The sequence below is a fragment of the Polaromonas jejuensis NBRC 106434 genome, assembly GCF_001598235.1.
Lineage (GTDB): Bacteria > Pseudomonadota > Gammaproteobacteria > Burkholderiales > Burkholderiaceae_C > Polaromonas > Polaromonas jejuensis.
The window spans coordinates 165917-223587 of sequence record NZ_BCYO01000005.1 but is presented as its reverse complement, the minus strand read 5'-3'; the positions used below and the strand labels follow the sequence as shown (position 1 = coordinate 223587).

50 protein-coding genes, 1 tRNA gene and 1 pseudogene (2 of these 52 running past the window's edge) are annotated in these 57671 nt (G+C 61.6%); 21 read left to right on the top strand and 31 right to left on the bottom strand.

All coding sequences use genetic code 11. The features are described from left to right. Positions 1-67, top strand: the end of a protein-coding gene (locus PJE01S_RS08660) for a 5-formyltetrahydrofolate cyclo-ligase family protein (protein WP_157090268.1). The gene continues 326 nt to the left of window position 1, outside the view; only the last 67 of its 393 coding nucleotides appear in the window; its start codon lies off the left edge, out of view; the stop codon is at positions 65-67. Positions 68-170: 103 nt separating this feature from the next. Here the strand turns inward: PJE01S_RS08660 and purL are convergent, their stop codons facing one another. Next, positions 171-4196, bottom strand: a complete 4026-nt coding sequence (gene purL, locus PJE01S_RS08655; RefSeq protein ID WP_068832958.1) for a phosphoribosylformylglycinamidine synthase — start codon at positions 4194-4196, stop codon at positions 171-173. A gap of 243 nt (positions 4197-4439) precedes the next feature. Between purL and map the strand changes: the two genes are divergently transcribed. Beyond that, entirely contained in the window at positions 4440-5276 is an 837-nt protein-coding gene (map, locus tag PJE01S_RS08650) for a type I methionyl aminopeptidase (RefSeq protein ID WP_068832797.1), read from the top strand. 61 nt (positions 5277-5337) lie between these two features. Continuing rightward, entirely contained in the window at positions 5338-7929 is a 2592-nt protein-coding gene (locus tag PJE01S_RS08645) for a [protein-PII] uridylyltransferase (RefSeq protein WP_068832795.1), read from the top strand. 32 nt (positions 7930-7961) lie between these two features. Here PJE01S_RS08645 and PJE01S_RS08640 read toward each other — a convergent pair whose 3' ends face one another. From PJE01S_RS08640 to smc, 6 genes are all read right to left on the bottom strand, one after another. After that, positions 7962-8672 carry a class I SAM-dependent methyltransferase gene (locus tag PJE01S_RS08640; protein WP_068832793.1) on the bottom strand — a complete coding sequence of 237 codons (711 nt, stop codon included), beginning with the start codon at positions 8670-8672 and terminating at the stop codon, positions 7962-7964. A 109-nt stretch (positions 8673-8781) separates the two neighbouring features. After that, complete coding sequence (gene def / locus PJE01S_RS08635) at positions 8782-9321, bottom strand: peptide deformylase (protein ID WP_068832791.1); 540 nt, start codon at positions 9319-9321, stop codon at positions 8782-8784. Positions 9322-9377: 56 nt separating this feature from the next. Further along, entirely contained in the window at positions 9378-9575 is a 198-nt protein-coding gene (locus tag PJE01S_RS08630; RefSeq protein WP_157090267.1) for a hypothetical protein, read from the bottom strand. 109 nt (positions 9576-9684) lie between these two features. Then, positions 9685-11856 carry an NAD-dependent DNA ligase LigA gene (gene ligA, locus PJE01S_RS08625; protein ID WP_068832789.1) on the bottom strand — a complete coding sequence of 724 codons (2172 nt, stop codon included), beginning with the start codon at positions 11854-11856 and terminating at the stop codon, positions 9685-9687. 26 nt (positions 11857-11882) lie between these two features. Beyond that, positions 11883-12959, bottom strand: coding sequence for a cell division protein ZipA C-terminal FtsZ-binding domain-containing protein (locus PJE01S_RS08620; RefSeq protein ID WP_068832788.1), 1077 nt, complete (start codon positions 12957-12959; stop codon positions 11883-11885). 7 nt (positions 12960-12966) lie between these two features. Continuing rightward, positions 12967-16503 (bottom strand): chromosome segregation protein SMC, encoded by a 3537-nt coding sequence (smc, locus tag PJE01S_RS08615; protein WP_068832786.1) that lies wholly within the window; start codon positions 16501-16503, stop codon positions 12967-12969. Positions 16504-16904: 401 nt separating this feature from the next. On the opposite strand from smc, the gene dapC reads away from it, so the two are divergent. The 8 genes from dapC (at position 16905) to PJE01S_RS08570 (ending at position 25532) form a co-directional block, all read left to right on the top strand. After that, the gene (gene dapC, locus PJE01S_RS08610; protein WP_068832784.1) at positions 16905-18110 is read left to right on the top strand and encodes a succinyldiaminopimelate transaminase; all 1206 of its coding nucleotides are present in this window, start codon (positions 16905-16907) and stop codon (positions 18108-18110) included. A gap of 11 nt (positions 18111-18121) precedes the next feature. Continuing rightward, a complete protein-coding gene (dapD, locus tag PJE01S_RS08605) occupies positions 18122-18961 on the top strand; it encodes a 2,3,4,5-tetrahydropyridine-2,6-dicarboxylate N-succinyltransferase (RefSeq protein WP_068832782.1) in 840 nt (279 codons plus the stop codon). Positions 18962-19227: 266 nt separating this feature from the next. Beyond that, positions 19228-20376, top strand: a complete 1149-nt coding sequence (locus tag PJE01S_RS08595; RefSeq protein ID WP_068832777.1) for a PilT/PilU family type 4a pilus ATPase — start codon at positions 19228-19230, stop codon at positions 20374-20376. A gap of 85 nt (positions 20377-20461) precedes the next feature. Further along, complete coding sequence (gene dapE / locus PJE01S_RS08590) at positions 20462-21697, top strand: succinyl-diaminopimelate desuccinylase (RefSeq protein ID WP_068832775.1); 1236 nt, start codon at positions 20462-20464, stop codon at positions 21695-21697. After that, on the top strand, positions 21694-22584 hold the full coding sequence (gene prmB, locus PJE01S_RS08585; protein ID WP_068832773.1) for a 50S ribosomal protein L3 N(5)-glutamine methyltransferase: 891 nt from the start codon (positions 21694-21696) through the stop codon (positions 22582-22584). Before dapE ends, prmB begins: the two co-directional genes overlap by 4 nt. Positions 22585-22654: 70 nt before the next feature. After that, the gene (locus PJE01S_RS08580; RefSeq protein ID WP_068832771.1) at positions 22655-24646 is read left to right on the top strand and encodes an ABC-F family ATP-binding cassette domain-containing protein; all 1992 of its coding nucleotides are present in this window, start codon (positions 22655-22657) and stop codon (positions 24644-24646) included. Positions 24647-24716: 70 nt separating this feature from the next. Next, positions 24717-24974 carry a GlsB/YeaQ/YmgE family stress response membrane protein gene (locus PJE01S_RS08575; RefSeq protein ID WP_068832770.1) on the top strand — a complete coding sequence of 86 codons (258 nt, stop codon included), beginning with the start codon at positions 24717-24719 and terminating at the stop codon, positions 24972-24974. A gap of 54 nt (positions 24975-25028) precedes the next feature. Then, a complete protein-coding gene (locus PJE01S_RS08570; RefSeq protein ID WP_068832767.1) occupies positions 25029-25532 on the top strand; it encodes a hypothetical protein in 504 nt (167 codons plus the stop codon). A gap of 108 nt (positions 25533-25640) precedes the next feature. Here PJE01S_RS08570 and PJE01S_RS08565 read toward each other — a convergent pair. The 8 genes from PJE01S_RS08565 to PJE01S_RS08530 form a co-directional block, all read right to left on the bottom strand. Beyond that, positions 25641-25716: transfer RNA gene (locus tag PJE01S_RS08565), tRNA-Lys, on the bottom strand. Positions 25717-25793: 77 nt separating this feature from the next. Then, positions 25794-26654, bottom strand: a complete 861-nt coding sequence (locus tag PJE01S_RS08560; RefSeq protein ID WP_245660684.1) for a tRNA threonylcarbamoyladenosine dehydratase — start codon at positions 26652-26654, stop codon at positions 25794-25796. 1 nt (position 26655) lies between these two features. Beyond that, positions 26656-27771 carry a YeeE/YedE family protein gene (locus PJE01S_RS08555; protein ID WP_068832765.1) on the bottom strand — a complete coding sequence of 372 codons (1116 nt, stop codon included), beginning with the start codon at positions 27769-27771 and terminating at the stop codon, positions 26656-26658. Between the two features lie 52 nt (positions 27772-27823). Next, entirely contained in the window at positions 27824-28537 is a 714-nt protein-coding gene (ybgF, locus tag PJE01S_RS08550; protein WP_068832951.1) for a tol-pal system protein YbgF, read from the bottom strand. Positions 28538-28741: 204 nt separating this feature from the next. Then, positions 28742-29503 (bottom strand): tol-pal system protein YbgF, encoded by a 762-nt coding sequence (gene ybgF / locus PJE01S_RS08545; RefSeq protein ID WP_068832763.1) that lies wholly within the window; start codon positions 29501-29503, stop codon positions 28742-28744. 15 nt (positions 29504-29518) lie between these two features. After that, a complete protein-coding gene (pal, locus tag PJE01S_RS08540) occupies positions 29519-30052 on the bottom strand; it encodes a peptidoglycan-associated lipoprotein Pal (protein ID WP_068832761.1) in 534 nt (177 codons plus the stop codon). A gap of 58 nt (positions 30053-30110) precedes the next feature. Then, positions 30111-31421: a Tol-Pal system beta propeller repeat protein TolB gene (tolB, locus tag PJE01S_RS08535; protein ID WP_084389433.1), complete on the bottom strand. Its 1311-nt coding sequence runs from the start codon at positions 31419-31421 to the stop codon at positions 30111-30113. Next, positions 31411-32187, bottom strand: a complete 777-nt coding sequence (locus tag PJE01S_RS08530) for a glycosyltransferase family 2 protein (protein WP_068832759.1) — start codon at positions 32185-32187, stop codon at positions 31411-31413. The genes tolB and PJE01S_RS08530 overlap by 11 nt, the downstream gene beginning before the upstream one ends. Positions 32188-32307: 120 nt before the next feature. Here PJE01S_RS08530 and PJE01S_RS08525 point away from each other — a divergent pair, with 120 nt between their 5' ends. The 3 genes from PJE01S_RS08525 (at position 32308) to PJE01S_RS08515 (ending at position 36312) form a co-directional block, all read left to right on the top strand. Further along, entirely contained in the window at positions 32308-33603 is a 1296-nt protein-coding gene (locus PJE01S_RS08525; protein WP_245660682.1) for an O-antigen ligase family protein, read from the top strand. Beyond that, positions 33600-35369, top strand: a complete 1770-nt coding sequence (msbA, locus tag PJE01S_RS08520) for a lipid A export permease/ATP-binding protein MsbA (RefSeq protein WP_084389432.1) — start codon at positions 33600-33602, stop codon at positions 35367-35369. The genes PJE01S_RS08525 and msbA overlap by 4 nt, the downstream gene beginning before the upstream one ends. Before the next feature lie 73 nt (positions 35370-35442). Continuing rightward, entirely contained in the window at positions 35443-36312 is an 870-nt protein-coding gene (locus PJE01S_RS08515) for a glycosyltransferase family protein (protein ID WP_068832757.1), read from the top strand. Position 36313: 1 nt separating this feature from the next. Here PJE01S_RS08515 and PJE01S_RS08510 read toward each other — a convergent pair whose 3' ends face one another. The 11 genes from PJE01S_RS08510 to PJE01S_RS08460 all read right to left on the bottom strand — a co-directional run bounded on the left by PJE01S_RS08510 (position 36314) and on the right by PJE01S_RS08460 (position 46510). Beyond that, entirely contained in the window at positions 36314-37153 is an 840-nt protein-coding gene (locus tag PJE01S_RS08510) for a glycosyltransferase family 2 protein (RefSeq protein WP_068832944.1), read from the bottom strand. Between the two features lie 50 nt (positions 37154-37203). Continuing rightward, complete coding sequence (locus tag PJE01S_RS08505; protein WP_068832755.1) at positions 37204-38412, bottom strand: glycosyltransferase family 4 protein; 1209 nt, start codon at positions 38410-38412, stop codon at positions 37204-37206. Then, entirely contained in the window at positions 38409-39182 is a 774-nt protein-coding gene (locus tag PJE01S_RS08500) for a polysaccharide deacetylase family protein (protein ID WP_068832753.1), read from the bottom strand. The genes PJE01S_RS08505 and PJE01S_RS08500 overlap by 4 nt, the downstream gene beginning before the upstream one ends. 4 nt (positions 39183-39186) lie before the next feature. Beyond that, positions 39187-40686, bottom strand: a complete 1500-nt coding sequence (rng, locus tag PJE01S_RS08495; protein ID WP_068832751.1) for a ribonuclease G — start codon at positions 40684-40686, stop codon at positions 39187-39189. A 184-nt stretch (positions 40687-40870) separates the two neighbouring features. Continuing rightward, on the bottom strand, positions 40871-41473 hold the full coding sequence (locus PJE01S_RS08490) for a Maf family protein (RefSeq protein WP_068832749.1): 603 nt from the start codon (positions 41471-41473) through the stop codon (positions 40871-40873). Positions 41474-41521: 48 nt separating this feature from the next. After that, complete coding sequence (gene rlmH / locus PJE01S_RS08485; RefSeq protein ID WP_068832747.1) at positions 41522-41989, bottom strand: 23S rRNA (pseudouridine(1915)-N(3))-methyltransferase RlmH; 468 nt, start codon at positions 41987-41989, stop codon at positions 41522-41524. Then, a complete protein-coding gene (gene rsfS, locus PJE01S_RS08480; RefSeq protein WP_068832745.1) occupies positions 41986-42804 on the bottom strand; it encodes a ribosome silencing factor in 819 nt (272 codons plus the stop codon). Before rsfS ends, rlmH begins: the two co-directional genes overlap by 4 nt. Before the next feature lie 28 nt (positions 42805-42832). Beyond that, positions 42833-43465, bottom strand: coding sequence for a nicotinate (nicotinamide) nucleotide adenylyltransferase (gene nadD, locus PJE01S_RS08475; protein WP_068832742.1), 633 nt, complete (start codon positions 43463-43465; stop codon positions 42833-42835). Next, a complete protein-coding gene (hemF, locus tag PJE01S_RS08470; protein ID WP_084389431.1) occupies positions 43462-44385 on the bottom strand; it encodes an oxygen-dependent coproporphyrinogen oxidase in 924 nt (307 codons plus the stop codon). Before hemF ends, nadD begins: the two co-directional genes overlap by 4 nt. A 70-nt stretch (positions 44386-44455) precedes the next feature. Continuing rightward, positions 44456-45748 carry a phosphoribosylamine--glycine ligase gene (purD, locus tag PJE01S_RS08465; RefSeq protein ID WP_068832738.1) on the bottom strand — a complete coding sequence of 431 codons (1293 nt, stop codon included), beginning with the start codon at positions 45746-45748 and terminating at the stop codon, positions 44456-44458. Between the two features lie 36 nt (positions 45749-45784). Beyond that, positions 45785-46510, bottom strand: coding sequence for a YebC/PmpR family DNA-binding transcriptional regulator (locus tag PJE01S_RS08460; RefSeq protein WP_068832736.1), 726 nt, complete (start codon positions 46508-46510; stop codon positions 45785-45787). A gap of 91 nt (positions 46511-46601) precedes the next feature. On the opposite strand from PJE01S_RS08460, the gene PJE01S_RS08455 reads away from it, so the two are divergent. The 6 genes from PJE01S_RS08455 to PJE01S_RS08430 all read left to right on the top strand — a co-directional run bounded on the left by PJE01S_RS08455 (position 46602) and on the right by PJE01S_RS08430 (position 53859). Further along, positions 46602-48119 carry a helicase HerA-like domain-containing protein gene (locus tag PJE01S_RS08455; protein WP_068832734.1) on the top strand — a complete coding sequence of 506 codons (1518 nt, stop codon included), beginning with the start codon at positions 46602-46604 and terminating at the stop codon, positions 48117-48119. 114 nt (positions 48120-48233) lie between these two features. Further along, positions 48234-49523, top strand: coding sequence for a GTP cyclohydrolase II (locus PJE01S_RS08450; protein ID WP_068832942.1), 1290 nt, complete (start codon positions 48234-48236; stop codon positions 49521-49523). A 12-nt stretch (positions 49524-49535) separates the two neighbouring features. Continuing rightward, positions 49536-50831 (top strand): URC4/urg3 family protein, encoded by a 1296-nt coding sequence (locus PJE01S_RS08445; RefSeq protein WP_068832732.1) that lies wholly within the window; start codon positions 49536-49538, stop codon positions 50829-50831. Positions 50832-50857: 26 nt separating this feature from the next. Then, positions 50858-51511, top strand: coding sequence for a uracil phosphoribosyltransferase (gene upp / locus PJE01S_RS08440; protein ID WP_068832730.1), 654 nt, complete (start codon positions 50858-50860; stop codon positions 51509-51511). Between the two features lie 89 nt (positions 51512-51600). Beyond that, positions 51601-52566 carry a 5'-methylthioadenosine/S-adenosylhomocysteine nucleosidase gene (locus tag PJE01S_RS08435; protein ID WP_068832728.1) on the top strand — a complete coding sequence of 322 codons (966 nt, stop codon included), beginning with the start codon at positions 51601-51603 and terminating at the stop codon, positions 52564-52566. 15 nt (positions 52567-52581) lie between these two features. Beyond that, positions 52582-53859, top strand: coding sequence for an amidohydrolase family protein (locus PJE01S_RS08430; protein ID WP_068832727.1), 1278 nt, complete (start codon positions 52582-52584; stop codon positions 53857-53859). On the opposite strand, the gene PJE01S_RS25650 is transcribed toward PJE01S_RS08430, so the two are convergent. Genes PJE01S_RS25650 through PJE01S_RS08415 form a run of 3 tightly spaced genes read right to left on the bottom strand, consistent with a single transcriptional unit; the run spans position 53846 to position 54889 of the window. Continuing rightward, complete coding sequence (locus PJE01S_RS25650; protein WP_068832725.1) at positions 53846-54025, bottom strand: response regulator; 180 nt, start codon at positions 54023-54025, stop codon at positions 53846-53848. The genes PJE01S_RS08430 and PJE01S_RS25650 overlap by 14 nt on opposite strands. 25 nt (positions 54026-54050) lie before the next feature. Continuing rightward, positions 54051-54287, bottom strand: coding sequence for a PepSY domain-containing protein (locus tag PJE01S_RS08420; protein WP_068832723.1), 237 nt, complete (start codon positions 54285-54287; stop codon positions 54051-54053). After that, positions 54284-54889: a glycine zipper 2TM domain-containing protein gene (locus PJE01S_RS08415; protein WP_068832721.1), complete on the bottom strand. Its 606-nt coding sequence runs from the start codon at positions 54887-54889 to the stop codon at positions 54284-54286. Before PJE01S_RS08415 ends, PJE01S_RS08420 begins: the two co-directional genes overlap by 4 nt. A gap of 80 nt (positions 54890-54969) precedes the next feature. Between PJE01S_RS08415 and PJE01S_RS08410 the strand changes: the two are divergent. After that, positions 54970-55400: pseudogene (locus PJE01S_RS08410) on the top strand (amidohydrolase family protein); the annotation flags it as partial. A gap of 119 nt (positions 55401-55519) precedes the next feature. Here PJE01S_RS08410 and PJE01S_RS08405 read toward each other — a convergent pair. Together PJE01S_RS08405 and PJE01S_RS08400 are read right to left on the bottom strand one after the other, a co-directional pair. After that, positions 55520-56476 (bottom strand): DUF4435 domain-containing protein, encoded by a 957-nt coding sequence (locus PJE01S_RS08405; protein WP_068832718.1) that lies wholly within the window; start codon positions 56474-56476, stop codon positions 55520-55522. Positions 56477-56493: 17 nt separating this feature from the next. Continuing rightward, a protein-coding gene (locus PJE01S_RS08400) for an AAA family ATPase (RefSeq protein WP_068832716.1) crosses the window boundary here: on the bottom strand, positions 56494-57671 show its 3' portion. Its footprint extends 352 nt past the window's final position; the window shows 1178 of its 1530 coding nt (coding positions 353-1530); its start codon lies beyond the right edge, outside the window; it ends in the stop codon at positions 56494-56496.

Below are 57671 nucleotides of genomic sequence, written 5' to 3'. Positions count from 1 at the left end.
CAGATTCACAGGAGAAATTGACCTCCAGCCCATGCATTTCGGGCGCATGATGCTATTAAATCCATAGTAACCGAAAGGCTGGATGGAAATTGCGCAAGGCTCACGACTGGCCAGGCTGGCACGCCAGCCAGCAAACCCGCGGGCTTGCTGGCCGGAAGTTCAGAGGGACATCAAGCCACCCACTGGCGTGCGTTGTGCCAGAGCTGCATCCAGGCACTGTGGGCGCTCTTGTCCTGGTCGGTCCAGCTCATCTGGATGTTGCGGAACACCCGCTCGGGGTGCGGCATCATGGCCGTGAAACGACCATCGGCCGTGGTCACCGCCGTCAAGCCGCCTGCGCTGCCATTGGGGTTGGCCGGGTAGGCCTGCGTGGGCTGGCCGTGGTTGTCGGTAAAGCGCATGGCGGCAATCGCCTTGCTGGCGTCACCACGGTAGGCGAAATTGGCGTAGCCCTCGCCGTGCGCCACCGCGATGGGCAGACGCGTGCCGGCCATGCCTTGCAGGAACAGGCTGGGCGACTCCAGGATTTCAACCTGGCTCAGGCGGGCCTCAAAGCGCTCGCTGCGGTTGGTGGTGAAACGCGGCCAGGCCTCTGCGCCCGGAATGATGTCGGCCAGTTCGGCAAACATCTGGCAGCCGTTGCACACGCCCAGGCCGAAGGTGTCCAGGCGGCCGAAGAAGGCCTTGAACTGATCCGCCAGCACCGGGTTGAAGGTGATGGAACGCGCCCAGCCAATGCCGGCGCCCAGGGTGTCGCCGTAGCTGAAGCCGCCGCAAGCCACCACGCCCTTGAAATCCGCCAGTTGTGCGCGGCCCGTCTGCAGATCGGTCATGTGCACGTCGATGGCTTCAAAACCGGCCTGCGTGAAGGCGTAAGCCATTTCCACATGCGAGTTGACGCCCTGCTCGCGCAGCACGGCCACCTTGGGCCGCGACAGGTTCAGCGCCGGCGCCACAGGCAGCTTGGCTGGCTCAAAAGTCAGGTGCACATGCAAGCCAGGATCGGCCGGTTCGCCCGCGGCCGCATGCTCGGAATCCGCGCAGGCCGGGTTGTCGCGCTGCTGGCAGATCTTCCAGCTCACGGAGTCCCAGACCTGGTGCAGGTCTTGCAGCTTGGCCGTGAACACCGCCTTGGTGTCGCGCCAGACCTGCAGCTGGCCCTTGCCGACTTCCAGCGACGCGTGCTCCGGCCGGGTCTTGCCGACGAAGTGGCTGAACTTGGCCAAGCCATGCTCGCGCAGGGTTTGCATAACCTCGTTGCGCACCTCGGTACGGACCTGGATCAGGGCGCCCAGCTCTTCATTGAACAGCGCCTTGAGCGTGAGTTCTTCGCGGCGCGGCCCGACCTGGGTTGCCCAGTTCTTGCTGTCGCCCGCGTCCATGCGGCTGTCACTGATGCCGTCGCCTTCGAGCAGCAGCATGTCGACATTGAGCGACACGCCGACATGGCCGGCAAAAGCCATTTCACAGGCCGCGGCGAACAGGCCGCCGTCGCTGCGGTCGTGGTAGGCCAGGATCTGGCCTTGCGCCCGCAAGGCGTTGATGGCCTTGACCAGGTTGACCAGGTCTTGCGGGTCGTCCAGATCCGGCACGGCGCCGTCTTCCAGGTTCAGGCTTTGCGCCAGGATCGAGCCGCCCATGCGGTTCTGGCCCTTGCCCAGGTCGATCAGGATCAGCGTGGTGTCGGCCTCAAGCGTGTCCAGCTGGGGCGTGAGCGTGCCGCGCACATCGGCCAGGGTGGCGAAGGCGCTGACGATCAGCGAGACCGGCGAAGTGACTTTCTTGCCCGCCTTGTCTTCGCTCCAGACCGTGCGCATGGACAGCGAATCCTTGCCGACGGGAATCGACACGCCAAGCGCCGGGCAGAGTTCCATGCCCACGGCCTTGACGGTTTCGTACAGCGCTGCGTCCTGGCCGGGCTCACCGCAGGCGGCCATCCAGTTGGCAGAGAGTTTCACGCGCGGCAGCTCGATCGGCGCGGCCAGCAGGTTGGTGATGGCCTCGGCCACGGCCATGCGGCCCGATGCCGCGGCATTGACGGCGGCCAGCGGCGTGCGCTCGCCCATGCTCATGGCCTCGCCGGCAAAGCCCTTGTAGTCGGCCAAGGTCACGGCGCAGTCGGCCACGGGCACCTGCCAGGGGCCGACCATCTGGTCGCGGTGCGTGAGGCCGCCCACGGTGCGGTCGCCAATGGTGATCAGAAAGCGCTTGGACGCCACCGTCGGGTGGCTCAGCACGTCAATACAGCTTTTCTGCAAATCCACGCCGGTCAGGTCGATGGGCTTGACGGCGCGGGCCAGGCTTTTGACGTCGCGATGCATTTTGGGCGGCTTGCCCAGCAATACGTTCATGGGCATATCAACTGGCGCTGCTGCATCCTTGTCCGACAGCACCAATTGCTTTTCTTCCGTCGCCACGCCAATCACCGCAAAGGGGCAGCGCTCGCGTTCGCAGAAGGCCTTGAACTGCGGCAGGGACTCGGGCGCGATCGCCATGACGTAGCGCTCCTGGCTCTCGTTGCTCCAGATTTCCTTGGGCGACAGACCGCTTTCCTCCAGCGGCACGGCGCGCAGGTCAAAACGCGCGCCACGACCAGCGTCGTTGACCAGTTCGGGGAAGGCATTGGACAAGCCGCCGGCGCCCACGTCGTGAATCGCCAGAATCGGGTTGGCGGCGCCCAGCTGGGCGCACTGGTTGATGACTTCCTGGGCCCGGCGTTCGATCTCGGGGTTGCCGCGCTGCACCGAATCAAAGTCGAGTTGCGCCGCGTTGGCGCCGGAGGCCATGGAGCTGGCCGCACTGCCGCCCATGCCTATGCGCATGCCGGGGCCGCCCAGCTGGATCAGCAGGGTGCCGGCCGGGAACAGAATCTTTTTGGTGAGTTCGGCATCAATCGTGCCGACGCCGCCCGCGATCATGATGGGCTTGTGATAACCCCAGCGTTCGCCGCCCACCGTCTGCTCGTACTCGCGGAAATAGCCGGCCAGGTTGGGCCGGCCGAATTCGTTGTTGAAGGCCGCGCCGCCCAGCGGGCCCTCGGTCATGATTTGCAGCGGGCTGGCGATGTGCTCGGGCTTGCCGTAATCGCCGTCAAACAGCCTGGACACCGTGAAGCCGGTCAGGCCGGCCTTGGGTTTGGAGCCACGGCCGGTGGCACCCTCGTCGCGGATCTCGCCGCCCGCACCGGTAGAGGCGCCTGGGAATGGCGAAATAGCCGTGGGGTGGTTGTGCGTCTCGACCTTCATCAGCACATGCATCAGCACGTCATCGGTTTCGCTATAGCTTTGATAGCTGGTAGCGCCTTCTGCATGAGGGCTGGAGGCCGATTTGGCATAAAAACGCTGGACCGGCGCACCTTCCATGACGGAGGCGTTGTCGGAGTAAGCCACCACCGTGTGCTGGGGATGGAGTTTCTCGGTGTTGCGGATCATGCCGAACAGGCTTTTCTCCTGCGGCACGCCGTCAATCGTGAAGTCGGCGTTGAAAATCTTGTGGCGGCAATGTTCGCTGTTGGCCTGCGCAAACATCATCAGCTCGACGTCGGTGGGGTTGCGCCGGAGCTGGGTGAAGGCCTTCACCAGGTAATCGATCTCGTCGGCGGCCAGCGCCAGGCCGAACTCGGTGTTGGCGCGTTCCAGCGCGGCCTGGCCGCCGGCCAGCACATCGATGGTCTGCAGCGCGGCGCCCTGCAATTCCGTGAAAAGACCGGCCGCGTGCGCGCGGTCGAACATCACGCTTTCCGTCATGCGGTCGTGCAGCAAGGCGGCCACCTGCTCATGCTGCGCTTCGGACAAGGCGGTGTTGCTGAAAAAGCCGGCTTTCAGTGTCAAGCGGTATTCGGTGATGCGCTCAATGCGCTTGACGGCCAAACCGCAGTTGTGCGCGATGTCCGTCGCCTTGGAGGCCCAGGGCGAGACCGTGCCGAAACGCGGTGAGACGATGAAGGTGAGCGCCTCCGCGGCGTCACCCGCCGGCAGAGGGCATGGATCGCCGTAGTTCAGCAAGGCCGCCAACTGGTTTTTTGCGGCCTCGGCCAGCGGTGCCTCGGTGGCCACCAGGTGCACAAATCGGGCACTGATGCCCACGATCTTGTCGTGGATGGTTTGCAGACGGGGAAGGAGTTGCTGAATGCGGAAATCGCTGAGGGCACTGATGCCCTGGGATTCGCCCTCAAAAGTCGTCAGGTGCAAGGTCACGGTGGCGGTGGCTTTGTAGTGAGAGGTGGGCAGCTCGTGGGCTGTTGCTGGGGTGTCGCGCAGCCCGCCAGCCAACGGTTTGGCAAAGGCCTGCAGGCTACGCGTTAACCCGTAATTTTATCAGCGACTCCGCAAGCCGCCCGCCAGCATGAGGAATTTGGCAAATACCACCGCCATCACCAGAAAACCCTTGCACGCCGGCCGAAAATGCATCGCCATTGGCCTGGTGGGATAATCCGAACCATGAGTATTACTTACAAAGATGCCGCAGGTATTGAAGGCATGCGCGTGGCCGGCAGACTCGCATCCGAGGTGCTGGACTACATCACCCCGTTCATCAAACCGGGCATCACCACCAACGACATTGACCGTCTGGCGTCGGAGTGCATGGCTCAGCAGGGCTCGATTTCCGCCACCCTGAACTACCAGCCGCCCGGCTATGTGCCCTACCCCAAGTCCCTGTGCACCTCGGTCAACCACCAGGTCTGCCACGGCATTCCCAATGACAAGCCGCTCAAAAAAGGCGATATCGTCAACGTGGACGTGACCGTCATCAAGGACGGCTGGCACGGCGACAACAGCCGCATGTATTTGATTGGCGACTGCTCCATTGCCGCCAAACGGCTCTGCCACATCACGTATGAATCCATGTGGCAGGGCATCATGCGCGTCAAGCCCGGCGCCCGGCTCGGCGACATCGGCCATGCGATCCAGACCTTTGCCGAGAAAAACGGCTTTTCCGTGGTGCGCGAATTCTGCGGCCATGGCATTGGCAAGGGCTTCCATGAAGAACCCCAGGTGCTGCACTACGGCCGCCCCGGGACGCTGGAAGAGCTCCAGCCCGGCATGATTTTCACGATAGAGCCCATGATCAACGCCGGCAAGCGCGACATCAAGGACGGCCCCGAAAAGGACGGCTGGAGCATCGTGACGCGTGACCATTCACTGTCAGCCCAGTGGGAACACACCGTGCTGGTCACCGAAACCGGTTATGAAGTGCTGACGCTGTCGGCAGGCAGCCCGCCGATTCCGGCTTTTGTGCCGCAAAACATCCCCGCACAGGCTGTCGCCAGCGCCTGATTCAGGCCTGCAGTATTGCCTTGCGCCCTTTCTTTGATCTGGCGCCACCGCCAAACTGCCCATGACTGAACTGGCCCAGCTGCGCGAGCAATACCGCTCGGGCAAAATCGCCCTGCTGGCCTCGCTGGCCAGCAGTGGCGCCTCCTCCCGCGGCATTCACAGCCTGCTGAAAAAGCTGGCCAAGCACACGGACCACACCCTGAAGCTGCTGTGGCGGCGTGCCGGCTTTCCCGTCAGCATCTGCCTGGTGGCCACCGGCGGCTATGGCCGGGGCGAGCTGTTCCCCCATTCCGATGTCGATGTGCTGCTGCTGTTGCCGGACGATGCGCGCCTGGACGACGATCTCGCTCTGAAGGCCAAAATCGAAGGCTTCATCGGCAGTTGCTGGGACAGCGGACTCGAAATCGGCTCCAGCGTCCGGACCCTGCGCGACTGCGTGGAAGAAGCCGTCAAGGACGTCACGGTGCAAACCTCGTTGCTGGAGGCGCGCCTGATTGCGGGCGATCAAAAGAACTTCCAGAGCCTGCAACAGCAGTTTGAAGAGGCGCTCGACCCCCAGGCCTTTTTTGTCGCCAAAACGCTGGAACTGCGCCAGCGCCACAACAAGTTTGAGAATACGCCCTACGCGCTGGAGCCCAACTGCAAGGAGTCGCCCGGGGGCTTGCGCGATCTCCAGGTCGTGCTCTGGGTGGCGCGGGCGGCGGGCTTGGGCAAGTCCTGGGACGATCTGGCGCGCAGTGGCCTGGCCACCGCCTTTGAGGTTCGCCAGATCAAGGCCAATGAGGCCTTGCTCAGCCTGATACGGGCGCGTCTGCACATCATTGCGGGACGCCGCGAAGACCGGCTGGTGTTTGACCTGCAAACAGCGGTCGCCGAATCATTCGGCTACTCTGCACACGCTGACGACGGCAGCAAACTGCCGCGCCGCGCCAGCGAAGCGCTGATGCGCCGCTACTACTGGGCCGCCAAGGCGGTGAGCCAGCTCAACCAGATTCTGCTGCTCAATATTGAAGAGCGGCTCAATCCCAACACCTACGTGCCCCGCCCCATCAACGAGCGCTTCCTGGACAAGGCCGGCATGCTGGAAGTCGCCAGTGATGATCTCTATGTTCGCAACCCGCACGCCATCCTTGAGACCTTTTTGCTGTATGAAACCACGGTAGGGATCAAGGGCCTGTCGGCACGCACCCTGCGGGCGCTCTACAACGCGCGGGGCGTGATGAACAGCCAGTTCCGCCGCGACCCGGTCAACCGCGACACCTTCCGGCGCATCCTGCAGCAGCCCGAAGGCATCACCCACGCCATGCGGCTGATGAACCAGACCTCGGTGCTCGGGCGCTACCTCTGGGTCTTCCGCAACATCGTCGGGCAGATGCAGCACGACCTGTTCCATGTGTACACGGTCGACCAGCACATCCTGATGGTGCTGCGCAATGTACGGCGCTTCTTCATGGCCGAGCATTCGCATGAATACCCGATGTGCTCGCAACTCGCGGCGGGCTGGGACAAGCCCTGGATCTTGTACATCGCGGCGCTGTTTCACGACATTGCCAAGGGCCGCGGCGGCGACCATTCCGAACTGGGCTGCAAGGACGTGCGCGTGTTCTGCCGCCAGCACGGCATTGCGGCAGAAGATGCGCGGCTGATCGAGTTTCTGGTGGGCGAGCACCTGAGCATGAGCCGCATCGCGCAGAAGGAAGACCTGAGCAACCCGGAAGTGATTGCCGCGTTTGCCAAACGCGTCGGCAATGAACGCTATCTCACGGCGCTGTACCTGCTCACGGTGGCCGATATTCGCGGCACCAGCCCGAAAGTCTGGAATGCCTGGAAGGGCAAGCTGCTCGAAGACCTGTACCGCTACACGCTGCGCGTGCTGGGCGGCCGCGCGCCCGATGCCGATGCGGAGGTGGAAGCGCGCAAACGCGAAGCCCTCACCGCCCTGGCCCTGCATGCCGAACCGTTCGAGGCGCACAAAGCCTTGTGGGACACGCTGGATGTGAGTTATTTCATGCGCCACGAGGCGAGCGACATTGCCTGGCATGCGCGCCAGCTGTCGCGCCATGTGGGCAAGGCCAAGGCGATTGTGCGGGCCCGCCGCTCGCTGGCCGGCGAAGGCATGCAGGTGCTGGTCTACACGCCCGATGCGCCCGACCTGTTCGCCCGCATCTGCGGCTACTTCGACCAGGCCGGTTTCAGCATTCTGGACGCCAAGATCCACACCGCCAACAACGGCTACGCGCTGGACACCTTCCAGGTCGTCAGCCCGACACTGGCCGAGCACTACCGGGAGCTGGCCGGCATGGTCGAGGCCGACCTGGATCGAACCATAGAGGAGCAGCGTCCCCTGCCCCCGCCCGGCAAAGGCCGGGTGTCACGCCGCGTCAAAAGCTTTCCGATTGCACCCCGCGTGGACTTGCGGCCGGACGAAAAAGCCCAGCGCTGGTTGCTCAGCGTGTCGGCCAGTGACCGCGTCGGGCTGCTGTACCTGATCGCGCGGGTGCTGGCCCGGCACCGCATCAATCTGCAGCTGGCCAAGGTCACCACCCTGGGCGAGCGCGTGGAAGACACCTTCCTGATTGACGGCCCCGAGCTTCAGCACAACAAGGCGCAAATTGCCATTGAAACCGAACTGCTGGAAGCGCTGAACGCCTGAGGCGGCGGCTCCGCGCCCTTGTTTTTACGCCTTCAGTGCGCGGAGGCCTTGAGGTATCTGAGCAGTCGTCCCTTGTAGCGGCCGCCGCCGGGAAGCGTGGAAATACGTGTCTCGGTGTGCGAATAGCCCAGCAAGTCCATTTTGCGGTTGAAGCTGGCCCGGTTGCCACGGTCGGGGTCGACAATCAATACCTCCCCGTCCGGCTGCACATGCTTGTCTATGAACTGCGAAAGCACTTGCGGTTGTCCGCGGTCATAGAGCACATCGCTGCCGATGATCAGGTCAAAACGCGCCAGCAGCGGGTTGTCGCGTGACCAGTTCCCGACCTGGTACTTCATGGCGGGCAGCTGGTTGAGCTTGAGGTTTTCCAGCAAAAAGCCAGCCGCCAGCGGGTGGCAGTCGCTGGCTGTGATGTTGCCGCCTCGCCGATGAACGACAAGGCTGGCCAGCGCCAGTCCACACCCCAACTCCAGAATCCGCTTGCCGCCGAGCTCGAAGGTCAGCATGACATGGGCCAGCACCCGGCCTGACGGCCACAGCAGGCCAAAGATCGGCCAGGCTGAAGAGGAAATGCCTTCCCGCTCCGCCTCGCCCAAGGGGTCGTGAAATTGCTGCCTGTCCAGCAGGGAGCGCAATTGCAGGTCATCCCCGCTGCCACTCACAGTTTCAAATTTCAGCTGGTACGGCAATGAGGCCACCGGCATGATCGCCCCGGCAAGCCCCAAAGCGGGCGCATGTGACATACGAAAACTTCCTGCGCACAACACGCTCAACCCGGGCAAAAACACCCGTGACGGCCAAAGCGGTCCGGTTCAGTGTACGCCTTTGCCTCAGACCTGCTGCCTGGGCCGCTCAGTCGTCGGTCGATGCGTCCATTCCCGGGAAAAGCACCTCGGTATAGCCGAACTGGCTGAAGTCGCGGATACGCATGGGGTAGAGCTTGCCTATCAGGTGGTCGCATTCATGCTGCACCACGCGGGCGTGAAATCCATGCGCCGTTCGGTCAATCGGATCGCCATACTGGTCAGAGCCGACATAGCGAATGTCCGAGAAGCGCGGCACCATGCCGCGCAGACCGGGGACGGAAAGGCAGCCCTCCCAGTCGCTCTCTTCATCCGCGCTCAAGGGCGTGATGACGGGGTTCAGCAAGACCGTGCGCGGCACCAGCGGGGCGTTGGGATAGCGCGGATTGGCCTGGTCGGTGCCAAAAATGACCAGCTGCAAATCAACGCCGATCTGCGGCGCCGCCAGGCCCGCGCCATTCACGGCCCGCATGGTATCGAACATGTCACTGATCAGCAGGTGCAGCTCATCCGTGTCGAAGGCGGTGACGGGCTGGGCAACGCGCAGCAGGCGCTCATCGCCCATTTTGAGAATTTCGCGAATGGTCATGCACCGATTATCGCGGCGCAAAGGCATTCATGCCGACTTGACCCCACTGGCGTCAGTCAACGCCAGTGCCTGTAACCGCGATAGCCGTAGTAGCCGGGCGCGGGCACGACAACGACGGGCGCCGGATCCACATAAACAGCGGGTGCCGGATACACGGCATAGGGGCGCGGCCCTATGGGCGCCACCACGCAACCGGACAATAAGGCGGCCAGGCCGGCCGTTGCCAGCAAACCCGAAAAGCGCATGTAGTTCATGAAAAGCTCCTGTATTCAGAGCTTTAACGCCTGGCGCCTTGCACCGCCTGACATCTGCCGTGCAAAGGCCCGTAACGCCATGTAAGCAGCGCTCGGCCAGGCGCGGGAGTCAGACACTCAGAAGAGCCAGCAAAGCGGCTTCGTCGATGATGGCGACCCCGAGTTCCTGCGCCTTGACCAGCTTGCTGCCGGCCTCAGCCCCCGCCACCACGTAGTCGGTCTTCTTGCTGACCGAGCCGGCGACCTTGCCGCCCGCGGCCTCCACCCTGTCCTTGGCTTCATCCCGGCTCAAGGTAGGGAGCGTGCCGGTAATGACAAAGGTCTTGCCGCTGAGCGGTCTGGGCGCTCTGGCGGCCGGTTCACCTTCCTCCCAGGTCACGCCGCAAGCGCGCAATTGCTCGACCACCTCACGGTTGTGCGGCTGCTCAAAAAAGGTGCGTATGCTTTGGGCCACGATAGGGCCCACGTCGCTGACCTCCAGCAACTGCTCTTCGGTCGCGTCCATGATGGCATCAAGCTTGCCGAAATGGCGGGCCAGCTCCTTGGCGGTCGCCTCACCCACATGCCGTATGCCCAGGCCGAACAGAAAACGCGGCAAGGTGGTCTGCTTGGATTTTTCCAGCGCTTCCAGCAGGTTGTTGGCCGATTTATCGGCCATGCGGTCCAGGCTGGCGAGCGCCGTCAGGCCCAGCTTGTAAAGATCGGGCAAGGTGCGGATCACGTTCGCATCCACCAGCTGCTCGACCAGTTTGTCGCCCAGGCCTTCAATTTCCACCGCGCGCCGGTGCGCGTAGTGCAGGATGGCCTCCTTGCGCTGGGCCGCGCAGAACAGGCCGCCGGTGCAGCGATGGTCAGCTTCGCCCTCTTCGCGCACGGCGGCCGAGCCGCACACCGGGCACTGCTGCGGCATGGTAAAAATTGGCGCGTCCGGCAGGCGTTTTTCGGGCAGCACGCTGACCACCTCGGGAATCACGTCGCCGGCGCGGCGCACGATCACCGTGTCGCCCACGCGCACATCCTTGCGGCGTGCCTCGTCCTCGTTGTGCAGCGTGGCATTGGTCACCGTGACGCCGCCGACAAACACCGGCGCCAGCTTGGCCACCGGCGTGAGCTTGCCGGTGCGCCCGACCTGCACCTCGATGCCGAGCACGGTGGTGAGCTGCTCCTGTGCCGGGTATTTGTGCGCCACGGCCCAGCGCGGCTCGCGCGTGACAAAACCCATTTTTCTTTGCAGCGCCAGGCTGTTGACCTTGTACACCACGCCATCAATGTCATAGGGCAGGCTGTCCCGCTGCCGGCCCATGGTCTGGTGAAACGCTATTAATTCAGTAGCGCCTTGCGCAAGCCGTGTCTGGGCTGCGACCGGAAAACCCCAGGATTTCAGGGTCAGCAGCAACTGGTAGTGCGTCTCGAAAGCCGGCCCGCCCGCTTCTTGCGGCGTGATCTCGCCCACGCCGTAGGCAAAAAAGCTCAGGCGCCGCCGGGCAGCCATCGCCGGGTCGAGCTGGCGCACGCCACCGGCCGCGGCATTGCGCGGGTTCACAAAGGTTTTTTCGCCCTTGGCGCCTTGTGCAATCTTTTCGCGCTGCTGTTCATTCAGGGCTTCAAAATCGGCACGGCGCATGTAGACCTCGCCGCGCACTTCCATGACCGGTGGCGGAAAAATGGCCCCCACGCTCGCCATTTCATGTGCTTCGCTGCCCCCCGAGGGGGCTAGCCTTGCTCGGGGCGGCCCGTCGCTGCGGCTCGGCAACCGCAGGGGAATCTGCCTGATGGTGCGGATGTTCTGGGTGACATCCTCCCCGACCTCGCCGTCACCACGCGTGGCCGCCTGCACCAGGATGCCGTTCTCGTAGCGCAAGCTCATGGCCAGGCCGTCGAACTTGAGCTCGGCCACATACTCGACCGGCGGATCGGCTTCCGCGAGGCCCAGCTCCTTGCGCACACGGGTGTCGAAATTCTGGGCGCCCGTCGCCTCGGTGTCGGTTTCGGTGCGGATGCTCAGCATGGGCACCTGATGGCGCACGCTGGCGAACTGCTCCAGCGGCTTGCCGCCGACGCGCTGGGTCGGTGAGTCCGCCGTCAGCAGTTCGGGATGGGCCGCTTCCAGTGTCTGCAATTCACTGAACAGTCTGTCGTACTCGCTGTCCGGAATGGTCGGCTCATCGAGCACGTAGTAGCGGTGGGCGTGCGCCTGAAGTTCTGCGCGCAATTCGGCGATGCGCTCGGCCGGGGCGGCCGGCCGCGGAGCAGGCTCCGCAAACATGTCAATGGTTGCCATGGGAAAAGTCGGAGAACCCGCGAAATTCAGGAAAAAAGGCGCCGGCCCAGCACGGAGCCGGCCGACAGGTCGCGGCCATCCAGCGTGTCATAGAGCTGCTCCAGGTCGGCGTGGATGCCCTCCATGGCTTCGGGCCGGATCAGCTGGCCGTTGTCGTCGATGATCACGCCATCCATGCTGGCGGCCAGGGCGATGGCGGCCTCGCACATGCGCTCGAAAGGCTGCTCGGAGCGCAGCACCTGCGGGACATCGAGCGACAGCGTGAGTTCGCGCAGGGCGGTTTGTTCCGGGTCTTCGGCCATGGCCGCCTGCGAGTCAAATGCCAGGCCCAGGATGGGCGCATGGCCAGTCTGGGTGGCCGGCAGCACCATGCGGCCGGGGATGGAGCCGGCGACAAAACCGAGCCGGGCCGCGCTTTGCTGCACATAACCGGGGCTCCAGGCGGTGTGAATGGCGCGCAGGGTAAAGCTCAGCTGGGCATCGTGCGCGCTGGCAAACTGGTCCAGTTCACGGGCGCGCGCGACTTCGTCGAGCATTTCCGGAAACTCCGGCTCACCGCCCACGGCATCGGCAAAGGCCTGCGTTTTCATGACGAATTCCGAGTACTCGATCTGGTTGAGCGCCCCGGTCCGGTTGGCCAGCTGCACGCCGCATTGGAAGGCGCTGTAGCGATGGCCCGCTGAGGGGAACTCCCATTCGCCGGTCAGCACACTCAAGCCCTCCACGGCAAAGGGCTTGCTGCCTGCCCGGCGGGTGGCGGGCATGGCCGCCAGCGCGGCTTCGCCCGACACCACGGATTCCAGCGCCACGGGCGCCACGGCGTCAATCAGGATATCGAGGCCCGGTTTGCGTTCCGGCGCGGTGAGCTGGCTCAGCGCCGACAGGTCGGAGTCGACGTCAAAGCTGGGCTCCTGCCGCTCTGCGAGCGCGTCAAGCCCCGGCCCCGGAGCCTGCGGCGGCTCGGCCGCGGGCTCCTGCGCGGGAGCGGCCTCCGGTGTGGCCCGCTTGGGCAGGTTTTTGCGTGAGGACCAGGCGCTGTGGGCCACCACGCCCGCCAGCACCAAACCACCCACCACGGCCAAACTGATTTGTAAAGTACTCATGGTCGGCTCAGGCGGTTTCGGCAAAGCCGATGGCCGCTTCCATGTCCACCGCCACAATGCGCGAGACGCCCTGCTCCTGCATGGTCACGCCAATCAGCTGTTCGGCCATTTCCATGGCGATCTTGTTGTGGCTGATGAACAAAAACTGGGTTTCACGACTCATGCTGGACACCAGCTTGGCATAGCGCTCGGTGTTGGCGTCGTCCAGCGGCGCGTCGACCTCGTCCAGCAGGCAAAACGGTGCCGGGTTGAGCTGGAAGATGGCAAACACCAGCGCGATCGCCGTCAGCGCCTTCTCGCCGCCCGACAGCAAATGAATCGTCTGGTTCTTCTTGCCGGGCGGCTGGGCCATGACCTGCACACCGGCATCGAGGATTTCCTCGCCCGTCATCATGAGTTTGGCATTGCCGCCGCCAAACAGCTCGGGGAACATGCGGCCAAAATGCCCGTTGACGGTTTCAAAGGTGCTGCCCAGCAAGTCGCGCGTTTCCACGTCGATTTTCTTGATCGCGTCTTCCAGCGTCGCCATGGCTTCGTTCAGGTCGGCCGACTGGGCGTCGAGGAACTGCTTGCGTTCGCGGGCCGTGCCCAGTTCGTCCAGCGCGGCCAGGTTGACGGCGCCCAGCGACTGGATTTCACGGTTGATGCGGTCAATCTCGCCCTGCAATCCGGTCAGGCGGACGTTGCCCACTTCAATGGACTGCGCCACGGCGGCCAGGTCGGCCTGGGCATCGGCCAGCAACTGCTCGTACTGCTCAAAGCCCAGGCGCGCGGCCTGCTCCTTGAGCTGGAACTCGGTGATGCGCTGGCGCAGGGGATCGAGTTCGCGCTCCAGCTGCAAACGCCGTTCATCGCTGGCGCGCAGTTTGCTGGTCAGGTCATCGTACTGGCTGCGTTTGGCGCCCAGATCGGCTTCGCGCTCCAGCTTGACGCTGAGCGCATTCTGCAGGCCGGCCTGCGCGGCCGCGTCGGTCAGGCGCGACAGCTCTTCCCTGGCGCGCTCTTCTTCGCTGGCAATCGAGGCCGCCTGCTGGGCGGCAATGGCGATGGAGCGGGTCAATTCTTCGCGGCGCGACGCCAGGCTGCGCAGCGCAAACTGCGCTTCCTGGGCCTGGCGCTCCAGCGTGCGCTGCTGCTCGCGCGACTCGCCCAGGCGACGCTCGATCTCAATGACACGGTCGTCAAACTGCGCGTGCCGCTCCTGGGTGTCGGCCAGCTGCATGTCCAGCTCTTCAAAACGGGCCTCTGCCGTGACCTTGCGCTCCTGCAGCTCGCGCTGTTGCGCCTCAATTTCGGCCATGTCGGCCTGGATCTGTTCGCTGCGCGCGCGGGTCTGCTCGGCCAATTGCGTCAGGCGCAGCACCTCGACCTGCAACTCATGGGTGCGGCTCTGGCCTTCCGTGGCCTCACGGCGGGCCGTGGCCAGGCGCTGGGCCGCGTCGGCGTAGGCCGCTTCGGCGCGTATCAATGCCGAACGGGCTTCCTCGCTGATCAGGGCCTGGGCCTTGAGCTGCTTGTCGAGGTTTTCGATTTCCTGCGCCCGTGCCAGCAAACCGGCCTGCTCGGAATCCTGCGCATAAAAACTCACGCTGTGGTGCGTCACGGCGTGGCCGCTCTTGACGTGAATCACTTCACCGGCCTGCAGTTGCCCGCGTGCCGCCATCGCGTCGTCCAGACTGTGAGCGGTGTAGCAGCCGTGCAGCCAGTCGCCCAGCAACGCCGACTGGCCGGCATCGTTGAGGCGCAGCAGATCGGTCAGCGGCTTGAGGCTGATCGCCGCATTGGAACGGCCGGGCGCCGCGGCTTGGGGCGGCGTGTAAAACGAGAGCTTGGCCGGCGGGGTGTCGCGTCCGTCCGTGCCGGCAAAGCCGCGCACCATCTCCAGGCGGCTGACTTCGAGAGCGCCCAGTCGCTCGCGCAGCGCCGCTTCCAGCGCATTTTCCCAGCCTTGCTCAATGTGAATGCGGCTCCACAGGCCTTGCAGGCTGTCCAGGCCGTGCTTGGCCAGCCAGGGCTTGAGCTTGCCGTCGGTTTTGACTTTTTCCTGCAGCGCCTTGAGCGCCTCCATGCGCGCCGACAGATCCGCCCGCTTGGCCGATTCGGCATTGACCGCCTGCTGCAGCGTACGGCGCTCTTCGTCGAGCTGCGGCACGGTTTCGGTCAGCTCCTGCAAGCGGGCCTCGGCCATGGCCTGCGCCTCCTGCGCGCCGGCAAATTGCGTGCTGAGGTTGGCCAGACGCGCTTCATCCGGCGCATTGAGCGCGTTGCGGTCGGCCGTCAGCCGCTCATGGCGCAAGCCCAATGCGCGCGATTGCTCTTCGATATTGCGCTGGTCGGCCGCCAGCACCTGGATCTGCTGCTGCACCTGGGCCACGCCGGTGCGCTGTTCATTGGCCTTGGCCTGGGCCTGGCGCAAGGCTTCTTCGAGCGCCGGCAGCTGGCTCACCTGTTCCTCCGCCTGCGCGGCCAGCAATTCGGCGCGCTCTTCAGCCTCCACCGCCTGCCCTTCCAGGCTTTCGGTTTCAATGGCGGCGTCTTCCTTGCGCGTGGCCCATTGGGCGGTTTGCTCGCGCAGCTGGGTCAGGCGCTGCTCCACGCGCAGGCGGCCATCGACCACAAAGCGGATCTCGGCCTCCAGCCGTCCCACCTCGGCGCTGGCCTCATAGAGCTTGCCCTGCGCCTGGTTGACCTGGTCGCCGGCCGAATAATGCGCCTGGCGTATGGTTTCCAGGTCGGCCTCGACGTGGCGCAGGTCGGCGACGCGGCTGTCCAGGTCGTTCACGGCCTTTTCGGCCTCGGCCTTGACCTTGGCCTGGTCGGCTTCGCTCTCGCCGCGCTTGAGGAACCACAGCTGGTGCTGTTTCAGGCTGCCATCGGCCTGCAGCCTGTTGTAGCGCGTGGCCACCTCGGCCTGCTTTTCCAGCCGTTCCAGGTTGGCATTGAGTTCGCGCAGGATGTCTTCCACGCGGGTCAGGTTTTCGCGCGTGTCCGAGAGGCGGTTGGCGGTTTCGCGGCGGCGCTCCTTGTATTTGGAAACGCCGGCGGCTTCTTCGAGGAACAGCCGCAGCTCTTCGGGCTTGGACTCGATGATGCGGCTGATGGTGCCCTGGCCGATGATGGCGTAGGCACGCGGGCCCAGACCGGTACCCAGGAACACGTCCTGCACGTCGCGGCGGCGCACCGGCTGGTTGTTGAGGTAGTAGCTCGACGTGCCGTCGCGCGTCAGCACGCGCTTGACGGCAATCTCGGCAAAATGGCCCCACTGGCCGCCGGCGCGCTGGTCGGCGTTGTCAAACACCAGCTCCACGCTGGACCTGCTGGCGGGTTTGCGGGTGTTGGTGCCGTTGAAGATCACGTCCTGCATGGACTCGCCGCGCAGCTCGGAGGCCTTGCTTTCGCCCAGCACCCAGCGCACCGCATCCATGATGTTGGATTTGCCGCAACCATTGGGTCCGACCACGCCGATCAGCTGGCCGGGCAGTACAAAATTGGTGGGCTCCGCGAACGATTTAAACCCTGATAACTTGATCGAATTGAGACGCACGGCTGTCCCTGTTTTCTTGAGCCTGAGGCTAACTCGTTGATTTTTATAGCGCTTTGACGGGCGCTCGCACCGCCTGGCAAGCGGTGCACGGCCTGCAATGTTACCCGAGCGCGCGGCGGTTTCCTGCGGGCAAAAGGCTCAGCGGCAGCCGCTGGTGCAACACTTTGCTTCGCGCGGCGTGACGCCGCCGGACCGGGCGGCCCCCATTTGCGGATGCAAGGCACAAGGCCCGCACCGTTGTGGCCACCCGAAATCATCGCCAAATGGCGAGGAAATTGGCTTCCAGCCCAATCAGGACGGGCGCAGGAGGCTACTGTATTTATAGCAAACGGCATTCATGGCCAGGCCGATCCATCGATGCGCCCCGTCAGCAAGCCGCGCCCAGGCTGGATAATCGGGGGATGAATCCCCTGCTCTCCCGTCTTCAGCCCTACCCTTTCGAACGGCTGCGCCAACTGCACGCCGACGTCACCCCCAATCCGGCCTACCCGCCCATCAGCCTGGGCATTGGTGAGCCGCGGCACGCCACGCCCCAACTGGTCAAGGCCGCGCTGACGGACAGCCTGAGCGGCCTGGCGAGCTACCCGGGCACGCTGGGCACGCCCCAGCTGCGCCAGGCCATGAGCGACTGGCTGGCCCGTCGTTATGGCCTGAAAGTGGATCCGGCCACGCAAATCCTGCCGGTGAACGGCTCGCGCGAGGCGCTTTTCTCGCTGGCGCAGACCGTGCTGGACGCCAGCCAGCCGGGCGCCACCGTGGTCTGCCCCAACCCTTTTTATCAAATCTACGAGGGCGCAGCGCTGCTGGCCGGAGCCGAAACCTGGTTTGCGCCCAGTGACCCGGCGCGCAACTTCGCCGTGGACTGGGCCGGTGTGCCCGAAGCGGTCTGGGCCAAGACTCAGCTGGTGTTTGTCTGCTCGCCGGGCAATCCCACGGGCGCGGTGATGTCGCTCGCGGAGTGGGAACTGCTGTTCAAGCTCAGCGACCGCTACGGCTTTGTGATTGCGTCGGACGAGTGCTACAGCGAGATTTACTTCCGCGAAGAAGCGCCGCTGGGCGGACTGCAGGCGGCCGCCCAACTGGGCCGGCATGACTTCAAAAACCTGATTTCACTGACCAGCCTGTCCAAGCGCAGCAATGTGCCCGGGCTGCGCAGCGGTTTTGTGGCCGGTGACGCGGCCATCATCAAGTCCTTTTTGCTCTACCGCACCTACCACGGCAGCGCCATGAGCCCTATCGTGCAGGCCGCCAGCATCGCGGCCTGGCGCGACGAGCAGCACGTGGCGGAGAACCGGGAGCTGTACCGCGAAAAGTTCGCCCGGGTCACGCCGCTGCTGGCCCCGGTGATGGACGTGGCCCTGCCCGATGCCGGCTTTTATTTATGGGCCGGGATTCCCGAAATCTTCAAGGGCTCGGACACCGCGTTCTCGCGCGAGCTGCTCGCTCTTTACAATGTCGTGGTGTTGCCCGGCAGTTACCTGGCACGCGACGCGCAGGGCCACAACCCGGGCGCCGGCAGAATCCGCATGGCGCTGGTGGCAGAAACCGCCGAATGCGTGGAAGCGGCGGAGCGCATCGTTCAATTCATTCAATCCAAAGTTCACTGAAAACTCAAGCCATGACTCAAGACAAGCAGCAAAGCAACCTTCAAAGCACGATAGACGCAGCGTGGGAAGATCGGGCCAACCTGTCGCCCAAATCTGCGCCCAAAGAGGTTCTGGAGGCGGTTGAGCACACCATCGAGCAGCTCAACAATGGCCAATTGCGCGTCGCCACGCGCGAAGGCGTGGGCCAGTGGACGGTCCACCAGTGGATCAAGAAAGCGGTCCTGCTGAGCTTTCGCCTGAAAGACAACGAACTCATGCGCGCCGGCGACCTGGGCTTTTTCGACAAGGTGCCGACCAAATTCGCCCACCTGAGCGAACAGGAAATGCGCGCCACCGGCGTGCGTGTGGTGCCGCCCGCCGTGGCGCGCCGCGGCAGCTACATCGCCAAGGGCGCGATCCTGATGCCCAGCTACGTGAACATCGGCGCCTGGGTCGGCGAAGGCACCATGGTGGACACCTGGGCCACCGTCGGCTCCTGCGCGCAGGTCGGCAACAACGTGCACCTCTCCGGCGGCGTGGGCCTGGGCGGCGTGCTCGAACCCCTGCAGGCCAACCCGACCATCATTGAAGACAACTGCTTCATAGGCGCGCGCTCCGAAGTGGTCGAAGGCGTGATCGTCGAAGAAAACTCGGTGATCTCCATGGGCGTCTACATCGGCCAGAGCACGCCGATTTACGACCGCGAAGCCGACACCGTCACCTATGGCCGCATCCCTGCGGGCTCCGTCGTGGTGTCGGGCAACCTGCCCAAGGCCGGCGGCAAGTACAGCCTGTACTGCGCGGTGATCGTCAAGCGGGTGGACGCCAAAACGCGGGCCACGACCAGCTTGAATGATTTGCTGCGCGAATAAGCTATGGCCCCCACGCTTGTGGCTACGCCGCTCTTCGAGAACGCTGCGTGTACTGCGCTGCCCCCCAGGGGGGCGCATTTTGCCTTGGGGCGGCCCGGCGGCAAAACCATGGCCCCCACGCTTGTGGCTACGCCGCTCTTCGAGAACGCTGCGCGTACTGCGCTGCCCCTCGAGGGGGCTGGCCCTGCTTGGGGCGGCCCTGCGCTGCGGCCGCTGGCACCCATGGTTGGCGCTTTGTGTAGTTTCAATTAATAAGAAGGCAGACGATGAGCACGATGGAAAAAATTCTGCGTCTGATGGCCGATAAAAAGGCTTCGGACGTTTACCTGTCGGCCCATTCGCCCGCCCTCATCAAGATCAACGGTCAGGCCCTTCCCATCAACGCACAAATCCTGCCGGCGGATGCCCCGCGCAACCTGCTGGCCGAGGTGTTGCCGCCCGAGCGGATTGAAGAGCTGGAGGAAATGGGCGAACTCAACATGGCCTTGCCGGTTGCCGGTCTGGGCAATTTCCGCATCAGCGGCTTCAGGCAGCGCAGCACCTATGCGGCGGTGATTCGCTACATTCCCATGGACATTCCGCCGCTGGACAGCCTGAACGTGCCGCCCATACTGGCCGAGCTGATCATGGAAAAGCGCGGCCTGCTGCTGATGGTGGGCTCCACCGGCGCCGGCAAGAGCACCACGCTGGCCTCCATGATCGATCGCCGCAACGAAACCACCCTGGGCCACATCCTGACGATCGAAGACCCGGTCGAGTTTTTGTTCACCAACAAAAAGTCCGTGGTCAACCAGCGCGAAATCGGCAGCGACACGCAGTCCCTGCAGGTGGCGCTGAGAAACGCGCTGCGCCAGGCGCCCGACGTGATCCTGATCGGCGAGATTCGTGACCGTGAAACCATGTCGGCGGCCATTGCCTATGCGCAGTCCGGCCATTTGTGCCTGGCCACCATGCACGCCAACAACAGCTACCAGGCCCTGAACCGCATCCTGAGCTTTTACCCGGTGGAAGTGCGACCCACCATGCTGGGCGACCTGGCCGCGGCCATGAAAGCCATCATCTCGCAGCGCCTGCTGCGTACGCAGGACGGCTCGCGCGTTCCGGCGGTGGAAGTCATGCTCAACACCAAGCTGGTGGCCGAGCTGATTGAAAAAGGCGACTTCTCGGGTGTCAAGGAAGCCATGGAAAAATCCATGGCCGAAGGCTCGCAGACCTTTGAGCAGGACATTGCCCAGCTGATCGGGGACGGCACCGTGACGCGCAAGGAAGGCCTTTTGCACGCCGATTCACCGACCAACCTGATGTGGCGCCTGGAAAACGACTTCGCGACTGCCAAGGCGAAGCTGCTGGAGCCGGAGGAAGACCACGATGACGAAGCGTCCTTCACCGAAATCACACTGGATGTAAAACACTGAAAACAGGCAGCGCGCCTGTCACCGCGCGCCATGCGCCGTCCCTGACGCTCGTCACCAGAGGCTGCCCCACCGCTATTGAGCCCTTATGTCCCGAACACTGCATCTTGCCGAAAAGCTGATTTCACGCCCGTCCGTCACCCCTGACGATGCCGACTGCCAGGCCATGCTGATCGCCCGGCTGGCCCCGCTGGGTTTCCACTGCGAAACCATTGTCAGCGGTCCGGAAAACTTCCGCGTCACCAACCTGTGGGCCAAACGGGAAGGTTTTAGGCCTGCAGCCCAGGCGGATAGCGCGCACTCAGCTAGCAAATCAATAGCAAGCTCAGCGCCCCCCAAAACCCTGGTGTTCGCCGGCCACACCGACGTGGTGCCCACCGGCCCGCTGGAGCAATGGCACAGCCACCCGTTCACGCCAAGCCACCGCGACGGCAAGCTGTACGGGCGCGGCACGGCCGACATGAAGACATCGATCGCCGCCATGGTGGTGGCCGTCGAGGAGTTTCTGGCGGCCCACCCTGAGCCCGAGCTGTCGATTGCCTTCCTGATCACCAGCGACGAAGAAGGCCCGGCCACGGACGGCACCGTGGTGGTTTGCGAGCGGCTGTTGGCCCGCGGCGAAGTGCTGGACTACTGCATCGTGGGCGAGCCCACCTCGGTAGACCAATTGGGCGACATGATCAAGAACGGGCGCCGTGGCACCATGAGCGGCAAGCTCACCATCAAGGGCGTGCAGGGCCACATCGCCTACCCACACCTGGCGAAAAACCCGATTCACCTGTTTGCGCCGGCCCTGGCCGAACTGGTGGCCACCGAGTGGGACCGGGGCAACGAATTTTTCCCAGCCACCAGCTGGCAGGTGTCCAATGTGCACGGCGGCACCGGGGCCTCCAATGTGATTCCGGGCGAGCTGGTGGTTGACTTCAACTTCCGCTTTTGCACGGAGTCCACGCCGGAAAGCCTGCAGCAGCGCCTGCAGGCCGTGCTGAGCAAGCACCAGCTGGAATACGACCTGAAATGGACCCTGGGCGGCCTGCCTTTTTTGACCACGCCCGGCGCGCTGGTCGATGCGGTGCGCGGCGCGATCCGGGCCGAGACCGGACTGGAGACCGCGCTCTCGACCACCGGCGGCACCAGCGATGGCCGCTTCATGGCCAAGATCTGCGAGCAGGTCATTGAATTCGGGCCCATCAACGCATCGATTCACAAGATCAATGAGCACGTTCTGGTGAGCTCACTCGACCCTCTCAAGAACATTTACAAGGGTGTCCTGGAACGCCTGGCCGACCGGCCCGCCCCTTCCGAATCGGTGTCCGCGCCATGAACACGGCAGCACCCGTGACGGTATTGGCGCTGATAGAGCAGATGGCCGCCAGGCTGGAGGCGGCCGGGCTGACGTTCAGTGACGGCTTTGGACAAGGCACGGCCAACGCCTTTGACGAAGCCGCCTGGCTGGTGCTGTGGAAGCTGGGCCTGCCCATCCACGACCTGGATTCGGTTGAAAATCAGCCCGTAGCCCCCGCCGATCAAGCGCAGGTAGCTATGTTTTTGGAAGCACGCATCAAGACTCGCAAGCCCGCCGCCTACCTCACCAACGAGGCCTGGCTGATGGGCGTGCCGTTTTACGTCGATGAGCGCGTGATCATTCCGCGCTCCTTCATCGCCGAGCTGCTCGACGATGCCAGCATAGACCCCTGGCTCACCGAAAAGACGCGGCGCGTGCTTGATTTGTGCACCGGCAATGGCAGCCTGGCCGTGCTGGCCGCCCTGACCTATCCGGAAGTAACGGTGGATGCCGCCGACATCAGCCCCGACGCACTGGCCGTCGCCCGCATCAATGTGGACAGGCATCAGCTGGCCGACCGCATCACCCTGATTGAATCCGACGGCCTGGCGGCCTGCCGCGGCGGCTACGACCTGATTCTGTGCAATCCGCCCTACGTGAATGCCGCCAGCATGGCCGCCCTGCCCGCCGAATTCCGCGCCGAGCCGAACCTGGCGCTGGCCGGCGGCGCCGACGGCATGGACTTCGTGCGAGACCTTTTTCGAACGGCCGCCGCGCAAATGAACGAAAATGCGGTGCTGGTGCTGGAAATAGGCCATGAACGCGCGAATTTTGAGCGCGCCTTTCCGCACCTCGAGCCGCTATGGTTTGACACCAGCGCCGGCAGTGACCAGGTGATGCTGCTCACGCGGGAACAACTGGCCTAGTCCCCGGCACATCGCCCTTACAGGCGCGGCACAGGCCGCGGCCTGAACAATTTTCTTGAGTCTGTCCTGAATGATTACCCTTAAAAACGTGGTGCTGCGTCGCGGCGCCAAAGTGATTCTCGACAGTGCCTCTGTCACGCTCAATCCCGGCGAAAAAATCGGCCTGGTCGGCCGCAACGGCGCGGGCAAGTCCTCGCTGTTTGCCATGCTCAACGGCACGCTGCACGAAGACGCCGGCGAATACGCCATTCCCGCGCAGTGGCGCATGGCGCAGGTCGCCCAGGACATGCCGGAAACCGAGCAAAGCGCCACCAGCTACGTCATAGACGGCGACGTCGTGCTGCTGGCCGCCCAGGCCGAAGTGGAAGCCGCCGAGGCCAGTGGCGACGGCGACCGCATGGCCCACGCCTACATGGAGCTCTACGACTCGGGCGCGCACGATGCGCAGGCACGCGCGCAGGCCTTGATTCTGGGCCTGGGCTTCAAGGTCAACGAACTGGACCACCCGGTCAACAGCTTTTCCGGCGGCTGGCGCATGCGCCTGCAACTGGCGCGCGCGCTGATGTGCCCGTCGGATCTGCTGCTGCTCGACGAGCCCACCAACCACCTGGACCTGGACGCCCTGGTCTGGCTGGAAGCCTGGCTCAAGCGCTACCAGGGCACCATGCTGGTCATCAGCCACGACCGTGAGTTCCTCGATGCCGTGACCGATGTGACGGTGCACATCGAAAGCGCCAAGCTCACACGCTATGGCGGCAACTACAGCAAGTTTGAAGACCTGCGCGCCGAGCAGATGGCGCTCCAGCAAACCGCGTTTGCCAAGCAGCAGGACAAGATTGCCCACCTGCAAAAATTCATTGCGCGCTTCAAGGCCAAGGCCAGCAAGGCCAAGCAGGCGCAAAGCCGGGTCAAGGCGCTGGACCGCATGGAGAAAATCGCGCCGCTGCTGGCCGAAGCCGACTTCACCTTCGAGTTCAAGGAACCGGCGAATCTGCCCAACCCCATGCTGGCCATGCAGAACGCTTATTTCGGCTACCCGCCGCCCGCGGATGCCCCGGAAGGCACGGCGCCTACCGTCATCGTGCGAAACGTCAGCAAATCGGTGCTGGCCGGCCAGCGCATCGGCATTCTGGGCGCCAACGGGCAAGGTAAATCAACCCTGGTCAAAACCGTGGCGCGGGCGCTGGCGCCTATTCAAGGAGACATGACCGAAGGCAAGGGCCTGAACATCGGCTACTTCGCCCAGCAGGAACTGGACGTGCTGCGCCCGGCCGACAACCCGCTGGAACACATGATTCGCCTGGTGAAGGAAGTCACCGCCGCCGGCAAGATCAGCGGCCAGGCCACGCGCGAGCAGGACCTGCGCGCCTTTTTGGGCATGTTCAACTTTGGCGGCGACATGGTCAAGCAGGCCGTGGGCAGCATGAGCGGCGGCGAAAAAGCCCGTCTGGTGCTGTGCATGATCGTCTGGCAGCGCCCCAATCTGCTGCTGCTGGACGAGCCGACCAATCACCTGGACCTGGCCACGCGCGAGGCGCTGTCGATGGCGCTCAATGAGTTTGAAGGCACCGTGATGCTGGTCAGCCACGACCGTGCGCTGCTGCGCGCCGTCTGCGACGAGTTCTGGATGGTGTCGCAAGGCGGGGTTGAGCCCTTCGACGGCGACCTGGACGACTACCAGAAGTACTTGCTGGACCACGCCAAGCGCCAACGCGAAGAGGCCAGGGAAGACAACCGCAAGTCGGCAGGCGCCACCCAGCAGACAGCGGCAGCACCCACCGTCAAGCGCGAAGACCCCGAGCAGAAAAAACTCGAGGCCCAGCGCAGGCAACAGCAGGCCGAGGCGATCAAGCCCTTGCGCAAGGAACTGGAAAAGATCGACCGCAAGATGCAGTCGCTCACCACCGAGCGGGACAGCCTGCAAACCCTGCTGACCACGGCCACCGCTCCCGCGGAAATTGCCCAGACCGGCAAACGCCTGAAGGCGATTGATGCCGACATGGGTGCGCTCGAGGAGCGCTGGCTGGAACTGACCGAGCAGATTGACACTGCGGCGGTATGAAGTGAAACTGCAGCCAGGCCTATTCAAGCAAGAGGCTTGGCGGTCATCACTTCACCAAGGAGCCTCCCGCATGCTGCACATCCTCGGAACCATTATTGTCGGCTTGATCGTCGGACTGATTGCCCGGGCCTTGAAGCCCGGTAATGACAGCATGGGGCTCATCATGACCGCCGTGCTGGGTATTGCCGGCGCGTTCGTCGCCAAATATGCAGGCATAGCCACCGGCTTTTACAAGGAAGGCGACCCGGTCGGCTGGATTGCCTCCATCATTGGCGCCATCGTCCTGCTGGTCATTTACGGCCTTGTGACCTCCAAACGCGCGGGCTGAGCCCGGCAGTCCCGGCGCACACGCAGGCCGCAATATTTAAAGCATCCGCCATTTATGCCCAGTGCCCTGGACATGAGTTCCGACGATGCGGCATTGACCGCGGCCGTCAAACGCAGCCGCAAGCTGCTCAACAAACGCGCCATGGTCGCCGCCGCGGCCAGTGCCGTGCCGCTGCCCGGGCTGGACTGGATGGTGGACGCGGCCCTGCTTTCCAGGCTGATTCCTGAAATCAACAAGGAATTTGGCCTGACACCCAGCCAACTCGACCAGCTCGACCCCAAAAAGCGCGACCAGGTCCAGAAGGCGGTGGCGATGGTGGGCTCGATGCTGATCGGAAAATACATCAGCCGCGACCTGGTCATCAAGGCCGCCACCAAAATTGGCGTGCGCCTGACAACCCAACAGGTCGCGAAATTTGTACCCCTGGCCGGCCAGATCATGTCCGCCGCCGTGGGCTATGCGGCCATTCGCTACTTTGGCGAAGAACACATGAAGGACTGCATTCGTGTGGCCAAACAAGCGCAACTTGAAGTGCCACGGCTGGACGGCGCCGCCTGAAGAGTTCCCACTGCGTCATACATCGCACGATGAATGCAAACACGGGAACAAAGAAAAAAGCCCGCTATCTTTTCAGTAGCGGGCTTTTTATTGCCTGTAAGGCTTGTCTGGTGGGACGTGCGGGGGTCGAACCCACGACAAACGGATTAAAAGTCCGCTGCTCTACCAACTGAGCTAACGTCCCAGGATTTCTCCTAGCTGAACTGCATTGACTGCAGCACAGCCTCAAATTATAGCGTTATTTTTTAGCTCGCAGCAAGACTAGCCAGCAATTTTATTCAGTACCCACCCCGCAGCACACAAACCAAAAGTGGATGTGACGCTGACGACCGATCCATAGCCATGGCAATTGAGGCTGCCATCACTTTGCGCTGCTGCGTTGTCCCCTGTTTCCAGGTCTTCGCCTGTGCCATTTTTTTGAGAGCGCAAAGCATTTGCCGCTGCGGGCTGCAGCACGGGTTCGCGGCTGAAAACACAGCTCACACCCATCTTTCCCTGACGTGCCGCCCCCTGTTCCTTGCGCAGGCGGTAGCGCATCTGCGCCAGCAAGGGGTCGTGCGTGACCAGCGACAGGTCTTCAACATCCACACGGTGTGCGAGCCGCTTGCCGCCGGCAGCGCCCACGCTGATCAGGTTGGCCTTGTTCCTGATGGCCCAGGCCGCCATGGCTGTTTTGGCCCTCACCTGATCGCAGGCGTCGATCACGGCCAATTGCTTCCGGTCGAAATTGCCATCGAGCGCAAGAACATCCGGCCAATTGAGCGCATCGACAAATTCCTCGATGCACTGCACCTTGCAATCGGGATGGATATGGGCAATGCGTTCCCGCATGGCCTGCACTTTGGCCTGGCCCAGGCTGGTGTCGAGCGCATGGACCTGACGGTTGATATTGGATTCAGCGATGTGGTCAAAATCGATCAGCGTAAGACGGGCCACACCGCTGCGCGCAGCGGCTTCCGCCGCCCACGAACCCACGCCGCCCAGACCCACGACAACGATGTGCGCATGGCGAATTCGCTGGGCACCCGCTGCACCGTACAGCCGTGCAAGCCCGCCAAAACGTCGATCGAGGTCGGCAGGAAATGCTGCTTCGCAGGAAATCATGGTGTCGGTCAATGACATTTCAAAGCGAGCGTTCGAGTCGCCAGACCTGGTATTTCAGGCCCGCAACACTACCCGTCAAGATGGCCGCCAGCGCCACAAAGCTCGTGATGCTCAGCGTCGAGATACCGGACAGACCTTGTCCCACGGTGCAGCCCATCGCGCAGACGCCGCCCACGCCCATCAAGGCGGCACCGATCAGGTGGCTGGCGGTGTCCTGCGCATCACGAAACCCTTCCCAGCGGAAATTGCGCGAAGCCAGTGCATAAACGGCGGAGCCCATGACAACGCCCAACACCGACACGATACCCAGCGTAAGGACTTTGCTTTTGTCGCTGAAGAACATGAGCCAGTCGATCGTGTAAGCCACCGGCGAAACGAAACTCATGGCTTCTGATCGGCCAGAGTTGGTGGCAATGAAAGCCTCCTGCAGGGTTTCGGGGTGTTCTGCGACATAGCCCAGGCGGCCGCTGACCCACCACATGGCCGCGATCACGGCGCCGATGCCAAGCCCCGCCAGCAGATTGTCGAAGCGGCGAAAGTCTTCACCCGTCAACGCCCAGACGATCAGCCCCAGTCCAATCAACACGGCCAGGCCCAGGCCGGCAGCGGCGGGCGCCACGCCCAACGCGCTGCCTACCCAATTGGGCAATGCTGCATTGCTCGTGAAATCCAGTGCAATTTTGTCCACCGTCGCCACGCGGACCACCGCAGTAATCCCCTTGAGCGTGGCGAAAGCGGCGATGCCCATCACGGCAAAGACCACCACAGATTTGAGACTGCCGCCGCCTATACGCACCAGCGTCTTGCTACCGCAGCCAGAAGCCAGGACCATGCCAAAACCAAACATGGCCCCGCCAACAAGCGCAGAAAGCCAGATGAAGCGGCTGGAGGCATACAGCGTTTTGGCGGGATCAATCAGGCCTGCCGCCGCCATGCCAAAAAAACCAATCATGGCCACACCAATGGCCATGCCCCACATGCGCATACGGGTCCAATCGCCCATATTGACGATGTCACTGACAGCGCCCATGGTGCAAAAATGGGTGCGCTGCGCGATAGCGCCGAAAATCATGGAGAGGATGAAGCCGGCCCAGAGCACCTGGGTGGTGAGCACGTTGAGTTCGGAAATTTCCATCTTCCAATTTTAAGTGGGGAATGGACATGCCTGGGCCGGCCGCCTGATGGCCTTATTTCAGATTGGCGAGCTGCGCTTTGGCCACAGAAGCAGCCTCGGACTGCGGATAAGTTTTCACCAGGTCTTCAAGTGATTTACGGGCCGACTTGGCATCCTTGAGTTCAAGCTGGCAATTGGCGATTGACAAAAGCGCTTCCGGCGCACGCAGGTGCGCGGGTTCTGCCACGACCAAGGCGCGGAAATTCGCCACCGCATTCGTGTAGTCACGCAGGGCGTATTGCGCATTGCCCAGCCAGAACAAGGATGATGAGCGATAGCCGCTTTGCGGATAGCGCTTCATGAAGGCCACGAAGCTCGTTTGCGCGCCGGCAAAATCACCCTTGCGAAGCGTGGCCAAGGCCGCCTCAAACTCCTGCTTTTCGGCCGGATCCGCCACAAACTCCTTGCCATCCACCGTGACCTTGCCGGGCTCGAACTTTCGCAGCCTCTCGTCAACACCCTGCGTCAGGTCTTTCTGGGTGCGCTGGGTGTCTGCCAGATCACGGGCCAGCTTTTCGTTCTGTCCGCGCATGCCCGCGACTTCGTCCCGTAACGCTTCGATCTGGTTAGACAGGTCAAGTAGGCTGCGGCGCAGCTGCGCATTGTCGTCATTGGCCTTTTTCAGGTCATCGGCCATGCGCTGCTGCGAGGCATCGACCCTTTGCCGTAAATCGTAGGCGCTCAGGGTTGAGAGGCCAGACAGGCCCTCCCCCATGGTGCACCCCATGGCACATACCCCGCCCACGCCCATTAATACGGCCCCCATGGTGAAAAAATGGGTGCGCTGGACAATGGCGCCAAAAAACATTGACAGAATAAAACCAGCCCGGAGAACCTGGGTGGTGAGTGCGCTGAGCGCTGCTGATGCGGACATTTCCACTCCTCCAATTTTAGGAGGAATGGAAACTCCGAATCCAGTGGTTTTACCCGGTTATTTGAGCTTGGCCAGCCGCTCTTTGGCTGCAGAAGCCGCCTCGGACTGCGGATAGGTTTTCACCAGGTCTTCAAGTGATTTGCGGGCCGACTTGGCATCCTTGAGTTCAAGCTGGCAATTGGCGATTGACAAAAGCGCTTCCGGCGCACGCAGGTGCGCGGGTTCTGCCGCGACCAAAGAGCGGAAATTCGCCACCGCATTCTTGTAGTCACGCAAGGCGTATTGCGCATTGCCCAGCCAGAACAAGGATGATGAGCGATAGCCGCTTTGCGGATAGCGCTTCATGAAGGCCACGAAGCTCGTTTGCGCGCCGGCAAAATCACCCCTGCGAAGCGTGGCCAAGGCCGCCTCAAACTCCTGCTTTTCGGCCGGATCCGCCACAAACTCCTTGCCATCCACCGTGACCTTGCCGGGCTCGAACTTTCGCAGCCTCTCGTCAACCCCCTGCGTCAGGTCTTTCTGGGTGCGCTGGGCGTCTGCCAGATCACGGGCCAGCTTCTCGTTTTGCCCACGCATGCTGGCTACTTCAGCGCGCAATGCCTCGATCTGATTGGAAAGATCCAATACGCTCCGGCGCAGCTGGGCACTGTCGTCGGCAGCTTTTTTGAATTCATCCGCATTGCGCTGCTGCGAAGCATCGAACTTTTGCCGCAAATCGAGTATGGCTCTGCGTGCTTCGTCGTCTTCAAACAGCGCCGCGGAAGCATTGAATGCAAACAGGCAAACCGCTACTGCCGCGGCAGCTCTGAAAATTTTCACAGTCCTGATCCCGGCTTAACGGTAGTTGAGTTCAGCACGGCGATTTTTCGCCATTGACTCCTCATCGGAGCCCAGGGCGACAGGTTTCTCCTTGCCAAAGCTCACGGCTTCAACCTGGGCATCCGAAACACCCAGCAGTCCGAGCGCGCGGCGCACCGCCTCGGCGCGCTTCTGTCCGAGCGCCAGGTTGTATTCGCGGCCGCCACGCTCGTCGGTATGCCCCTCAATCGCCATCTTGCGCGTTTTGTTGGCCGTCAGGTACTTGGCGTGGGCTTCAACGACACTCTGGTACTCGGGCTTGACCACATAGCTGTCGAAGTCGAAGTACACAACTTTGGCTGTGTTGACTGGGCCCGCAGCGGAAGCATCCGTTCCACCAATCTGCACCGGCGCCACACCTCTGCCAGCGGCTGCCGCGTCATCGGCCTGCTTGCTGCTGGCCGTCCTGTCTTCCACGGGCGCCTTGTCAAGCTTGACGTTGGAACCGCAGGCCACCAGCGTGGAGGCCAGAACAAGAGACGAAATGATAGTGAAAAGGGAGCGCTTCATTGATTACCTCTACTTAAAATAAAAAAAGAATTCATACGTATTAATTAATACGTGTTAACTACCGTTGAAAAGGCCCCCAATCGGGTTCCCGAATATCTCCGCCGACCCCAGCCAGTCTGGCTTTGATCTTGCCATCAAGCGTTGTGGTCATCAGTGCCTCCCTGCCCTGCTGCTGCGTGGCATACACGATCAACCGGCTATTGGGTGCAAAACTCGGACTTTCGTCGGCTGTGGTGTCGGTGATTGGAGTGACCGTTCCGCTGGCAAGTTCCATCACGTGCAACTTGAATGCACCGCCTACCCTTGAAACATAAGCCAGCCAGCGCCCATCCGGGCTGACCGCCGGAGAGATGTTGTAACTCCCCGTGAACGTCACCCTTTCGGGATTGCCACCCGTTGCACTCATGCGGTAAATCTGTGGAGCACCGCCACGATCACTCACGAAATAGATGAATTTTCCATCAGGCGAAAAGGCGGGCTCGGTGTCTATGCTGGACGACTGCGTCAGCCTTTTGGGTTCGCCGCCATTAAGGCCGATGGCATAAATTTGGGAGACACCGTCGCGGCTCAGGGTCGCCACCAATTGCTTGCCGTCCGGCGACCATGCCGGCGCACTGTTGGAGCCCCTGAAATTTGCCAGCAAACGCCGCTTTCCGGTAGCAACCTCATGCGAATAAATCACCGGTTTGCGGGACTCAAACGAGACATAAGCCAACTGGGCCCCGTTGGGCGACCAGGCCGGCGAAATAATGGGCTCCGGACTGGTGAGGGCCGACTGGGCCCCCTCACCGTCTGAGTCAGCGACCCAGAGGTTGTAGCGTTGGGCCGCCTTGGTCACATAAGCAATCCGGGTCGAGAAGATGCCTTTTTCACCGGTCAGCTTTTCATATACCAAGTCCGAAACCCGGTGTGCCGCCAAACGTAAATCCGCTTGTGTCACGACATAGCTCTGACCACCAAGATCCTGTCCCCGCACGACATCCCACAGACGAAGCCGGACATCAAAGCGCCCGTCGGCCAGGCGCGAGACGCTTCCCGTCACTATCGCGTCGGCGCCTTTTTGCCGCCAGGCGGCCAGATCAAGCCGCGTGGTTTCATCCGCGACCACGCCGGCGGCGTCAACGGAACGAAACATTCCACTGCGTTCAAGATCGGCCTTGACGATGTCGCCAATTTTTTGCGGTGATTGCGCTTCTCCCCGAAAAGAGGCGATGGCGATGGGGACTTGAGTCAGGCCCACGCCCGACACCTCTACCCGGAATTGCGCCAGGGCGTGACCAGCGTAGCTGGCGAACAATCCGGCACCCGCCAGTGCCCTGAGGGCGGCTCTGCGCTTGAACAAAGGCTGATGAAAAAAATCACTTGTCATGTTTACGACCCAAACAATACAACTCGAAATATTTGCCAAATGCGGACTGGGCTTGCATGGTACACACAGCAAAGCCCATGGCCCCATCCAAGAAACCCAGCCGAAACACATAGCTACGAAAAAAAGCCGCGATGGCAGCCAAAGCCGCACGCGTCATCGTTGCGGTCTGCCCGCGCGCGTGCCGTTGCCGAGCCCATTCCTGACTGTAGTGCTGGAGCTTGCGCCAATAATGTTCAGGCGTGGGATAACTGTAGTGCAAGAGGTGGTTGTTCATTCGCACAACACGGGTGTCGGCCCGCGTCAGCATTAATTTTTCGTGCACCAAATCATCGCTGAAGCGCGCTTCGCCACGTCGATACAGTCTAAGCACATAGTCAGGTGTCCAGCCGCAGTGCCGAATCCAGACGCCGCAAAATTGGGTCAGACGAGGTATCAAGAAAGCCACAGGCTGTCCGGCAGCCGGGACCTTGGCAAGCATCGCCTGAATTTCCAGCGCCAACTCGGACGTAACACGCTCATCAGCATCAAGGGAAAGCACCCAATCGCATGTTGCAACATCAAGCGCACGGTTTTTCTGGGCACCAAATCCTTGCCAGTCGGCAAAGATGCTCACGTCGGCGCCCATTGCACGGGCCATTTCGACGGTGCTATCTGTGCTGCCTGAATCCACGACTACGGTCTGATCCGCGAACGCTACCGAGTCCAGGCAGGCCTGGATATTATGAGCTTCGTTTTTGGTAATGATGGTAACGGACAGACTAGCCACAAATGCCCTTGAGATGATTTAAGGCAAGGTTTGCAAGCGAAACGAACTTGCCGGAATCGCTCGGAGCATAGCAGAGCGCTACACGTTTGGGAGCCCATTGGGGAGATGGAATCACCGATAATGGCGCTTACTCATCAGGTGCCCCGTGCGACTATCTTGCTAAAAAAGAACATAAATTTCCGGCTCGCCATCATTTGCATTGCCGCGGCCTCCGTGGGTTTGTCCATGGCAATCATCAGCATTGCCAAATTCCTGCTGCTGATTTGCGGGCTGGCTACTTTGCTCTTCGCCCGGCGTACATCGGATGGATACAAACCGTTGGCAGGCGCATGCACACCCACTGCGGTGCTGCTCGTCATTTCGGCATTCACAATCAGCCTTTTTTGGTCAGTGGCGCCCCAGGCGGATGCGCTGGGCTCCATTGCCAAGTATGGCAAGCTGATCTCCATTCTTTTGATGATGACCCTGATTCGCGATCAGCGCGAAGCCATGTATGCGCTGGGCGCATTTGCGCTGGCGCAGGTAGTTCTCGTTACCAGCTCATGGGCGCTGTTTGCACACCTTCCCGTTCCCTGGGCCAGCTCCAATATGGCGATAACTCAATATGCGGTGTTTTCAAGCTATCTCGACCAGGGCATTATCAGCGCCGTATTCGCTGCAATTTGCTGGCATTTACGGTTCCTGGCACCGGGGCGATATGGCAAGCACCTGGCGGTATTTGCCGCCTTGTTATCCATTGGCAATGTATTTTTTGTCTTGAACGGACGCAGCGGTCATGTCGTTGCCATTGCATTGCTGTCGATTGCAATCATGTGGGAACTTCCGAAAAGATACCGTGCCGTCGTTGTATTGCTGCCGTTCTTGCTGGCTCTGGTTTTGTTTTTCAGCTCAGCCAAAGTACGCGACCGCTTGAGCATGGTAAAGAGTGAAGTTCAATCGTATTCGACCCAGAAAGAATCCACGACCTCTTCAGGTATCCGCCTTAATCTTTGGCGCAGAGCCATACAGACCATTGCGCAACACCCACTGGCGGGGTCGGGCGTTGGCAGCTGGAGTACCGAGTACAACCGCCTCGAACGCGAACAAAATCCCGCTCACGTCGATATACAAGGCAACGGAAACCCGCATCAGGAATATCTTCTGTGGGGCGTACAACTCGGTATACCCGGCATCCTCATATTTTTGGCACTGCTGCTCTCAATCCTTCGGGACACCATGAGGATGGAAACGCCCCATGCGCGAGCGGCACAATCAGCGCTGCTGGCCTTAGCTGTTGCCTGCCTTTTCAATGCATCCATTTACGACGCGCAGATTGGCGATTTTTTCTGCGTTCTAATCGGCTTGCTCCTGGCTTTGGGCTTTTCCAAAGCCGCACACCAGGCGACTTTCATGCCCCAACACGAGCAAGCAACTTGAGCCAGCCTCCCGAAAAAAGCGCTCTTGGCGCACCTGTAAAACTGACCACCTCACGCAGAATTGCCCGAGTTTGGCCTTATTTCAGAGGTTCGCGGACGGGTTGGATTCTGGCAATAGGCGCAACCATTGTGGCTGCGGCGACCGAGCCATTTGTACCAGCCTTGCTCAAGCCACTGCTGGACCGTGGCTTCCAGCGCGACGCCTTCAACCTCTGGCTGGTGCCGCTCTCACTGATGCTGTTGTTTACAGTGAGGGGACTGTCGGCCTTTTTGGCGCAATTCGCGCTCGCCAAAGTCACCAACGATGGCTTGCTCAACCTGCGAAAAGCCATGTTTGGCAAGCTGCTGAGTGCCCGACTGTCCTTGTTTTCGGATCAAAGCTCCAGTGCGATCGCCAATACTGTCGTCTACGAAGTATTCAATGGATCGTCCCTATTGATCAATTCCGTGATGAAGCTCGCCCGGGATGTGTTGACCTTGCTCGCGCTGATCGGTTACCTGGTTTATCTCAACTGGAAACTCACGCTGATCGTCGCCCTGCTGTTTCCAGCCGTGGCGTTTGTCATTCAGAACCTGTCCAAGCGACTTTACAGGCTGACCAAAGAAAGCCAGACCGCCACGGATGGTCTGGCTTATGTGGTGGAAGAAAATGTCATGGCCTACCGAGACATTCGCCTGCACGGCGCACAGGCCAGTCAAGCCAGCCGGTTCGATGCTCTTAGCAATTCATTACGCCGCCTGTCTATGAAGGCGACGGCAGCTTACGCAGGCATGAGTGCGATCACGCAAGTACTGGCGGCTGTGGCCCTCTCGGCCGTGGTTTCAATTGCTTTGGTACAGAGTTCTGAAAACACAACAACGGTAGGTGGCTTTGTCGCATTTGTCACGGCCATGCTCCTTTTGATTTCACCGATTAAAAGTCTGTCGGATGCAGCGACGCCAATCACGCGAGGCCTGGCTGCCATTGAACGCGGACTTGATTTGATGGACCTCACACCCGATGAGGTCGGGGGGGCATTTGAAAAATCCAGGGCAAACGGCAACCTTGAATTCTCGAATGTCAGCGTGCTCTATAAGACCGACTCGGTTCCAGCGCTCAATCAATTTAATCTCTCCGTTAAAGCGGGAGAAACCGTTGCGCTTGTCGGCGCTTCGGGCTCCGGAAAAACAACGCTGGTGAATCTGCTGCCCCGATTTGTGGAGGCGACCTCGGGTAAGGTTTACCTTGACGGGCAGGAGCTACGTTCCTGGAGCTTGCCGTCTCTGCGCACGCAGTTTTCGTTTGTGAGCCAGCATGTGGTCATGCTTAATGACAGCATCGCGGTCAACGTGGCCTTGGGCCAGCCCATCGACCGGAATCGGGTGAGGGATTGTCTGGCGGCCGCAAATCTGGCTGCCCTGCTGGCTGACCTGCCTGAGGGTCTGGACACCATCCTTGGTCACAACGCCATGCAACTTTCCGGCGGCCAGCGTCAGCGGCTGGCCATTGCTCGTGCGCTCTACAAGGATGCACCCATTCTTGTCCTGGATGAAGCCACCTCGGCACTGGATACCGAATCAGAGCTGGCCGTGCAGGAAGCCATCAGGCGTCTCACATCCAATCGCACCTCGCTGATCATTGCGCATCGCCTGTCCACGGTGCAGCATGCCGACCGGATCATCATGATGGATGCGGGTCGCCCGATTGAGTCAGGAACACACCTGGAACTGCTGGAAAAAAACGGGGCCTACGCTCATCTTTATCGCCTCGGTTTTCAATCGGCGTAGCCGTTTGACATGTACCTTTGTGGGCTCAAAATGGGCTCAATTTTCAACTTAATACCTGAAGGTCTCAATTTAGATGAGTGTTTCGATCAGCGGCTTCACCTTCATCCGTAACGGCGTAGAGCTAGGCTTCCCATTTGAGGCATCCATTCGCTCGCTGTTGCCTCTGGTTGACGAATTTGTAGTGGCGGTCGGCCAAGGGTCCGACGATACGCTTGAACGCGTGCGGGCCATCGCCGACCCCAAGATCAGGATCATCGAGACCTTGTGGAACGAACGCATGGCTGACCGCGGGTTTGTTTATGCGCAGCAAAAAATGATTGCCCAGTACTCATGCACAGGTGACTGGGCTTTTTACCTGGAAGGCGATGAGGTCGTCCATGAAGCCGACCTGGCGTCCATACGTGCCAGTGTCGAGCGGCATCATGCCAATCCCGCCGTGGAAGCACTGGTATTTGACTATTACCATTTCTACGGATCGCCACAGTGGATTTCAATCAGTCCAGGCTGGTATCGCCGCGAATGCCGGTTGATTCGGAACACCATTCGCAGCTATGCGCCCGATGGCCAGTATTGGCTGGTCACCACCGAGCACAAACGAGGTCGTAACCCCCAGGCGGCACTTGCCCAGGCGCATATCTACCACTACGGCTGGATACGCCGCAATGAAGATATGCAGAAAAAAGCGGATCAGGTCAGCAAGTACTGGGCTACGCCTGCCGTGCAAGTGCAATACAGCCAGTTTGATCGCAGGGCTCTTGCACCGTTTACAGGCACACATCCGCAGGCCGTGCAGGAATGGTTGGCAAATGATGCCGAACAGGTTCTGAATATCGACCCGAACTACAAGCCCATACCCAAAGAGAATAAGTACCACTTCATGCGGCAGCTCGAAACGCTGACCGGGCTGGATTTCAGCCGCAAGCATTTCAAGCTCGTAGCCTGAGCTAGGCAAGCCATGATTTAAATTTGCTGAGGCCGCGTTTTCTGCGGAACGCAGCAGTATCGTCAGGTTCCGGCAGTTCCGCTTGAACAGCCAATTCACCCCGGCGAAGGTAATAGCGGTCAAACAGGGAAGAGGTCATGCCCCATTTGCGCATGAACTGTTTGCGGCCGTTGTTCTTGACAATTCGCCCGGTACTCTTGCACATGAAGTGATAGACCAAGCTATCGCCGACTCCCAGAAACACACGGCAGCCGGCGGCCCACATCTTCATGGAGAAGTCATTGTCGCTGCTCATGCCCGGACTGAATTCCGTGCTGTACCCCCCAACCGCATGCCACCAGCGCCGGTGCACCAAGGTCGGCGGCCATGTAGCACCATACCAATCAGGTTTGGCCAAAGTTTGGTACTTTCCCAGGATTTCCTGTTTGCGGAACGTGTCGGCATCGCGCCCAAAGTCACAAACGCTCACGCAAGGATTACCCGACCCAACCGGTTCGATCATGGTGCCAGACAACACAAATGCGTCATGCCCTATCTGCTGAACCTTTGCCAACAATTTAGCATCCCATTCCGGGCAGCAATACATGTCGTCGTTGAGATAAAGAATAAGGTCATGTTTGGCGAGTGCGGCGGCCTGGTTGACGGTCAGGCAAATACCCGTATTGGCCTCAGAGTAGGTATGTTCAATCCCCTGTGAACGCACCCATTCCAGCGAGCCGTCACTCCCATCGTTGACGTGAACAATGATTTGATGCTCAAACGCACTGTTGGCCTTCACGCTTTCAACGCACAGCTTGAGCAGCGCCAGGTTATTCCAGCTCGGAATCACGATGGAAATCAGGCTCAATGGGGGGACGGGTTGCGGACTCAAATTCATATTCTGGTGATGCTCTAGTTGGATCGGCGATCCTGTTGCGAGGATGCGTCTGCTATTTCGCAGTACATCGCCTCTTGCTGAGAGGCTATTGTGGCCCATGACCACTGCGATGCGAATTGGCGGGAGGCGGCGGATAGCTGGCGGTAAAAAGTTGGCTCCTGCAGGATTCTCGCCAAGTTGCCTGAAAGCTGTTCGGCGTCAGTGGGAGACGTGAGAATCAGCGCATTCTCGCCATCGGTCAGCAAGCCCGCAATGCCGCAGTAACGAGCATCGCTCACAACAACGGGCAGGCCATAGGCCATGGCTTCTAAAACGACCATCGCAAAGGTGTCCTCCAGCGTCGGGTGTGCCAGGACATCGGCAGCCTCATACAAAGGCGAAACGTCCTTCAGATGCCCCAGAAAATGGACACGGTCATCCACTTTCAGCGCCATGGCCTTCTGTTTGAATCTCTCTATGTAAGATGGATTGCCGACCACCACCAAGGCCACATCGGCTGGCAGCCCACTCAAAGCCTCCAGCAGTGTGCCCAAGCCCTTTTTTTGATAATCATTCCCAATAAAGGCGATGAAGCGCCCCTGTGTCGGCAGTCCCAAGCGACTTCGGGCGACCCGCTGGTCCAAGTCACGAGCGGGCAAGCTCACGCCTGGAGGAATGACAGCCAGCACGGAAGAAGAGACCGGATAGGTCCGGGCCAGCACTTCTTTGAGGGTTGGGGAAGTCGCGATCACGTGGCGCTGAGGACGCCGTGAAAATCGGGATCTTTCGATAGCGAGATAGGCGAGCAAACGCGGACTGCTCACCACCTTGACCCACCGCAACGCCCGGCGCCAGCCGCTGCGCCCATGAAACAGGTTGTACTTGACCGGCAGCACATGCACCGTCTGCACGTCACCGTGCCAGGTGTTTTCGTGCGAATGCACCACATCAAAGCCCCGGCGTGTCGCCCACCAGGTGGCGGTGGCAAACCACAGTTGATTGACCCAGCGGGGCTTGCGCAGAGGTGCTGAAACGCGGTGATAAGTCACGCCGGGCCAGTGGTGGTCTATTTCCTGCGCAAACACATGAATTTCATGCCTTGCAGCAAGCTGCTCCACCAGCGCTATGGAGTAGCGTTCTGCCCCGCCGCCCGTCGGCGAAAAAGTCCGGTTGAAAACTGCAATGCGGAGCTTTCTATGAGCGGGTGCAGCACTCTCACCCGAACCAGAAGAGATTGGGTTCATTTTTTTCGCCGGTCTTCGTAAGCGGTGGCTATCTTGAGCCAGAAAACCGGCAAGCTTGTGGAGCGAAGCACGGGAACTCGCGGAATCTGCAGCAGGTCGGTCTGTGCGTGGCAACGGCTGCGCTGGGTGGTGGTAGCCGTGACAAAGCCCAAGCCGGCAGCCATCGTCACATGCTTGGGCGCATAGTGCCCGTAAGGGTAGCAAAAATGACGAACGGGCTGACCGATGACGGATTCCAGCTCGGTTTTTCCCAGTGCCATTTCCTGCTGGCTGACGGTATGGTCGGATGCCAGCAGATTCACATGCTGACGCGTATGCGAACCAATCTCCTGCCCCCCCGACACCCATTGGCGAACCTCGGCCTCGGTCATCAAGGGTGTCTGCGCAATGCCCACCGCTTCATCCCACACATTGGTCTTGCCGAGCAAGCCGCTGACCGCATAGCAGGTGGACGAAAACCCATGCTTGACGAGAACCGGCAGGGCGTGGGTGAGGTTGTTTTGATAACCGTCGTCAAAGGTGATGCCGACGACCTTGCCGGTGCGTTCACCCCGCAGATAGGGCTCTAGATCCCCCATGGACAGGCCTTTGTAGCCCAGCAACTTGAGCCAGGCCATTTGCCGTGCAAAGGCTTTAGGCGCCACATACAGACTGCGAAAGGGACTGCCCTTGGGCGGCGCTTCTGCAATCTGGTGGTACACGAGTATGGGAATGGGCCCATGGTTGGCGGTGCGGGTCGTCGGCACGCCTGGAATTTCGCTGAAGGTCATAAAGTCATAACAGAACAATGTCGTACTGTTCCTGCGCCATGGCCGCTTCGGCCTGCAGGGAAATCGGCTTGCCGATAAAGTCGCTCAGGCTCGCCAGATGCTGGCTTTCCTCATCGAGAAAAAGCTCAATCACCTTGGGCGATGCAACCACCCTGAATTCACGGGGATTGAATTGCCGCGCCTCGCGCAAAATTTCGCGAAGAATATCATAGGTCACGCTTCGTGCCGTCTTGACCACGCCCTTGCCCATGCAGGCGCTGCAGGGCTCGCACAACTGGTGGGCCAGCGACTCGCGCGTCCGTTTGCGCGTCATTTCCAGCAAACCCAGCGCCGAAAATCCATTCACCGCGGTTTTGATGCGGTCCCGCGCCAGCTGCTTCTGAAACTCGGCAAGTACCGCATCGCGGTGGTTGTCCTTGAGCATGTCGATGAAATCGACAATCACAATGCCACCCAGGTTGCGCAGGCGCAGCTGCCGGGCAATGGCCTGGGCGGCTTCCAGGTTGGTTTTGAAGACGGTGTCATCGAAATTCCGGGCCCCGACAAACCCGCCCGTATTGACGTCGATGGTCGTCAAGGCTTCCGTCTGGTCGATGATCAGGTAACCGCCTGACTTGAGTTCCACCCGGCGGCCCAGCGCCTTGGCAATTTCTTCGTCAATGTTGAACAGGTCAAAAATGGGCCGTTCACCACCGTAAAGCTGAAGCTTTGGCACGGTCGCCGGCATGAACTCCAACGCAAAGGCTTTCAGTTTTTCAAACTGCTCGCGGGAGTCGATGCGGATGGTTTGCGTGCCCTCCACCACCAGGTCGCGCAACACCCGCTGCAGCAGGTTCAGGTCCTGGTGCAGCACAGACGCCGGCGGCAGGCGCAGCGAGGCGTCCTTGATGCGTGCCCAGGTTTTGCGCAGGTAGGCAATGTCTTCGGCCAGTTCGGCATCGCTGGCATCTTCCCCATTGGTGCGAAGGATAAACCCGCCGCCCAGGTCGCCAGTCAGTGCCTGTACCCGCTGGCGCAAGTCCTCGCGCTGCCGCGAGGGAATTTTTTGCGACACGCCGATATGGTTGTCCTGCGGCAAAAACACCAGCAGGCGGCCGGCAATGCTGATCTGCGCCGTCAGCCGGGCCCCCTTGGTGCCAATCGGGTCCTTGAGCACCTGCACCATCAGGGTCTGCCCCTCGAACAGCTGCTTTTCGATGGGCTGAAGCGATGCCATGGCCGGAGCCGCCAGGGAGCCGGCCACCTGCGCATCGGTTTCTGCATGGCGGCTGTTGATGCTGCTCATCAGGTCAGCCACATGCAGGAAAGCCGCCCTATCCAGGCCAATGTCGATGAAAGCCGATTGCATGCCCGGTAGCACCCGCGCGACCTTGCCCAGGTAGACGTTGCCCACCAGGCCACGCTCCAGCGTGCGCTCCACCAGCAACTCCTGCACCGCGCCGTGCTCGACCACGGCCACCCGGGTTTCCTGGGGCAACCAATTGATCAGGATATCTTGTTGCATTATTTGTTCCGAGGTAAGGCGCTAGTACTGCAAGCCGGAAGTAGCGAAACACCATGAAAGTGATGGATTCGTGCCCAGGGCAAGGCGCAGTCCGCAGCGAAGGCCATACGCCTTCGCAAGGATTGCAACGCCGCCATGGGTGCGAAGACGCGCTTTCATGTTTCGATATTTTCGGGTTGCAGTACTAAAGTTTGAAGCCGGCAGCCTGCAGCAGCAAGGCCGTTTCCCGTAGCGGGAGTCCCATGATGCCACTGTAACTGCCATTGATGCGGGTGATATGCATCGCCACCCTGCCCTGTATGGCGTAGGCCCCCGCTTTGCCCATGGGTTCGCCGGTGGCCGTGTACGCGCGGATTTGCGCCGCAGTCATGTCGTCAAAGCTCACACGAGACGCGCTGAGTGCCTCCAGACGCTGCCGGCCGCGCTGCACCGCCACCGCCGTCAGAACGCGGTGCGTTTCACCCGACAGTTCACGCAACATGCGCGCGGCATCCTTGGCGTCGTCCGGCTTTCCATAAATGGTGCGCCCCAGCGCCACGGTGGTGTCAGAGCACAGGACAGGCGCTGGTGGCAGTTGCCGGCGCTTCAGGCGGGCGACGGCCGCATCCAGCTTCAGCGCCGTTACCCGCTTGACGTAGGTGACGGGGGCCTCGTTTTTCAGGGCGATCTCCAGCGCTTCCGTATCTTCCGTCGCATCGGGTAGCAGTAATTCGTAGCGCACACCGAGTTGCTCCAGCAACTGCCGGCGCCGGGGGCTTTGCGAAGCCAGGTAAATGAAGTCGGCCATGAATGGTCAATAAGCGCAACGCACCGGGAGGCAAGCTGGACGCCAGCGCTACTCGCGGTGGTAAGGGTGGTTGATGGTGATGCTCCAGGCGCGGTAAAGCTGCTCAATGAGCAGCACACGCACCATGGCATGGGGCAAGGTCAGGTCGGAAAGGCGCAGCCGTTCGTGCGCCGCCTGCTTGAATCCGGGATCCAGCCCGTCCGGACCGCCAATCACGATCGCGACGTCGTCGCCCGACAGTTGCCAGCTCTTGAGCCGCTCGGCCAGGGCCACCGTGGTCACGGCCGTGCCGCGCTCATCCAGTGCCACGACACGGCAGCCCTTGCTGATGCTGCCCTCAATGCGTGTGCGCTCCGCGGCCAGCAGGTTTTCCAGCGTCTTGGAGGCACGCGGCTCCGTCTTGACGGCCTTGAGTTCGACCTTTAGCTCGGGAGGAAAGCGTTTGGCGTAATCGTCATAAGCCGTCTGTGCCCAGTCGGGGACCTTCTGCCCGACGGCGACGATTGTCAGCCTCATTTGCTCCGTGGGCTGGTTTTCTTGGCGGCGGGCTTTTTGGCTGCTGTTTTAGCGGCGGTTTTGGCAACCGCCTTCTTGGCCGCGACTTTTTTGGGCGCCGGCACCTTCACGATGGGGGTCTTGGTCGCTGGCCGCGCGGCTGATTTGGCGGGGGCCTTTTTGGCCGCCACTCTGGAAGTTTTGGCGGCGGGTTCGGCCGCCGTGGCCGTGGCATTTCGCTTGGCGGTCCAGTCGTTGGTTTTGCCCACGCGCCCCACATAGCTGGAGCCAGGGGCCTTGGCCGGTGCCTTCGCAGGCGCCTTTTCCGCCTTGGAGGAAGTCTTGCCCGCGGCTTTCACGCCGGACTTCGCGGCGACCTTGCGCTTGGCTGCCGGCTTGGCTTCCACCGCCACCTCAATTTTGCTGGAGACCTTGGGCAAGGGCGACGCCGCGCCCAGTTTGGTCTTGACCGGCTTTTCGCCCCAGAGCTCTTCCAGGTGGTAATACTGGCGAATCGTGGGCTGCATGATGTGCGCGACGGCAGCGCCACAGTCCACAATGATCCACTCACCGTTTTCCTCCCCTTCAATGCGAGGCTTGGCAAAGCCGGCTTCCCGCACCGCATCACGCACACTGGCAGCCAGCGCCTTGGTCTGGCGGTTGGAGGTTCCCGAGGCGACGATCACGCGCTCAAAGAGCGAAGTGATGTGCTCGGTGTCGAAGACCTGTATATCCTGCGCTTTGACGTCCTCCAGCCCATCAACGATGGCGCGCTGCAATTTCTGGACATCTTTCTTGTCGGCGGTGCTGGAGGTTTTGACAGTGGTGGAGGTCATGCAGTGCTTTGCTTCAATGAGGTGGAAATTAACGGGAACTGTACAGCTGATGGGCTGAAATATAACGTGCAACCGGTTCGGGGACCAACTGGGCGATACCCCCGGAAGTCGCGGCACCGGAGGCCGCCAGCTGGCGAATCTGGGTGGCACTGACAGGCATCAGGGGCAATTGGAGGGTGAAAAACCGGCCCCTGTCGCCAGCGTAAGCGTCAAATTGAGCTTCAGCCAGCGTGGATTGTGTGCGATCAGCTATACAAATTATAGCAATTTCAAGAATCTCCTGCCACCGGTGCCATTGCCGGAAGGCGGCGAACTGGTCCGCCCCAATGAAGAGGTAGAGCTGGGCCTGCGGATTTTCGGCCTGCAGGGCCAGCAAAGTGTCAATCGTGAAGGTCGGCCCGGGGCGCTGCAACTCGCGCTCATCGACCACCACGCGCGCCACATCCTCAAACGCCAGCCTGGCCATGGCCAGCCGGTGCTCGGGCGCGGTCAGCCCCCTCGCCTTGTGCCAGGCCTGCCCTGTGGGGATGATGTACAGCACGTCGAGGCCGAACTGCGCCAGCGCCGCTCTGGCCATCGCGACATGCGCGTTGTGCGGCGGGTCAAACGCACCGCCAAACACGCCGATGTGCTTTGCTCCTGGAGGCGCTGCTGCGTTCAAACCCAGTCCCGCCTGACAAGAAACTCTTTGTACAAACGCTCCTCAGGCGAGCCGGCCTCGACCGGGCGCTGGTAAGACCAGCTCGCCTGCGGCGGCATGGAAAGAAGAATCGACTCCGTGCGCCCGCCTGATTGCAAGCCAAAGTGCGTGCCGCGGTCCCACACCAGGTTGAACTCGACATAACGGCCGCGCCGGTAGAGCTGGAAATCGCGCTCGCGCTCGCCATAAGGGGTGTCCTTGCGGCGCGCCACAATGGGCAGGTAAGCCTGCAAAAACGAATCGCCGACGCTTTGCATCATGGCAAAACTCCGCTCCAGGCCGAGTTCCTGGAAGTCGTCAAAAAACACGCCGCCTATGCCGCGCGGCTCCTGGCGGTGCTTGAGGTAGAAATACTCGTCGCACCACTGCTTGAAGCGCGGGTATTTGTCGCTGCCAAACGGCGCCAGCGCGTCCTTGCAAACCTGGTGGAAATGCACGGCGTCCTCATCAAAGCCGTAATAAGGTGTCAGGTCCATGCCGCCGCCAAACCAGCAGACGGGCTCGCCCGCGGCCTTGGGGGGTGTTGCGGCCAGCATGCGCACATTCATGTGCACGGTTGGCACATAGGGGTTGCGCGGATGGAACACCAGCGAAACCCCCATGGCTTCAAACGGCGCGCCCGCGAGCTCCGGCCGGTGCTGGGTGGCCGAAGGGGGCAGCCTGGGGCCGCGCACATGCGAAAAGCCGCAGCCTGCGCGCTCAAACACCTCGCCCTGCTCCAGGATTTTGGTGATGCCATTGCCCTGCAGCGCCTCACCGGGCTCCTTTTGCCAGTGGTCCGCCAGAAATGGCTGGCCATCGATCTCAGCGATAGCGCTGGTGATGCGCTCCTGCAGGCCGAGTAGGAATATGCGGACGCTTGAAAGATCGGTCATGCTCATTGAACCTGGAAACGACAGATGACCCCGGCCGGCCGATGGCCCCGGACGAGCGGCTGAAAATCCATGCCCATCAGGACTTGACGGCCCGGTATCCAATGTCCTTGCGGTATTGCGCGCCCTCGAATCTGATGCCGCGGGCAAGGTCGTAGGCGCGCTGCTGGGCGGCCTTGACGGTGCCGCCCAGCGCCGTCACGCACAGCACCCGGCCGCCCGAGGTGACGGTGCTGCTGTCCTGCTTCTGGGTGCCGGCGTGGAACACCATGGCATCCTCGGCGGCCTGCGGCAAGCCCTGGATGACATCGCCCTTGCGCGGCTGCAGCGGGTAGCCGTGCGCGGCCATCACCACGCCCAGGGCCGGACGGCGGTCCCATTCGAGCTCGACCTGGTCCAGCGTGCCCGAGGTGGCCGCCATCATCACGTCATAGAGGTCGGTTTTGAGGCGCATCATGATGGGCTGGGTTTCCGGGTCGCCCATGCGGCAGTTGAACTCCAGCGTCTTGGGCTTGCCCTGCGCATCGATCATGAGGCCGGCGTACAAAAAGCCGGTGAACGGAATGCCGTCTTTTTCCATGCCTTTGATGGTGGGCAGGATGATTTCACGCATGGCCCGCCCATGGACTTCGGGCGTGACCACCGGCGCCGGCGAATACGCGCCCATGCCGCCCGTGTTCGGCCCCTGGTCGCCATCGAGCAGGCGCTTGTGGTCCTGGCTGGTAGCCATGGCCGCCACGTTCTTGCCGTCACACATGACGATGAAACTGGCTTCCTCGCCCTGCAGGAATTCCTCGATGACGACGCGCGCGCCGCCTTCGTTGTGCGTCACGCCCAGGGGGTTGAAGTCGGGGTTGGGCGCCAGCATGAACTCGATCGCCTCATGCGCCTCGTGCAAGGTCATGGCCACCACCACGCCCTTGCCGGCCGCCAGGCCATCGGCCTTGACGACGATGGGCGCACCCTTTTCGTCGACATAGGCGTGCGCCGCCACCGCATCGGTGAAGGTTTCGTATTCCGCCGTCGGGATATGGTGGCGCTTCATGAAGGCCTTGGAAAAGGCCTTGGAGCTTTCCAGCTGCGCCGCCGCCTTGGTCGGGCCAAACACCCGCAGGCCGTGGGCGCGGAATTCATCCACAATGCCGGCCGCCAGCGGCTGCTCCGGGCCGACCACCGTCAGCGCTATCTTTTCTGTAGCTGCCCAGGCCCGCAGCGCCTTGACATCGGTGATGTTGATGTTCTCAAGCCGCGCATCCAGCGCGGTACCGCCGTTGCCGGGCGCCACGTAAACCGCTTGCACCTTGGGCGATTGGGCCAGCTTCCAGGCCAAGGCATGCTCACGGCCGCCGCCGCCGACCACTAAAACTTTCATTCTGCAACTTTCATTGTTTGACTTGAGGGAGGCTGATTACTCAGGCAGCGAGGCGTTGTGAAAGACTTCCTGCGTATCGTCCAGGTCTTCCAGCACATCCAGCAGCCTTTGCATCTTCTGGGCGTCTTCGCCCGTCAGCTCGATCATGTTGTCGGCGCGCATGGTGACCTCGGCCACCTCGGCCTTCAGCCCGGCGGCTTCCAGCGCTTTTTTGACGGTTTCAAACTGGGTATAGGGCGTCAGCACCTCAATGGCGCCGTCGTCATGGGTGATTACATCGTCGGCGCCGGCCTCCAGCGCCGCTTCCATGACCTTGTCTTCACTGGTGCCCGGCGCAAAAATCAGCTGGCCGCAGTGCTTGAACTGAAAAGCCACCGAGCCTTCGGTTCCCATGTGGCCGCCATGCTTGGCAAACGCATGACGAACCTCCGCCACGGTGCGCACCTTGTTGTCGGTCATGCAGTCGACCAGGATGGCCGCCCCGCCAAAGCCGTAGCCTTCGTAGCGGATTTCCTCGTAGTGAACGCCTTCCAGGCTGCCGGTGGCTTTGGCAATACCGTACTTGACGTTTTCGGCAGGCATGTTGGCGGCCTTGGCCTTGTCCACGGCCAGGCGCAAACGCGGGTTGGTGCCCAGGTCACCGCCGCCCATGCGGGCTGCCACCATGATCTCGCGCATCACACGGGTCCAGACGCGCTGGCGTTTTTCGTCCTGGCGACCCTTGCGGTGTTGAATATTCGCCCATTTGCTATGACCAGCCACGGAAAATCCTTTTGTAATTGATTTAATCTACTCCCTCTATTTTACTTTTCACCCGCTTCCCCTGCGGGGTTTCCTCAGGAATACACAAACTATGGCCGATCCGCTACTGATTGCCAAGAATACCGACACCCTCTGTGAACTGCTGCCGGCGCTGGCCAACCGCCACGGCCTGATCACGGGCGCGACCGGTACCGGCAAGACAGTGACCCTGCAAACCCTGGCCGAAAGCTTCTCGAAAATCGGCGTTCCGGTCTTCATGGCCGACGTCAAGGGCGACCTGACGGGCATCAGCCAGGCCGGCAGCCTGGGCGACAAAATGGCCGCCATCCTGAAGGAGCGCGGCATTGACGCCCCAGAATCGCTGGCCTGCCCGGCCACGCTGTGGGATGTTTTTGACGAGCAGGGCCACCCGGTGCGCGCCACCGTCTCCGACATGGGGCCGCTGCTGCTGGGCCGCATGCTCAACCTCAATGAAACCCAGGCTGGCGTGCTCAACCTGGTGTTCAAGATCGCCGACGACAACGGCCTGCTGCTGCTGGACCTGAAAGACCTGCGCGCCATGCTGCAGTATGTGGGCGACAACGCCGGCGAGTTCACCACGAAGTACGGCAACGTCAGCGCCGCCAGCGTGGGCGCCATCCAGCGCGGACTGCTGCAGATCGACAGCCAGGGCGGCGAAAAGTTCTTCGGCGAGCCCATGCTCAACATCAGCGACTTCATGCAAACCGACAGCAACGGCCATGGCATCGTGAACATCCTGGCGGCCGACAGGCTGATGAATTCGCCGCGCCTGTACGCGACCTTTCTGCTGTGGATGCTGTCCGAGCTGTTCGAGCAGCTGCCCGAGATCGGCGACCCCGACCAGCCCAAGCTGGTGTTTTTCTTTGATGAAGCCCATTTGCTGTTCAACGAGGCGCCCAAGGTGCTGATCGAGCGCATCGAGCTGGTGGTGCGCCTGGTGCGCTCCAAGGGCGTCGGCGTTTATTTTGTGACGCAAAACCCGCTGGACATCCCCGATTCGGTGCTGGCGCAACTGGGCAACCGGGTGCAGCACGCCCTGCGCGCCTACACGCCGCGCGACCAGAAGGCGGTCAAGGCGACGGCCCAGACCATGCGGCAAAAGCCCGGACTGGACATTGAAACCGCCATCACCGAGCTGGCCGTGGGCGAGGCGCTGGTGAGCTTTCTCGACGCCAAGGGCCGGCCCAATGTCACCGAGCGCGTCTATGTGCTGCCGCCCGGCAGCCAGATCGGCCCGATCACGCCCGAGCAACGCCAGTCGCTGCTGCAGAACTCGCTGGTGGCCGGTGTGTACGAAAAAGACGTGGATCGGGAATCGGCTTACGAAAAGCTTCAGGGGCGCGCAGAGGCAGCGGCGACCGAAGTGGCCAAAGCGCCCAATGGCGGTGCGGCGGGTGAAGCCCCATCGGGCGGCATTCTGGGCGGCTTGAACGATGTGCTGTTTGGCAGCACCGGCCCGCGCGGCGGCAAGCATGAAGGCCTGGCCCAACGCATGGCCAGGTCCGCCGTGCGCACCATGGGCTCGGCCGTGGGACGCGAGATCATCCGCGGGGTGCTGGGCAGCTTGTTTGGCGGTAAACGGCGCTAAAGCCGCCAGGCGCCCTGCGCGGCACCGCCTGTCGCAAATTAACGACCGTGAGGAAGCGACGGCCTTGTCAAGCACTGGATGCATCGCTACATTGGATTTTTTGAAGGATCCGAAATGCCCGCTGAAGTTGCCGCCAAGTCTTCCGGTCCTGTCCCCCACTCGTCGCTGGCTTCCCAGCACATTCGACTGACCTCCCATGCCAGCGGCCATGGCGCGCTGCCCATCCACTGGGGCGCGGCCACCGCTGCCGAGCGCGGGCCCGTTGTCGGCACCACCACCAAACGCAGCCACCGCAACGTCATCGGCACGCACAGCGGCTCCTACAGCGTCTACCGCGCGCTGGCCATCGCCTCGGGCGCGTTGTCGCCCAGGCACAAGGCCGACCTCACCAACACCTCGCCCACCGACCTGATCGGCCCTTACCCGCAGTGGAGCGAGCCCGGCCGCATCGTTTCATTGGACCCCTGGGGCGCCGCGGTGGCCGACGTGTTTTCGTCCGAGCTGGCCGCCGGCTACGACATCCGCCCGACGATCGCCGTGACCAAGGCCCATGTGATCCTGCCGGAAGTCATTGAAGCGCTGCAGTCCGGGCGCCTGAAGGCTGATGGCAAATACCTCACGGCCGGCGGCGGCGCCCTGGTCACCAAGGCCGCCATCGAGCCCGTCTGGTACCTGCCCGAGGTGGCCAGGCGCTTTGGCTGCAGCGAAACCGATTTGCGCCGCGTGCTGTTCGAGGAAACTGGCGGCATGTACCCCGAGCTCGTCACCCGCAGCGACCTGGAGGTGTTTTTGCCGCCCATCGGCGGGCAGACGATTTACATCTTCGGCAACCCGCAGGACCTGGCCAACCCGGCGGTCGAACTGACGGCCCGGGTGCATGACGAATGCAACGGCTCGGACGTGTTCGGCTCGGACATCTGCACCTGCCGCCCTTACCTCACCCACGCCATCGAGGAATGCATCCAGGGCGCGCAGCGCGGCGGGGTGGGCCTGGTGGCCTACTCGCGCAAGGAAGGCCGGGCGCTGGGCGAAGTCACCAAATTCCTGGTCTACAACGCCCGCAAGCGCCAGGTGGGCGGCGACACCGCCGACCAGTACTTTGCCCGCACTGAATGCGTGGCGGGCGTGCAAGACATGCGTTTTCAGGAGCTCATGCCCGATGTGCTGAGCTGGCTGGGCGTGCGCAAGATTCACCGCCTGGTGTCCATGAGCAACATGAAGTTCGATGCCATCATCAAGGCCGGCATCGAGATCGGTGAGCGCGTGAATATTCCGGACTCGCTGATCCCCGAAGATGCGCGCGTGGAAATGGACGCCAAAATGGCCGCGGGCTATTTCACGCCGGGGCCGGTGCCCGACGCCGCAGAACTCAAAAAGGCCAAGGGACGGGAACTTGATGCCTGAGCCCCTGATTTCATGGACGCATCCGCTATGAAAAATATAGCTGATAACGCCCAATTGATGTCGGCTGCGGCCGAACTACGTTCTACAGAAACGATACGGACGCGGGCCCGGGCCCTGCTCGAACGGGCACGCCGCGGCGAGTCGGCCTGGTTCACGGTCAACGACGGGGCGCTGGACACCGCCGCCGTGCTGGTGGCCGAACTGACCCGCACCCGCTACCCGGACCTGAAGATTCCGTACCACAGCCGTTGGCGGCACTTTGAAGCCGGCGGCGTGGACCGGGTTGGCCAGCTGAACCGGGCACTGAAACAGGCATTGCCGGCTGACAGGGCCCGCACCCATATCGACCTGGCCCTTGTCAGCGTGCTGCTCGATGCCGGGGCCGGCCCCGACTGGCGCTACCTGGAGGCTGCGCAGGACCAGCACCCCGAGCACGAGTACAAGCGCTCGGAGGGCCTGGGCGTGGCCAGCTTTCACGCCTTCATGGCCGGCCTGTTTTCCGGCGATGCCGCGCAGCCGCTGCAGGCCGACGCCAGGGGCCTGCAGGCGGTGACGGCCGAGCGCCTGGGCCGGGCCTTCCAGGTCACGGCCGGCAACCCGCTGGTCGGCCTGGAAGGGCGCGCAGCCCTGCTGCGCCGCCTCGGCCAGGCGCTGCAGGACCAGCCTGAACTGTTTGGCCGGGCGGGCCGGCCCGGCTGTCTGTTTGACGTGCTCACGCGCGGCGCCGGGTCCACGGCCACCATCCGGGCGCACGATGTGCTGTCGGTGCTGCTGACCGGCCTGGCGCCCATCTGGCCCGCGCAGAATGCCATCGGAAACATCGCGCTCGGTGATTGCTGGCGGCACGCTGCCGCTTGCGGTGAAGGCGCCGGCAGCAGCGCAACCCAGCCCAGCGATGGCTGGATGCCCTTTCACAAGCTGTCGCAGTGGCTCACCTACTCACTGCTGGAACCCTTTGAATGGGCGGGCATCCGTGTCGAAGGGCTGGACGCCCTGACCGGGCTGCCCGAGTACCGCAACGGCGGCCTGTTCCTGGACGCCGGCGTGCTGCAACTGAAGGACGCGTCGCAGGCAGAGCGCCTGCACGACGCGAGTGATGAGCTGGTCGTGGAGTGGCGGGCTTTGACCGTCGCGCTGCTCGACGAACTCGCGCCGCTGGTTCGCGAGCAGTTAGGATTGACGGCTGCGCAAATGCCGCTGGCCTGCGTCCTCGAAGGCGGGACCTGGGCCGCGGGACGCGTATTGGCACAGCAATTGCACGGAGGCAAACCGCCTCTGAACATCCAAAGCGACGGCACCGTATTTTGAGAACCCAAGAAGAGGCACACCAGCACATGACCACCCCCACTGTCCAGGCTAACGACAAAGTCCACCTGATCGACCACCCGCTGGTCCAGCACAAGCTCACGCTGATGCGCCGCAAGGACGCATCCACCAACACCTTTCGCACGCTGCTCAATGAGCTGAGCATGCTGATGGCCTACGAAGTCACCCGCGACATGCCGATGCAGGAGATCGAGATCGAAACACCGCTGGAGAAAACGACCTCCAGGATGATCGACGGCAAGAAACTGGTGTTCGTCTCCATCCTGCGCGCCGGCAACGGCATCCTCGAAGGCATGCTCAGCGTGGTGCCGGGCGCGCGCGTGGGCCACGTCGGGCTGTACCGGGACCCGAAGACGCTGACCGCGGTAGAGTATTACTTCAAGATGCCGCACGACATGCAGGAGCGCGACATCGTCATCGTCGACCCAATGCTGGCCACCGGCAATTCAGCCATCGCGGCCGTGGAGCGGCTCAAGGAACTGAATCCGAAATCCATCAAGTTCGTCTGCCTGCTGACCTGCCCCGAAGGCATTGCCGCCCTGCACAACGCGCACCCCGATGTGCCCATCTACACCGCAGCCATCGACCGCCAGCTCAACGAACATGGCTATATCCTGCCGGGCCTGGGCGACGCGGGCGACCGCATCTTCGGAACGAAGTAGGCCTGCAGCCCTTTAGATATGGGTGCTTCAAGCTCCTTTATTGATAGCAAAAGCCCCGTTGACCTTCGCGCCACCTTGCATCAGCCCCTATGCATTGCGCCACTGCCCCACGACAACTTGGCCGTTTTCTGGTTTCTTGCTTCACGGCCGGGCTGCTGGCCCTGACGCTGGGCGGTTGCGCAGCGCTGACGCCCATCGCCGGCACCCCGGTACGGCTGGATGACACCTCGCGCATCGCCGTGCTGTCGGCCTTTGAGCCTGAACTGGTGCTGTTGTCAAAACGACTGCAAACGCCGGTCAAACACAGCCTCAACGGTGTCGAGTTCACCACCGGCACACTCGAAGGCAAACCGGTCGTCCTGTTCCTGTCGGGCATCAGCATGACCAACGCGGCCATGAACACCCAGCTGGTGCTTGACCGCTTCAATATTCAGAGCATTGTGTTCAGCGGCATTGCCGGCGGCGTCAACCCCGAGCTGCACATCGGCGACGTCACGGTGCCTGCGCAATGGGGCCAATACCTTGAAGTACTGATGGCACGCGAAACCGGGCCCGGCCGGTTCAAGGTGCCGCCCCGCATGGAAGCGCAGCTGTTCCCGCCCTTCGGCATGCTGCATCCACGCCAGGTCGAGACGCGCACAGCGGCCAACCCGACACCCGTGCGCAAGTTCTGGTTCGAGGCTGACCCCAAAATGCTGGAGGTGGCACGCGGCCTGCGCAACGTCGACCTGGGCAGTTGCAACGCCGGCCAATGCCTGACGCGCAAACCGCAGCTCATGGTCGGCGGCAATGGCGTTTCAGGCCAGGCCTTTGTTGACAACGCGGGCTTCCGCGAATACGCCTTCAAGACTTTTCAGGCCAATGTGCTTGACATGGAAACCGCCGCCGTCGGCATGGTGGCCTACAGTAACAGCGTGCCGTTTATTGCCTTTCGCTCACTCAGCGACCTGGCGGGCGGCGGCGAGGGCGAAAACGAAATGGTCACCTTCATGGGCATTGCGGCAGACAACTCCGCCAAGGTGTTGCTGGCGTTTCTGGCCGCCTGGAAACCCTGAGGCAACAGCACTTTCATGCTCGACCTGCTCATCACCAACGCCGCCCTGCCCGACGGCAGAACGAACATGTCAGTCGCGGTGCAGGGTGGCCGCATCACCGCTATCGAGCCCGGCCTGAGCGCTCCCGCCCATGAAACAGTGGACGCCGGCGGTTACCTGCTGAGCCCGCCTTTTGTGGACCCACACTTCCACATGGACGCCACCCTCAGCTACGGCCTGCCGCGCGTGAACGAAAGCGGCACGCTGCTGGAAGGCATCGCCCTGTGGGGCGAACTCAAGCCGCTGCTCACGGCCGAGGCGCTGATAGCGCGCGCCCTCACCTACTGCGACTGGGCCGTGGCCAAGGGCCTGCTGGCCATCCGCAGCCACGTGGACACCAGCGACCCCAGCCTGCTGGCCGTGGACGCGCTGCTGGAGGTCAAAAAACAGGTCGCGCCCTACATCGACCTGCAACTGGTGGCTTTTCCGCAAGACGGCGTGCTGCGCACCCAGGGCGGCGTCGACAACCTCAAGCGCGCGCTCGACAAGGGTGTGGACGTGGTCGGCGGCATACCGCACTTCGAACGCACTGCTGAACAAGGCGCCGCCAGCGTGAAGCTGCTGTGCGAAATAGCCGCCGAGCGCAGCCTGCTGGTCGACATGCATTGCGACGAAACCGACGACCCGCTCTCGCGCCACATCGAAACGCTGGCGTTTGAAGCCCAGCGCCTAGGCCTGCAGGGCCGCGTCAACGGCTCACATTGCACATCGATGCACAGCATGGACAACTACTACGTCAGCAAGCTGCTGCCGCTGATCGCCGAGAGCGGCGTCAGCGTGATCGCCAACCCCCTGATCAACATCACATTACAAGGCCGCCACGACACCTACCCCAAACGCCGCGGCATGACCCGCGTGCCGGAGCTGATGGCAGCCGGTGTCAACGTCGCCTTCGGCCACGACTGCGTGATGGACCCCTGGTACGGCCTGGGCAGCGGCGACATGCTGGAGGTGGCGCACATGGGCCTGCATGTGGCGCAGATGACCAGCCAGAAAGGCATTCGCCAATGCTTTGACGCGGTGACGACCAATGCGGCGGCGGTGATGCACCTGCAGGGCTATGGGCTGGAGGTGGGCTGCGATGCGAGCTTTGTGCTGCTGCAGGCGCGGGACACCATCGAAGCGATTCGGCTCAGAGCGAATCGGCTGAAGGTGTGGAAGCAAGGAAAGCTGCTGGCGGAGACTGCGGAGGTGATGGCAAGCTTGAACGTCGCCAACCGCCCCACCAAGACCGCCTTCTTCAAGGTAAATTAAGAATTCTGACTTTCACCTTGAAGCGCATGCCTCTCAAGGCACCGGCAACACGATGTCCACCCTCTTCGCCGTCCTTGGCGTGGTCGACCCGGTAGCGATCTGCCTCCATCTGGCGGGCCAGTGTGAGCCGCAGCGCGGCATCGTGCTCGATCAGAAACAAGCGCATGGGCTAAAGCTGCCGCAGGCTGGCCCTAGCGGACCTGGCCGGTGGCGACGTCCACCTGGATCACGTGAACCTCACCTGCCGGCGTGACCACCTTGACGCGCCATACCGGCCGGCCCGAAGACTCGGACTTTTCGACTGAGAGCACGCGGCCGCCACCGGCCCGCTGGGCCACCGCAGCCGCGTCGTCGCGACTCAGGTCGGCCCAGGCCAGGTTGGACGCCACGAGCAAGGTTGCGCAGAGCAGTTTGGCAAATGCGTTCATCGGTTGTAAGCACCGTAGTACTCGCGATCGCCACGGTCATCGCGCCTGCCTTGGTATTCGCGTGCGCCCTGGAACTCGCGCCCAGCCGGCTCCACCGGTGCCACCGAGACGCGCACGGGCAAGGTGCGGCCCGGGTTCTCGCGGGTCACCGTGCTGTAGACCTGACCGCGGTACTCGTACTCGACCTGGTAGCCGGTGAGACGGGTCTGCACGTCGTTGACGGTGCGGCAACTCTGCACCTGACGCTGCTGCGGCGCTGCCTGCTCGTAGCCGCCCCAGCCGTTCTGGTTGGCAAAGTGCTCGCCGGCCAGCGCGCCGACCACGGCACCGACCGCGGTGGCGGCTTCGCGGCCGTGGCCATTGCCGACCTGGTTGCCTAGCAGGGCGCCGGCCACACCGCCAAGCGCCAGCCCGCCGTAATTGCGCGAAGCCGCCACGGGTTGCGGCTCGATCACCCACTGGCTGGTGCACTCGTTGCGCGGCACGGAGATGTTCTCGTACTGTGGGTTGACATTGCGCACGCGGGCAGTGTCGTTGAAGGACTGGGCCTGGACGCCCGCTGCCAGCAGCGCGGTCAGGCAAAGAATGGCAGAACGTTTCATGAAGAGGCTCCTTGGTTGATGTGGAGCAGAGCTTACGAAGAGGTAGGTGAACGCAAGCTGAACGAAATCGATAAAAAGTTCGCCACGACACTGACCCCAAGCGCCGCGGCATGACCCGCGTACCCGAGCTGATGGCCGCAGGCGTCAACGTCGCCTTCGGCCACGACTGCGTGATGGACCCCTGGTACGGCCTGGGCAGCGGCGACATGCTGGAGGTGGCGTACATGGGCCTGCATGTGGCGCAGATGACAAGCCAGAAAGGCATTCGCCAATGCTTTGACGCAGTAACGACGAATGCGGCAAAGAGTGATGCGCCTCAAAGGCTATGGGCTGGAGGTGGGGTGCGATGCGAGCTTTGTGCTTCTGCAGGCGCGGGATTCGGTTGAGGGCGAATCGGTTGAAGGTGTGGAGGAAAGGGAAAACTGCTGGCAGAACGGGCGAGGTGTTGGCGAGATTGCGCATGCAGGAACGTCCAGAGGCTGTGCGGTTTGTACCCAATCGCGGTTACTAGTGAGTTCTGTCACTACTGCAACTGAAGCTTTACTGCTTCAGTTGCCCTAAACGCCAACACCTGCGGCTCCGCTACGGCCTGGAATGGCACTTGCTGGCTAGCTCTTTCATGACTGGACCTTAGCCATCGGCCGGTAGAGGGGGGTTCTCGAGCGTCCCAAGCAACGCATCAACAAATTGTTGGAAGGGTTGCGGAGCTATCGACTTGCTCGCGATGGTGTCCAAAGGGAGACGCCCATTTGCGCCGCGTGATGGCAATCCAGCAAATAAAACTGGCGCCGGACAACCTCGATCCTCTGCCAACACCTCAAGTAATCGACCAAAAAACGCTAGTGCAAATTTGCCTCGGTACTGCGACCGGGGTTCAAGTTCGGCGAACGCCTCCGCAAACTTCGTAAGCTCTTCTTCGGTCGGTTCTCGTTCAAGCGCAATCACAACCGTCATCTGCTCGTCGCTTGCTGTCACGTCATCAATGGCCACCTTCGCCAGGGCGTTGATCCGGTTCGGCCATGGCTTCACATTCTTGATCCCCGCTTTCTTAGCCACAAAAATCCTCTGATTGAGTGGCTTAGTAACATCAAGAAACCTCTCGTACAGCGCGAGAGATTTCGCAGAAACAGCTGCACGGACTGCAGGCTCTCCGTCACAGTGCAATTCGACCTTTAAAAGGTCATCAAGCACCTTCTTGTTCACCAAATGGTTTTCCACTGAATAGGTATCAGTAACATAAATATCCGCATCCGGTGCTTGGCCCCGCAGACCATCAAAGTCATGATCCACGAAAAAGAAGACCCTTTCTTTAAGGTTCGTCAAATCTCTTTGTAGAAGCTCACGGAAGGCAAGAACCTTGCCCTTCCCATTGCAAACGATTACTTCGTATGTGAGGAGCGGAGCGACCTGCTTGAACCAATGGTAGTAAACCGTCTTGTCTTCCTGGCCCTCAAATGCGAATACGAGGACATCTGCTGCATGAGCGCGAATTGCCGCTAGCCTGGTCTTCAACACGGCCGGCGCGTCGCGCTTCTCCCTCAGCCGCTCCACCATGTTGTCTACCGTCACCTGCTTAGGCTGCTCCACCTTTGTCCCCTGTCTACTTATTGCTTGATGCTGGTTTCTTGGTCGTCCACCGTCAACCGCAATGACGTAGCGAACACATCCAGTTCGTTGTCAAAGATGAAGGGGGAGTGGGTGATTGCAATCACTTGACGGCACAAGCTGGCATTCACGATGTCAGGCAAAATCTTTTGCTGCCAATCAATCGAAAGTGAGAGCTCTGGCTCATCTATCAGAACGAGCTTGTCTTTGGGATAAAGGTAGAGGCGGGCGAACAGCGAAACCATTTGCTTTTCACCCGAAGACAGGGCGTCCAGTGGAATCTCGATGGACCTCGGGCCTTTTCTCCAAACTGAGACTTCGAGACTGGACCGATCGAGCCTGAGCTCTTTTTCGTCAACCTGGGATATTCCATATTGATCCGCAGTGGGATCACCCGCAGAGAGGTACCGGTTGCAGTTCTTGATGAAGCTCTCTACAACTCGTTCCGTTTCTCTTGTCTTTTGGATAACACTATTCAACTTACCCAGGAAGTACGTCAAGAATTTCTCGGAGTTTTTTGGGATATTGCCGCTATAGATGCGGTCGATGTCTGGAGTGTTGAATGCACCACCATAGTACCCGTAGTACCCAATAGTCCGACGACCAGATTTCATCCGCTCGAAGAAGATATCCAATTCTTGGCGACTTGGACGCTGCTCCAAACTTGGCACCTGCTCTTCAAACTGACCACTAATCAGATCATCAATGATGTTCGCACTGATCTCACCATATTTCTGATTCGACTCAATGATGATTTCCTGATTGAGTTGCTTCAACCGCGCGGAAATGTCTGCCAGCCCAAACTGAATATCGCCAGCATGCAGACCGCGCCGGTTCAAGCCAAGCCGCGCGTGAATACTGAGTGGCTCACGGTCATAAACCGATCTCGATTCATCTGTTTGCGGCAATGAGAGTTCGATCCGCCTGTAGGTCGGCAAATAGACGACTTCGATATCTCGTAGCGCAGTCGCGATTGTCTGTCGCAGCTCAGTTACCGGCGACCACGCTGCGCTGGTAGCCTGCATAAGGTTATTGAATAGACTGAGCGTCGCCTCGTAGGTGTACGACTGGTGTTGATACACCTTTCTGAACACAGGGTGGCGATTAAGGCCCCCCCGAGTCCACTGGATGACCGGAAATTCCCAAAGCACGAAGAACAAAACGTCCTCGGGATCAA

Coding starts and splice junctions, on each gene's coding strand:
- ybgF (WP_068832951.1), bottom strand. CDS start 28,537: ATGGGGTGCACCATGGGGGAGGGCCTGTCTGGCCTCTCAACCCTGAGC.
- PJE01S_RS08595 (WP_068832777.1), top strand. CDS start 19,228: ATGAGCACGATGGAAAAAATTCTGCGTCTGATGGCCGATAAAAAGGCT.
- PJE01S_RS08505 (WP_068832755.1), bottom strand. CDS start 38,412: ATGAACCCAATCTCTTCTGGTTCGGGTGAGAGTGCTGCACCCGCTCAT.
- PJE01S_RS08515 (WP_068832757.1), top strand. CDS start 35,443: ATGAGTGTTTCGATCAGCGGCTTCACCTTCATCCGTAACGGCGTAGAG.
- PJE01S_RS08500 (WP_068832753.1), bottom strand. CDS start 39,182: ATGACCTTCAGCGAAATTCCAGGCGTGCCGACGACCCGCACCGCCAAC.
- tolB (WP_084389433.1), bottom strand. CDS start 31,421: ATGACAAGTGATTTTTTTCATCAGCCTTTGTTCAAGCGCAGAGCCGCC.
- dapC (WP_068832784.1), top strand. CDS start 16,905: ATGAATCCCCTGCTCTCCCGTCTTCAGCCCTACCCTTTCGAACGGCTG.
- PJE01S_RS08455 (WP_068832734.1), top strand. CDS start 46,602: ATGGCCGATCCGCTACTGATTGCCAAGAATACCGACACCCTCTGTGAA.
- PJE01S_RS08620 (WP_068832788.1), bottom strand. CDS start 12,959: ATGAGTACTTTACAAATCAGTTTGGCCGTGGTGGGTGGTTTGGTGCTG.
- PJE01S_RS08570 (WP_068832767.1), top strand. CDS start 25,029: ATGCCCAGTGCCCTGGACATGAGTTCCGACGATGCGGCATTGACCGCG.
- PJE01S_RS08525 (WP_245660682.1), top strand. CDS start 32,308: ATGGCGCTTACTCATCAGGTGCCCCGTGCGACTATCTTGCTAAAAAAG.
- PJE01S_RS08450 (WP_068832942.1), top strand. CDS start 48,234: ATGCCCGCTGAAGTTGCCGCCAAGTCTTCCGGTCCTGTCCCCCACTCG.
- PJE01S_RS08415 (WP_068832721.1), bottom strand. CDS start 54,889: ATGAAACGTTCTGCCATTCTTTGCCTGACCGCGCTGCTGGCAGCGGGC.
- PJE01S_RS08430 (WP_068832727.1), top strand. CDS start 52,582: ATGCTCGACCTGCTCATCACCAACGCCGCCCTGCCCGACGGCAGAACG.
- ligA (WP_068832789.1), bottom strand. CDS start 11,856: ATGGCAACCATTGACATGTTTGCGGAGCCTGCTCCGCGGCCGGCCGCC.
- rng (WP_068832751.1), bottom strand. CDS start 40,686: ATGCAACAAGATATCCTGATCAATTGGTTGCCCCAGGAAACCCGGGTG.
- upp (WP_068832730.1), top strand. CDS start 50,858: ATGACCACCCCCACTGTCCAGGCTAACGACAAAGTCCACCTGATCGAC.
- map (WP_068832797.1), top strand. CDS start 4,440: ATGAGTATTACTTACAAAGATGCCGCAGGTATTGAAGGCATGCGCGTG.
- PJE01S_RS08630 (WP_157090267.1), bottom strand. CDS start 9,575: ATGAACTACATGCGCTTTTCGGGTTTGCTGGCAACGGCCGGCCTGGCC.
- PJE01S_RS25650 (WP_068832725.1), bottom strand. CDS start 54,025: ATGCGCTTGTTTCTGATCGAGCACGATGCCGCGCTGCGGCTCACACTG.
- PJE01S_RS08575 (WP_068832770.1), top strand. CDS start 24,717: ATGCTGCACATCCTCGGAACCATTATTGTCGGCTTGATCGTCGGACTG.
- PJE01S_RS08560 (WP_245660684.1), bottom strand. CDS start 26,654: ATGTCATTGACCGACACCATGATTTCCTGCGAAGCAGCATTTCCTGCC.
- hemF (WP_084389431.1), bottom strand. CDS start 44,385: ATGAGCATGACCGATCTTTCAAGCGTCCGCATATTCCTACTCGGCCTG.
- def (WP_068832791.1), bottom strand. CDS start 9,321: ATGACCATTCGCGAAATTCTCAAAATGGGCGATGAGCGCCTGCTGCGC.
- PJE01S_RS08640 (WP_068832793.1), bottom strand. CDS start 8,672: ATGTCACATGCGCCCGCTTTGGGGCTTGCCGGGGCGATCATGCCGGTG.
- PJE01S_RS08580 (WP_068832771.1), top strand. CDS start 22,655: ATGATTACCCTTAAAAACGTGGTGCTGCGTCGCGGCGCCAAAGTGATT.
- PJE01S_RS08645 (WP_068832795.1), top strand. CDS start 5,338: ATGACTGAACTGGCCCAGCTGCGCGAGCAATACCGCTCGGGCAAAATC.
- pal (WP_068832761.1), bottom strand. CDS start 30,052: ATGAAGCGCTCCCTTTTCACTATCATTTCGTCTCTTGTTCTGGCCTCC.
- dapD (WP_068832782.1), top strand. CDS start 18,122: ATGACTCAAGACAAGCAGCAAAGCAACCTTCAAAGCACGATAGACGCA.
- dapE (WP_068832775.1), top strand. CDS start 20,462: ATGTCCCGAACACTGCATCTTGCCGAAAAGCTGATTTCACGCCCGTCC.
- PJE01S_RS08420 (WP_068832723.1), bottom strand. CDS start 54,287: ATGAACGCATTTGCCAAACTGCTCTGCGCAACCTTGCTCGTGGCGTCC.
- rlmH (WP_068832747.1), bottom strand. CDS start 41,989: ATGAGGCTGACAATCGTCGCCGTCGGGCAGAAGGTCCCCGACTGGGCA.
- PJE01S_RS08555 (WP_068832765.1), bottom strand. CDS start 27,771: ATGGAAATTTCCGAACTCAACGTGCTCACCACCCAGGTGCTCTGGGCC.
- PJE01S_RS08435 (WP_068832728.1), top strand. CDS start 51,601: ATGCATTGCGCCACTGCCCCACGACAACTTGGCCGTTTTCTGGTTTCT.
- purD (WP_068832738.1), bottom strand. CDS start 45,748: ATGAAAGTTTTAGTGGTCGGCGGCGGCGGCCGTGAGCATGCCTTGGCC.
- PJE01S_RS08445 (WP_068832732.1), top strand. CDS start 49,536: ATGGACGCATCCGCTATGAAAAATATAGCTGATAACGCCCAATTGATG.
- prmB (WP_068832773.1), top strand. CDS start 21,694: ATGAACACGGCAGCACCCGTGACGGTATTGGCGCTGATAGAGCAGATG.
- rsfS (WP_068832745.1), bottom strand. CDS start 42,804: ATGACCTCCACCACTGTCAAAACCTCCAGCACCGCCGACAAGAAAGAT.
- PJE01S_RS08490 (WP_068832749.1), bottom strand. CDS start 41,473: ATGGCCGACTTCATTTACCTGGCTTCGCAAAGCCCCCGGCGCCGGCAG.